We start from the raw sequence: 54,638 nt of genomic DNA on the forward strand, positions 1-54,638 counted from the left end.
CAGTCAATGACGCGTGAAGATTATCTTGCCCTGCTCGCTGATGAATCAGAACGCGATATTCCATACGATCCAGAACCAATCGGAAGATTCAACGTAGCACCAGGAACAAAAGTTCTGCTTCTGAGCGAACGTGATGAGCAGTTGCATCTTGATCCAGTTATCTGGGGATACGCCCCAGGTTGGTGGGATAAACCGCCGCTAATTAACGCACGGTCTGAAACTGCGGCCACCAGCAGAATGTTTAAACCACTCTGGCAACATGGTCGCGCAATTTGCTTTGCTGATGGATGGTTTGAGTGGAGAAAGGAAGGCGACAAAAAACAGCCCTACTTTATTCACCGGGCAGACGGTAAGCCAATATTTATGGCGGCGATCGGTAGCACACCATTCGAACGTGGAGATGAAGCAGAAGGTTTTCTGATAGTGACAGCTGCTGCCGACAGAGGACTGGTAGATATTCACGACAGGCGGCCACTGGTGCTGTCACCAGAAGCTGCTCGCAACTGGATGAGGCAGGACGTCGGAGGGAAAGAAGCTGCGGAAATTGCTACCGACGGTTCCGTGCCAGCTGATAAATTTATATGGCACGCCGTGACGCGTGCCGTCGGGAATGTGAAAAATCAGGGAGCAGATTTAATTAAGCCTGTTACTTAACCTGAAGCAAGTCCTCATAGCGGGTCGTGTAACGTGGTGATAGCATCTCTCTCTTCATCGCCCACTGTTGCTGGATCCCCTGTCCGGCGAAATAAAGCGCCCCCTTTCCTTCCTTTGCATTCAGATGATCCAGAACTTCCATCAATTTCTCACTACCCCGGCGCGGCGCATTATCATCGAACAGATTCAACTGGGCGATGCCCTGACTGAAGAACTCCCCCAGCATTACCCCGGCTTTCTGATATCGGTGTCCGTCTTTCCATATTGCATCCAGACTCCGCGTCGCTGCTGCTATGATATCCCGGCTGTCCTGTGTCGGGGTGAGCAGCTTCACCGACGCGCTGTTACCGTAGTACGGTTCGTTCAACGCAAAGGGTGACGTTTTAACAAAAGTCGATATGAAGCGGCAATACTGATGCTCTCCACGTAACTTTTCTGCTGCGCGCGACGCATAACTGCAGATGGCCTGCCGCATAGCGTCATAATCAGTAATACGCTCCCCGAATGACCGGGAACAAACAATTTCCTGCTTTACTGGCGCAAACTCCTCCAGTTCAAGACAGGGTTCGCCGCGCAGTTCGCGCACCGTTCTCTCGAGGACAACATTAAAGTGCTTCCGGATAAAACGAATATCAGTATCAGCCAGATCCAGAACCGTTTTAATCCCCATTGCCTCCAGCTTTTTGTTGATACGGCGCCCTACTCCCCAGACTTCATCAACCGGCAGTGCAGCCATCAGTTTGCGCTGGCGATCCAGGTTAGATAAGTCCACCACCCCACCCGTTTGTCTCAGCCATTTTTTGGCGGCATGATTCGCCAGTTTCGCCAGCGTCTTTGTCTGAGCAATACCAACGCCAACCGCCAGACCCGTATTTTGATAAACGGCGTCTTTTAATTCCTGCCCAAACTCCTGCAGAACCCGGCAGTTTCTTACACCTGTCAGGTCACAGAAGGCTTCATCAATTGAATATATTTCGCAGCGGGGAGACATTGCCTCCAGCGTGGACATTACTCTGCTGGACATATCTGCATAAAGCTCGTAATTGCTGCTGAAACAAACCACACCATATCGACGGAATAAGTCCTTCTGCTTGAAATACGGATCCCCCATTTTCACACCAGCTCTTTTGGCTTCAGCGTTGCGGGCGATCACGCAGCCATCGTTATTTGACAGAACAACTACCGGCCTGCCTTTCAGATCTGGCCGGAATGCAGTCTCGCAACTCGCATAAAACGAATTCACATCAACCAGGGCAAACATATCAGCTTGCCGCTTTCACGATAAACGTCACAACCCCAAAGATATCCAGCGTATCTTCGCTGTTTATCATAATGGGTGCATAGGAGCTGTTTTCAGGAACAAGCATAAGTATTGGGTGTAGCTGAAGACGTTTAACCGTGAACTCGCCATCAATGGCAGCGATAACAATATCTCCATGTGCAGGCTTTCTGGAACGGTCGACGACCAGCAAATCGCCATTCCCGATCCCCGCTCCAGTCATAGAATCACCGGATGACTTCACGAAATATGTTGCACATGGGTGCTGAACTAATAGTTCATTGAGATCAATGCGTTGTTCAACGTAATCATGCGCCGGGGAGGGAAAACCACATGGAGCAAGATCACTAAATAAAGGAAGCGCAACTATCTGGCGCAACTCAGCTGGTGAATAAAACTTCATAATAAACTCACTCGCGCTCATACTGTTTATATATACAGTATATACTAACATTAAACACAGTAAAGAGGAGTTAAAGCATGTTCGTGGAACTCGTTTATGACAAAAGGAATTTTGATGGACTGCCCAGTGCAAAAGATATCATTCTGGACGAATTGAGAAAGAGAGTGAACCGGATCTTCCCCGATGCTGATGTTCGGGTTAAGCCGATGATGACACTGCCGGCGATCAACACTGACGCCAGCAAGCATGAGAAGGAACAGATAAGCCGTACTGTTCAGGAAATGTTTGAAGAGGCTGACATGTGGATAGTAAGTGAGTAAGGTGTTTACAGTATATACTTACATGCATTTTATTACTTACGTCCAATCAAAATTATTAGCATTAGGTATAATTAGAATTTCAATAATTATACCTAATGCGCATTTTAACGGAGTGGCAGTAAACAATAATACCATAACGTAATTATTTCAGCTCTACTTAACAAAGTATAAAAACCCAGCATGTTACTCTGGAGGTTGTTACAGACACCCTGCAACTTATTTGCTATCCTCCCTCAAATGGCTATAACGTTGGACAGACATTTGATGTGACGTGTACTCAAAAATGTCTGAAATCGTTACTTTATTTAATATGGCAATGAAAAATGAAAACCATATCTATAATTACTTTTTTACTATCAAAAAAAAGCAAATCATTAAAACAGATGTGGAGAGATGAGATAACACCAAAGGGAAAAATAACTCCACTACGCCTATTAATTGCTCATAGATGCCGGACTCGCCATTTTTTAATGTGGTGGAGACTCGCGAATCAAATGTATATCCATGGTAATAAATCTCAGAAACGCACCGCGAAAAAAATAAATTGGGCATTACAATTCAAATACGCATCAGAGATAGGTTTAAGAGCTTCCATTGGTAAAAAACCGAATTTTGTCCATCTAACAGGTGTTGTTATCTCTGATGCAGTAAGAATAGGCAATAATGCCATTATACATCAAAATGTTACAATAGGCGTCAGAGATGATGATGATCACTCCGTAGCAACTATAGGTAATAACGTAACTATTGGCGCAAACTCTTGCATTATTGGCGGTGTTATTATTGGTGATAATGTTAAAATAGGAGCCATGTCCATGGTATTATCAAATATAGATAGTGACTCCACATACATTTGTAAAATCCAGCCTGTAACATTTCAGAATAAATGTATTCAAAACTGACATGACTGCTCTTAATTCTCTAAGCTGGTTGTTCTGGCCAGCTAATATCTGACGCATCATCTGGCTTAATACGATTAATCAGGACCCTATATTTTTTCCATGCCAGTAAAAGCGCTGTTTCCGCATCGGTTGCAATGCTCAGATCAACAGCATCCTGTAGCGGTCCGATTTTTGATGTGGCAAATGTCAGAAGACTGTCTTTTTGCTGCGTCAAAAGAGTAATCAGCGCCGTTTTTTCTGCTTCAGTATCATGCACCCATTTTTCCCCGTCCCACTTAACAAATTGATCTTCAGGTGCAACAGTAACAACACTATCAGGCAAGTTCCCCAACTGGCTAATCGTGGTGGCACTCCCTGTATGTATGTTGTAAACCGTTTTCCCTCGATGGTCTTCAATAACCGTCCACTTATTTGACTCAAAATTAAAAACAGCAACAAAGCCATCAGATACTGAAGGTGGTGCAATATCGGTACTGTAAGCGGGTAGCCCCGTATTTGCCGGGATAAACCCATCTCCTTTACCGATAAATTCATTCGTGGAAGATGAAAGATTATAGATAGTAATAACTCGATCATTATCAGTCATTTTAAAAGCCATTATGCAAGCCTCACTAAGTAGTTAAAAGCTGTATTTTTTACGGTGTTTTCTGTATTACCCGCAGTGTCAACCGTAATTGCGTGATTATGTGCTCCCAACACTACGTTATGAATATGGGCTCCGATACCAACAGTATGAGTATGAGCGCCTATGCCAACAGTGTGTGTATGCGCACCGGCAGACTCGATAGTATCCGTGGCCCATGAACTGGTTGCCCCGGCATTGGCTGTGACCGTTGTAGACCCTCCACCACCGTACGCAATTTTTGTTCGATGACTATGAGCACCTGCATTGCTTGTTGTTTTAGTTCCATAATCAAATGTTGACGATGTTTTAGTACCGTAGTCGAATGACGTTGTAGCTTTTGTCCCAAGGTCAGTATTTGCAGCAGAGGCATTATGGTTATGCGATTTAATTCCATCCTGTTCTTGTGACAACACAGCACGACCGCTGTCAGGTTTACCTTTAATCGTCTGACCGCGCATATCAGGGATAATCCCAGAAGGATAAGCTATAGCCAGTAGTGGATAGGCAGATTTATTAAATTGCTGTCCCTGCATAATCGCATGGTTAGCAGGTGGAATGTCTGAAGGCCAGGGAATTGGCGCCCCTACAGGGTAGGAGTCAGGAGGGAGATTATTTGGTGAATAAACTCTCTTTCCATTATCGAAAACATTTCCAAACTGACAATTCCCATTTGGCCAGATAGCTACTGGATTTGATGCCCATGCGCCTTTTTCGTCATAAAAATGAATATCAAATCTGCCCTGATAATAACCATATCCACAAGCCAGTATTCCCTTATCGTCACCATTGTATATTAGGTGGTTGGCGCCATTTCTGGGGTGCAATAATGAAAAGGTAATTTGTCCATTTAAATTACCTCCTGTTATCGGCAGCGCTCCGGCAGCAAGTTTTATCGTTTCTACTAAACCAAGGTATTGGAGCAGGCCAGTTACATCTTTCCCACTCAGATTAGTCAGCGTTTCGTTAAGCGGCTGTTTACCCGATAACGCATTGAGCATCGTAGTTGCAAAGTTCGGGTCATTGTTTAATGCGTTAGCCAACTCAGCCAGAGTGTCCAGTGCTTCAGGAGATGAGCCAACTAACGCAGCTACCGCCGCCTGAACGAACTCGGTATTCGCAATCTGTTTGTTGCTGACACTTAATGGCGGGGTGGGGGCGGTTGGAGTCCCCGTCAGTTCAGGACTGTCCAGCGGGGCTTTCAGGTTCGTCAGGTCTTTGACTTTTTTAACGGCTTTCGGTGTCGCTGCAAGGGCTTCACTGTCGCTGTCGTCATCGCTGCTTAACTGCACAAGCCCCTTTTGCGTTGTACTGGCATCTCCCAGCTTCAGACTTTCAGCAATATCCCGCGCTTCATCGCGGTATCCCTGTGAGGCTGCTGCTGCACTTTCAGCGCCAGCCATCGCGGCTTCTGCGCGCTGAGTATCATCGGCAACAGCGTCTTTCAGTTGCTCCGAAACCTTGCCTGCTGCTTTCTCTGCAGCGTCTGTCGCTGCTGTTTCAGCAGCTTTTACTGCCTCGTTCCGGGAAGTCAGCGCATCATCTCTGGCCTGTTGTGCACGGGTGGCACTCTCAGCGGCTGCATTCTTCTGGTTCTCAGCCGTTTCGGCTGACTGCAGGGCTGATGCTCCACTTGAAGATGCCGATTCTGCACTGGCTGCTGCTTCAGCTTCTGACTTAGCGGCCTTGTTGCTGAATTCCCTGGCATGCTGTTCACTCAGGGCTGCAACTGCCGCGCTGTTATTACCCTGTTCTGCAGCCTGTGTAGCCGTGAGGGCGCTTTCACGCGCAGAGGTTTCAGATGAGGCTGCATTACCGGCATGCTCCCCCGCTGTTTGTGCTGATGAAGCGGCACTTTCGGCACTTCCGGCTGCAGACTGTGCCGAAGCACCTGCCTCCTGCTGCGATTTCTGTGCCGTATCAGCGGCAGTTTTTGCCACTCCGGCCTGTTCCGTCGCTGCCTGTGCAGACTTTGCCGCACTGTCCGCATCTGCACCACTGGCCAGAACGTCCTGTGCTGTCTGCCGGGCATTATCTTCGGCAGATCGGGCAGACACATCGGCAGCATCGGCAGAGAGCGCCGCCAGGCGCTGTGACTCCGCCGCAACCGTTGCAGACAACGCTGCCGCATCATTACTCTGCTCTGCTGACTGTGCGGCCTGTTCGGCGTGTTCCCGATCCTTTTCTGTTGCACCGCTCAAATCCACAACGCGGTTTACCATTTCCTCAAAGCGTTTCATCACCTCCGGACGAAGGTCCGCATCCTTTGGCGCATCGAGAAACGCATTCAGGGTATCCGGCGCATCGGTCGGGGCCACGTAAATGTCGCCAGCGAGTACGGGAGGAAAACCTTCCCGCACCAACGACACACTGTAATAACCCGGTTCAGCCTCAATGCTGTAGTGGCCGTTAGCGTCTGTCACAGTGGATGAAATCACCTCCACAACAACGGTCGGGCTGGTTTTCTTCGCATTCAGCTGGATGATGCAGCCCTGTACCGGTTTCCCTGCTCCGTCTTTTAATACGCCAGAAATTTGTACTGACATATGTCATTACCTCTTGTTTTCAGCAATAAAAAAGCGCCCATTCAGGCGCTCGTTTAAGGATTCAGGCATCAGCGAATGCTGATACCATTGCTGTTCTTCTTCACCAAGATAACCAGCAGGCTGCTGATAGAAGCCCCGGCGCCACCACCACCGTCAATAGATGACACCGTAAAGCTCAGGGTCACATTTCCACCTCCGGCTGGCATATCAAGGACTGTGCTGAATGATCTCGCTGATATCTCCGGGTTTGCGTTATATATCTCTCTGCCGTTGTGCTTCACTACAAGCCCACAGTCTGTCCATATCTCGTTGCTTGTCTCTGATTTTCCTTTTCTTCCTGCAAAGGTGATGGACGGAATGATTATTTGCCTGTCGAAACGCTGATCATCCTGTATCTGAACCGTGAGGGTTCCATTCGGGTGAGTAGCACTTCCGGGGAAAGCCCGCCCCACAGCTTTAACAATATCGCCGACAATATTCTCTGCCCGCAGCGTGCCGTTGATGGTGCAGTTTTCCGCTATCGTCACATTATTGAGGATGCCGGAATTCGCGCTGATATGTCCGCTTATATCTGCATTACGGGCGGTCAGCCTGCCGTCAGGCGTCAGCATAAAGGTGGGCGGGTTCCCGCCGCTGGTGATGCTCGGGGCCGTCAGATATTTGAGGAACACCTCGTTCATAAATATCTGGTCACCCTGCATCACGAAGGCAGGTGTTTCATTGCCGTTCGCCGGGTTGATAAACGCGATACGGTCAGCCGCCACCAGGAACTGGCTTACCTTCCCTTCTTCCGTGTCCTCCATGCTCAGGCCCAGACCAGCAACATAGTGCTTCCCGTCTTTGGTCTGCTCTATCTTCACACCCCACATGGCATTCCATTTGCCGTTCGCGTCCTGCCACTCTTCAGAAAACTGATCCAGCCGGCTGGCGTTGTCTTCCGTCAGCTCCACCTTCTCCAGCAGCTCTTTACCCAGGTGGCTTTCGGTGATTTTCCCTTTGAAGAAATCCAGGTAACCCGCCGCATCGTTGCTGGCCTGCCCTTTAGCCTCCACGAACGCCGATTTCCCGACCTGGTTCACGGCCCGAATATAGAAGTAATAATCCTTGCCGGGTTTGATACTGCTGCTGGCCGCAATCCAGTACAGCGCAGTGCCGAGATAACGCGCATCGGTTTCCACCTGGCGGATATCGGCGATTTTTTTATCCGTAAACCAGAATTCATACTGCACCGTGGGGTCATATACCGCCTGGCGCGGGGTGGCGGTTATCTGGAAATAGCCTGGAGTCAGCTCAACATAAGACGGTACTGCGGGCGCGGCGATGCTGAAATCCGTGCTGGCAGGCTCACCCTGCTGTCCCTGGGTATTCACCGCCCGCACCGTCAGGGTGTAACGTCCCGGCGTCAGGTTACGGAAAGTATGCTCCGTTTCGGTCAGGGTCAGGCTGCTGGCCAGCCGGTCGCTGTTATCTTCCGCTTTCACCGTCAGGCGCAGGGAAAAGTTAACCCCCTTAACCACACGCGGGGTATCCCATCGCGCCCGCGCCTGATACTGCCCATCCTCCGCCAGAATCTCTGTGGTCAGGTGCTGCACGGCAGGCGGCGTGTTCGTGATACCGGTGTCCGGCAACGGATCAAACGTTGCCCCGTTGTCCACGATGCTCTCTTTCTCCGGGACATGTTGTACGGCGGTAATGGCATACGTGCCGTCATCGTTTTCCCGTATGGCCACGCAGCGAAACAGCCGCTGGCGCAGGTCCGGCAGTTTCAGCCCCCACACACTGTACTCCGCCACGCCATCGGGTAACTGGCTGACGGTGACGCGGTCCGGGGCGGGGTGCGCGGTGACCGCGACGGTAACAGGCTGGCCATTGCTGCCCACAAGGTTCAGCACCACATTGCCGCCTGCCGGTATCTCCACCTCACGGTCCAGCGTGAGCGTGCGCGTAAGGCTGTCGACCGACAGGATGCGTCCGCCCACGGTCACGCCAGCATAATCACTGTCACAGACCTCAATGATATCGCCGGGAACATGTCGCAGCCCCTCAGCTCCTACGGAAAAATCCACCGTCTGCGTTTCCAGCAATTCGGTGGTGATGGCCCATAGTCCGGCGCGGTGCGCCTGCCCACGGCTGGTACAGGCGAACGCATCCATCTTCAGAACGTTGCGACCGTAGCGCCGGATGGCAGCGTCGTTTTCCACCAGTTCAGTTGACGTTTCCCAGCCGTTGTTCGGGTCGGTGTAACGGACCTCGGCGGCATTGTGGCGCTCTTTCAGTGCGCTGAAGCTGTAGATGAACGGCGCACCATCAGCGGGCATCACCACATTACTCTGCGTATAGGTCCAGACTTTATCGGCGGGCCAGTCCTGCACAAACGTCAGGGTGCTGCCGTTCCAGACCGGCATACAGCGCATCAGGGAACAGAAGTCCCCCAGCACGTCCCACGCTTTGCGCTGGTCCGTCAGATACGCATTGCAGGTGATACGCGACTCCGTCCCGCCAAAACCGTCAGGAACAGGCTGATCGCAGTACTGTGCAATGGCATACAGCGCCCACTTGTCCACATCGGCAACACCAATGCGGCTTCCCATGCCATAGCGCGGGTGAGTCAGCATATCCAGCACACACCAGGCCGGATTATCTGTCCAGGCGGGTTTAAACGTTCCGTCCCATATTCCCGTACAGGTCCGTTTTAACGGATCGTAATTCGACGGCACCGGCACAATACGTCCGCGCAGGTGATAGTTTCGCGTGACCTGCTGGCTGCCAAACTGCTCCGCATCCACTTTTACCCCGATAACGGCGGTGTTCGGGTAGCACTGTTTCACATCGATGATTTCGGTATAGCCCGACCACACCGTTTTGTTCTGCAGCAGGTCTGTCGTGCTGTCATCAGTGAGGCGAAGCATGCGGACTTCAAACGGCCGGGGCGGTAAATCATCAATCACCACAGATGCCAGAAACTGCGTGGTCGTTTTCCCCGTAATGGTGATATCCCGCTCCACCTGCCACTGGCCATCCCGGCGAAACTGGATCAGCATCTGTACGCTGGTCGGGTTGCGGTCACCTTTGGTACTGGTGCTGACCAGCGACTGCACACCAAAGGTAAAGCGCAGACGGTCCAGCGTTTTGGTGGTAATGGTGCGGGTCACTGGCTCTGACTTCTTCACCTCCACACTCAGCAGGATTTCCGCACCGGAGTCTTCGAACCCCTCCATCGCGGTCTGCTCATCCTCCCCCACGCGGTAAACCACGGTGACACCGTGAACCATCGCGTTACCGTCGCTGTCGAGGACCGGCGTTTTGTTAATTCTGACACTCTTTAGCCCGTCCACAGGACCTTCAATCGGTCCCTCGCAGATGGCATCAACTACCGTCAGCATCTGACTGGATTTCAGGTCGTCAGGAGCCTCATGCGGTGTTTTACTGCTGCCACCACCCTTACCCATAATCTGTTCCCTCTGAAACGACAGAACCGCCCGGAGGCGGTTCTATGTAAATACAAATATGCTGCAGTAAGTCAGCGACCGATGATCACCACCTGTCCCCCACCACCTTCATCCCGTGTGCTGATTTCCTGGGAGATCGTGCGGGAGCCGACCAGCATTTCACCGTATAACACCGGCAGGGCATTACCCTGCGCCACCATGTTGTCCAGTGACGAAAACCAGGTGTTCTGTTTGCCGTTATCAGTCTGCCGGGACGAGGGGATTTTTGCCTGCGGCGTCAGCATCTGCGCCACTCCACCCAGCATCATGGCCGCCCCCATAGAAAACAGAACTGAGGATGCCGAAATACCACCGGCAGATAACGCCGCTCCCCAGGCTGCCATTGAAGTGCCTGCCGTAAAAAAGGACGCGCCGATTGCCACGGCACCCAATACAACCTGAAACAGACCACCGGATTTTGCCCCTGCCATACGCGGGATAATATGAATAATGGCCCCGTCCGGCAGTGACTCATGCAGACGGGCTGACACGCTGGTTTCATCCACATCCTGACCGGCGATGCGTATCTGATACCAGCCATCATTCATCTTCTGCCGGAAGCCCGGTATCTGCATGGCCAGCGCGTAAATGGCCTCGGCCCCCGTTTTTATACTGAGGCTGAAGCGGCGGCCAAATCGTTGTAAATCCCCGTGAAGGCAGACTCGTGCCATGCCCGGTGTCGCCAGATTGAGTGTGTGCGGCGTTGCCATTTGTCGGTATACCTCTCGCGTTTACTTAGCTGGTCAGGAATATGGTGCAACAGTTCGCCGTCGCCGCAGTAAATCGCGGCATGGTTGGCAATCGATGAACCAAAACAACAAATCAGAATGTCTCCGGGCTGTGCCTCTGCGGCATTCACGCGGTAAAATCCGGTCGCCTCCAGATTATCCAGATAGAGATTATCTCCCTGCTTCCACCAGTCCTCCCCCCGCGCAAAATCCGGCATCTCAATACCGGCCAGATGGTACGCATCGCGGAACAGGGTGTAACAGTCCATCACGCCATGATCAAATGCCCGCCCGGTGAGAAAAGGCATGCAGCGAAATTTGTATATCCGGTCATCGCAGACCAGCCACCACGGCAGGCCACTTTGCACCTGCAGGCGGCGATCGACATCGCTGAGAAACGGCTGGCCATCAGGATGGCTGTGTACCAGGGCCACCACATCGCCCGCCGCCTGCGCCTGAAGGTAATCTGCCGGATCCATGCGGAAATACAGGGTCGGTTCAGCGGAAAGATTCTGGCAGGGAAAATACCGCTCCCCGGCAGGCGTATTCACCACCCAGCCGCATGATTCAGCGGGCGCACACGCAGCAGCATGCGCCAGGATAGTTTTGTTCATATGTGTATCCATCAGGAAAGACGGTTAATCGAGAGGAAGCAGCCGATGCGCGGCAGGTTATCACGCAGCTCGCAGCCGGTACGGCATTTGCTGCAGGCATCTTTTGCCGGGTCTGTCGTGGGCTTGTCAAACTCATCCGCCACAGGCGGACCGGCATAGCCGCACTCATCAGAACGGTAGGTCCAGCTGCAGACATCAGCCAGCATGATCCGCGCCGGAAACACGCTGCCGTCCGTTTCGGTCGGTGTGGCCAGCACAAAGGTCGCCGTGGTGGCTTTCAGCTCCGACAGTTGTTCAATCACCCAGCGGCTGACCACTTCCTGTTCCGGATCGGCCTCCGGGTTACCGCCTGTAAAGTTCACCGCATCGAGAAAACGGGCGTATACAACATGCCTTACCACCGTGGCCCCGACGAGGCTCTGCATATCTGCCGCAAGTCCCGTAACCATGCCAAACAGGTTCGACACTGCCAGCGTCGGGCGGGCGGAAGTTCCTTTCCCCACCAGGTCGAATCCGGTTCCCTGTATCGGGTAAACGTCATACTTCCGGCCCTGCCAGGTGACCGGCTCGCCCTTCTCGTTCGCTTCATTTGAAAAATAGTAACGCTGGCCACCAAAGGCCGTCAGGTCGATTTCCCACAAATCAATGCGGGCCGACTGCTCGGTTTTCGTGGTTTCGTTGAGGGTGTTCTGAGGTATATCCTGCATAAGGATCCTTAAGCAATGACCTGCTCAAATTTACAGCTGAAATCAGAATACGTGACGTTGTCCGTAACAGACCATTCCCGGCAGACAACTTTAATCGTGCGGTTGTATTTTGGCGGTCGCCACAGAAAGGCTTTATATCCTCCATGCTCGACCAGAAACGCTTCAAGTGCGGTGCGGGAATTGTCCGACGTGATACGGAAAACAGGCTGGAAGTTAATTAACTGATGGTTGAGTCCGGTCGGGCGACGTTGCTCATAACCATCCCCAAATTTAATGGTTGTCACCGAAGGGGAAACAGAAGACGGCATCCCCTCCCGGGGTACCCAATGAAAGGTTTTCACTTATCCTCCCGCCAGCATGCCGCCATCACGTCCCTGAGTTCTCAGGATACTCATGACACGCGTGTCGACCATTTTGACCAGCATCTGCGATGCCTGCGGCCCTATCTGCCCGTTTTGCCCGTCATTCTGGATGGTAATGTGATACTCAGGTGAATAAACAATCCCCCCATTCATACCACTACCAGAGGAACCCGGGTCCCCCAGCGCCCTGACACCCAGCGTACCGTCAGTCGTTTTTGCCAGAGGCATAATGGCTTCCGGGCCAGCTTCACCAAACACGCCAGCCCCCTTAGCAAAAGCAAACAGGGTCGGGCTGTCATAGATGCCGTTACTGTAGGCACTTAATGAAGGTGAGTCATAAACACCGCCCTTCGCATTAAAACTAAAACTGCTGCCAAAACTGCTGATGGCCGTGCCGGTACTTGCGGTGGCTGCACCGCCAAAAAGACTGCCGCCGATTCCCATAATGGATTTCAGAATGGTGTTGGTAATCAGCGCCTGCGTTGCCATATCGACAAGGTTTTTAATCACCGACTGAGTCATGGAGGCAAACAACCCAATCATCCCGCCCCGGAGTGTCTGTGTACCATTCAGCATGCCGGTCAGCATGTTGGAGGTTCGCTCCTGGGTGGTTTCCATCAGGCCGATGGCGAGGCTGTTCAGATTCCCCTGCGACTTATAAAGCTCCACCGCTGTCTGGTACTGCGCATCAGCAGAATCTTTATACGCCTTTTGCTTCAGCAGTTCGTACTGCTCTTTGTTGATCGCATCGTTCTGGTAAAAAGCCTGCAGCAATGACTGACGCTCGGCCAGTTGATTGCGCAGTTCTGCCAGCGGATCAACCGTCCCGGCGATATCAATCAGAGGGGCAGACATTGCCGCTGCCTGTGCCTGCAACAGTTCGCGGGCCGTACTTTGTGCCAGTGTGATTCTGGCCGTCTGGTATTCCTTTTCATCCAGAAGACGGGCATCCAGGAGCGACTTCAGCGCCTGGCTCGCTTCGCGCTCTTTCGTAAGAGTTGCTCTGGCTGGCGCATACTGTTCTGCCAGTTCGAGGCGCTGTTTCTGATAGTTTTCAGCATTCAGCAGCAGCGTCTTCTGAATATCAGCCTCGCTGGCTCCGTCAGCGCGGGCGGCTTCAAGGAGTTTTCTGGCGCTTTCCTGCTCCTGCAGGTTGATACGTCCGAGACTTGAGGCATGCGCCGCTTCGATTTCACGCCGCAGTTGCTCATACTGGTTAACCTTCGCCTTTTGCCCCTTCCCTGTATCCCCGCCTTCTCCGGTCCAGGGGGTATCAGGTTTATCGCTCCCTGTTTCATTCCCTGGTTTATCCGGCTTCGGCGTGGGTTCGGTTTTCCCTGATTTAGCGTGTTCAATGGCCTCTTTGACTATTTTTTGCCGTTCTTTGAGGAGTTTTAACCCCTGCTCAACGGCATCCAGATCCCCTTTGTAGCGGGTTTTATCATTCTGTACGCCTTTAAGTTGTCCGAACGGATCGAAGCCACTCAAGCCATCAATACGGCTTTCCGCATCCTGAATTTCTTTAATCAGTTTATTTCGCTGAATAACCTGATTCTCAAACTGTTCATCAATGTCCAGCTGCTTCACGTTGAGCTGGTTAAGCGACAGTTTTTTTAGCTCTTCATTCGTTTCAACAACAGCATTTTTCAGGTCAATCGCTGACTGGCGGGCATTCTTCGCCTGATTATGGAAATAGAGCAACGCCGAACCGGCAAGCATCGCCGCCCCCACCGGACCGCCCACCAGTGCCAGCGCCCCTCTGGCCATACCTACTGCTGCAGAGACTGCGCGGGCTGAAACGGAAAGCTGTTTATTGGCAGCATTCAGCTGGCTCTTTGCCTGGGTGGAGAGCAGTGTCTGCTCGGTTTCCTGCCGGATTAAGCGGTTAAACTCGCTCTGGTAACTCACGTTAAGGCCAAATTGTCTGGCGCTTTTCTCCATTTCCCGATAACGCCCGAATTCTGCGTTATTCTGTGCCAGCGTGGCAGCGGTACTTTCCAGCGTTTTGCGCGCCATATCGGCCTGCGCCATCGCGCTGGCCCTGACTGCCTGCTGCTGCTCAACCCAGGCACCAATGTTCCCCCTGATACCTGCCGTCAGTTTTGTCGCCAGAACAGGAATCAGCGTATACAGCGCAACGTTGGCGACCGTATTAAAATTATCCGTCAGGCCATTAATGGCATCGGTAACGGTCTGAACACCACTGCGCAGCGGACCGTTTCCGCTCTGTCCTACCTTAATAATCAGACCTTCAAAAGCCGAAGTCAGGCTGAGAAGATCGCCGTTCAGGTTATTTACCCTGATTTCGGCCTGCTCATGCGCGGTCTGCGTACCGGTCAGGGCGGCGGTCAGCGACTCCACCTTCTCGCGGTTCTGCACCAGGATAGATGCCGCGCTGAGGTTTTCCACCCCGAACAGCTTTACGGCCTGCCTGGTTGACAGGTTTTTTCCCGCCAGGTTCTCCAGAGCCTGGCTCAGCCCGACAACAGAAGGCTTCAGGGTCTTATCGGTTCCCTTCTCCAGATTCAGGATCACGTTGCGCAGTGCGGTCCCGGCTTCGCCGCCTTTCACTTCGCGCTCCGCCAGTATCTGTATGGCGGCATTGAGGGTTTCAAAACCCACGCCAGCCTGTGCCGCTGCCACCCCGCCATTTTTAATCGCGGCAGCAGTATCGGCTATCTCCGATGAGCCAAATTTCGCGCCAGCAGCCAGCACGTTGATATACCGGTCGGCTTCACTGGCTCCCGCCCCAAACTGGTTTAATGACAGGGCCAGCGTTCGGGTGGCATCCGGAAGCGTCGTCCCTGCCGCCTGGGCCAGCGTTAATGCGCTTTTGGTCGCCGCAGTCAGCCCCGCAGAGGTACTCAGCAGTTCAGGCTTTGCCGAAGCCATCAGTTTAATGGCCTCGGCGGCCTGTGATGCGCTGAATTCCGTTGTGCGGCCCATTTCCTGCGCCGCCTGATCGTACAGTTTCATCTGCGCACTGGTGGCACCGGTGATAGCCTGCAAATCCGACAACGACTGGCTGTACTGCCGCGTGGTGCTGATAATGGTACCCAGCGATAAACCCGCCCCGGCAAAACCTGCCAGCCTGCCAGCCAGCCCCGATACCGAAGCGGAAACACGCTTATAGGCATCCTCTGTCTTTTTCGCATCAGCCTGGGCATTGCGGTTAAACTGGCGTGACTGACTCTCAGCGCTGCCGTAGGCGCTCATCAGCTGCGATTTAAAGTTCGCTGCATTCAGATGCAGCCCAACGGCAAGAGAGGCAACGTCACCCATTACATTAATACCTTAATGACTGCCGCACACTGCGCATCCAGACTCTGGTTCGCTGCTGCGGGTGATTTAACAGGGGGCGGGTTATTGTCAGAACCTTCTGGCGAAGGCTTTTTGAAAATGCCCTGTTTGAGGAAGAAAGCACGCCAGTGGAAAAGCGTGTCAGCCGGAAGCGCCGCAATTTTTGACGGGTCAGGCTCGCCCCAGCGGTCGGCCAGCCAGAAAATCAGCTCCAGCCAGGGCGAGTCACTCAGTTTTTTTCGGCGGTTTCCAGCTTACCAATGGCGTGCTTTTTCACTTTGTCGATGGCATCCAGAAGCACAACGTTATCGTGTGCCGCCAGCAGTTCCTTCGCCGTGGGTTTGTCTTTGGCTTTAATCGGCGAGCCGTCAGGCTGAACCAGGCTGTCGATAACAATCTGTACGCTCAGCTCAGACGCCATGCGGGCATTGCCAGAGGTCTGCGCCTCGATGAGTGCATCTTCATGATCAATAAGCTCAGCCGCCGTTAGCCGGCGCAGGTAAACCTTTGTGCCTAAAATTTCAGTTTCAGTAGGCGTGGATTTCGTTTTGAGCAGTGCATTTTTCAGTGCGGAGAGGCTAAATTCAGACATGGTGCATCCTGTTTTTCAGACGAAAAAAACCGCCCGGAGGCGGTGTGTAACGGGAAACGGATTACGCTCCGGCATCTGGCGCCGGGGCGGCGATCCCCCATTTAATGTTGTTTTGCTTACCCTGCACTGTAATCTGGATAACTTCACTGGCAGGCGCTGTGATTTCGTTCATCTGCCAGCCTGAAAGCGCGAGGATCATTGAGGCCGTTCGTTTGTTCGGCAGCTCAATATAAAACTGAACGGTCTTACGCTGCTCTGCAGCATTGAGGAACGCGGTGAAATCCTCGTTTCCCGGGTCGTCAATGAATCCCAGCGATTTCTCCGGCCCTTCCGGAAGGTCGGATATTGACTGCTTACTCTTGTCCAGCAGGGTGGTACAGTCGACAAATCCTCCCGTCTGACCTGTCGCGCCCAGCGCCTTACAGTTAATCAGGGGTTTGAGTGCCGCCACGGCGGCGTTTACTTCGCCAAACTTCACCACCGTCCCGGCAGGAAGCATTGCGTACTCAGGGGATGATTTTGGCGTGTTATTTTCATCAACCATAATGATTCTCTCTTAAATAGTGGGCAGCGGTTGCTACCTGTTCTTAATGCCATTGCGGATTTCTACGGTCAGAATGCGCAGAACCTTCTGGACGTTGTAATCCAGTGCCGGACGGATGAACGGATCGGCAACCTGTTTAACCGTCCCGAACTCCTGGGCCAGCGCTTTCATGTAATGCTTTTTGCTGGGGCCAACCCGAAGGGTGACCACCGTATTTCCGCGACCTTTCCGGGTGGAAGAGCGAATTTTGATGGAATCACGCATATGCTCTGCAGAGGACGCATCGTCGAAGCCGGCATGTTGTTTCATGTCTTCTTCCACCACTTTCAGCGCCTCACGCCCTGCATCACGTAACACCTTCGTGCCGACCTTTTCACCGAGCGCAGTAAGCTGCCGCTCCAGCTCGTCCAGCCCTTTTACGTCCATAGTGATCATGGTGAGACGTCCCGGTAGTGAAAGGTAAAATCCCGCACGAGCCGGTACTGAATATTGCCGCTGGTCAGTACCGTTTTACTCTGCTGTATTCCACCACGGACCACATTCTGCACGGGAAAACCCTCCAACTGGCCATGCACGATAGCGGTCCATTCCGCGCTGATTTTCTTATCCAGCTGTAACAGGCGGGTGTAGTCATTAAGCAGATGAATCGCTATCTGGAAGCGGCCCGCAATCAGACCTGTGCGCAACAGTCCGGCGTACAGCTCCGGATCGGAAATACACTGGTAAGTAATCCCCTCCTGCAGCTCATCAGGCAGGAGCAGAGGATAAACATCCAGCCCGGTCAGGCGTTCAAGTGCTGTCTTTAATGCCAGCTCGATCATGACGTGCGTCTGCCTCCCCTGTGATGATGATGCGGTCCGCAAGACGTTCGACGTTACGAACGGTATAAACCCGGTCAGACGTCGTTATTTTCCAGTCGATATCAATATTCAGGTTCGGATGAGTGGTAAAAAGACACGTTTCAACAACCTGCTGTTGATCCAGTGTGCGGACCTTTCTGCCCGATACCAGCTCGCGCTTCGCCCAGGCTTTCCCGGTCGCGACCAGTTGTTCCGGCAGATGTTCACCCAGCGGCCCCCGGCCGGATTGCATATACCCAATCGAAAGACGGCAGGTCATTTCTTCCGGCTTCAGGCTCATACCGTGTTCTCCTGCAACGGGAAAAGAAGGTGCCGGACCGCAGCCGTCTCCAGCCACTGACCAGTGAAACCATTCAGATACGCATCCCCGACCAGATACTGCATGGCCAGCTGGATATCTTCATCCGCCACAAAACCGCGTACCCCTTCCGGCAGCGCCTGCAGTTCGTCATCGCTTCCCACCAGTTTGCAGTAGTAGTCACGCTCAATACTCTTCTGCGCTGCCGCCACCATTTTAGTGAGCATGTCGTCATGCTCCGTGAAATCCGGCTCCAGACGGAGCTGGGTTTTCACTTCATCCAATGTCAGTATCATGGTCATCGGCTCCCTTGCGGGGACTCAGCGCCTTTTCCGCATCTTCTGGCCATACCGCAATATGGCGTTCAACCAGTTTCTCTGCGTACTCAGCATCAAAACAGGCCGTATCACCGCGTGAATAACGATGATAGGGTCCCAGGAAAAAAACCGCTTTCCGCGCCACTTCTGCTCCCGTCAGGCGCGTGGCCCCGTTTGTTTCACTTCCGGTCAGATCAACACCTGTATCACCTGAACCCGCTGCAGTATTCTGACCGCCATCCCCGTTCACTGTATTTTCCGGCGTCAGTTCATCCTGCTTTTTCACATCACCGGCTGCAGCCGCCGCTGCCGCTGCTTTTGCCGCTTTCGTCGTCATCGTTTTGCTCCTGAAAAGAAAAAACCCGCTGCTGCGGGCCTGGGGGATTACGTGCTTTTTACGCTGTGCGACCGTGGTCGCACAGCGTGCAGGACCAGTTAAAACAGCACTTTTGTCCCGAGAACAAGACCTTCCGGATGACGGAAGCCGATATCGTGCTCCGTCACCACGCGGATCAACGACTGGTTACGGGAGAACGCGGAAACCAGATTGCCATCCCCGTCCTGGTAGGAGGCTTCCTGCGAGAACGACACCTTCATGTTGCCGTCTTCACCGATAACCACATCATTAAAGTCAGCGAAGTAAATTTCCGACTCTTTGCCTGCGTCACCGAGGTTTGCCGGGATAGCGCTGGTACGCTGAATCTGAAATCCCTTCAGGATCCCCTGGGCCATTTCCGGGTAGACCTTATTACCGTTACCGTCGCGCAGACCGAACAGTTTCATGTAGGTACGGTTCGACATACCCCAGCCGCAGCTGATCATGTTGCTGTTGCCGTCCATAGCCATCAGGATAATGCTGTCGAGATAGGTATCAATCGTCTGCAGATTAACCTCTGCAGCAGCTACCCACGGCAGCAGGCGGTTCCACTCAGTTGCCCGCGCTTTCATACCGACAGGCGTATCGCCAGTACCGTCATCGCGCATAAAGGCTTTATCTTCACGAACAGAAATCGCGGTCAGAATATCCTGCAGAACCAGCTGCTCTACGTTGTAGCCAGCACGACCAATCAGCTGGTTGGAGATTGGCACCATTGCAATCATGGTTTTCGCAGTGAGTTTCACATCATCGAAGCGCGCTTCTGATGTTTTCGCATCCTTGCCTTCCCCGGTGTAGCTCGCCGTCGCACCACCGGCCAGACGCGGCAGTGCCATATTGCCGTTCGGCAGCGGAATGGAGCGCGCGCCCAGCTTACGAACGATGGTGCGATCGCGCAGCAGTTCGATCACCTCGCTGTGCAGGTTTTGCGGAATAAGAACGCCACCTGACGCGGCGGCTGTATTGATGGCCATCGAGACAGACTGGTCATTCAGTTCTTCAGCTGCAAATTTCGCAGCGTCCAGGACGTTACCCTGTGCTGCCGCAATCGACATTACCAGACGGGTCATTCCTGCGCCGGTATATTGCTTTGGCTCTGCTTTAACGCTGATACCCGGAGCCTGTTGTGTACCTTTAACCGGTTTGGCAACAAGCGCTGCAGCACGTTCAGCTGCTTCCAGACGCTCAATCTTGGCGCTGATATCTGTAAACTGCTGCTGCAGGCTGGCAAATTCGGTTAACTGCTCCGCTGTCAGCGTTCCACCGGTAGTTTCAATCGTGGCCAGGGCCTGTACCTGTTCATTAATACCCGCACGCTGACGACGTAATTCTTCAATCTGTGGCATAGTTTTCTCTCTTTTTGGCATAAAAAAAGCAGCCAACAGGCTGCTTTCTGGTAATGACGCGTTAGCGCCGGGTTACATTCTTGTTTGCAGGTCCATCGCGGCTGCCTGCAACTTTATGGAAGTGGTTTGTTGAGGTTGTTTGTACTTTGCCGCAATGGCATTAATCGCGGACTGAGGATCCGAAACTTCATCAGCAAGACCAGCAGAAATGGCATCAGCGCCGAAGTAAAGTCCCGCCTGGGTATCGATTACGGACTGCTGTTTAAGGCCACGGTACTCAGCAACAGAGGAGATAAATGTCTCGTACATATCGTCGAGCATTTTGTTGAACATCGTCAGAGCCGATTCACTCAACGCGGCATGTGACGTGCCATTATTCTTGTTATCTCCCCGGTAGAGTGCAGTAAATTTTACGCCCATGATCTCTTCCAGCTTTGACGTATCAAGGTGCTCCATGATCACCCCGATAGAGCCAACGCCACTGGTCTGACTGGCGACAATCTTGCTGCAGGCCGACGCGATAAAATACGCGGCAGAGAAGGCATTAAAGTTCACAATAGCGGTGATCGGTTTCGTTTCTCGCGACTGATAAATATAATCAGCCAGCTCTTTGCACCCAGATGCTAAACCGCCGCCGGAATTAATATCCAAAACGATTTCACTGATGGATGGGTCATTTAATGCCGAATGCAGCTGGCTGCGGATTCGCTCATAGCTTGTCAGTTCGGTACACATCGCTGTAATTTGCCCTCGCCGGGGGACCAGTATCCCGTGAACAGGTATCACAGCAATACCACTGGCTGGCTGAAGCTCTTCCGGGGATGGCGAATCATCCGGATTTAGCGCCATCGTAATGACCGGATCCGTCACAGTTCCCTGAATACGGGGAAGCAATACCGCCTTCACGGCGTCCATCGTCTGTTGTGTAGCGTAATGAGGAACGCCAAAGACCATCTCTGCCAGATGCGGCAGATTAATTAATTTTGTTGTCATGAGAATATACCAGGTCAGCCCGCAGCGCGGGGGATAATCAGGCTCTGGCCAGAATAGTTTCGATTTCTGCCAGTTGTTTAGCTGTTGGCTCGTTATTGCCAGGTAAGATTTGTTTACTGTCGACCATATTCAGAGGCGTCAGGTATTTATCCCCTCCGGCGATAGGTGGAAGGTTCTCCATGCGGCGAATGTCGTTAACCGATAACCAGCCCCACTGGCGGCCTAAGGCATAAGATTCATAGCGTGACTTCTGATCCCCGCGCAGCAGGCCAGAAACATTGAATTCAATGTACAGATCACCGCGCTCGCTGGGTAAAAGCAGATCGCGCATTAATGCGCCTTCATGACGCTTCAGCCAGGCCAACAGCGTGTACATCACAAACTGCAGCCCCTGGTGCTCAATGTTGTTATTTGTGGCTTTCGCCAGCATCTGCACCATATGAGGCGGGATTTTATAGAGCCGGCACACTTCCTCCACGCCCCATTGACGGGACTGTAACAGCTGCGCTTTCTCATTATCCTGAGATAGCTGTTTGTAGCTCATCCCTTCCTGAAGCAATGCAACAGAGAATGCGTTCCTGACGCCGGAATACCTGTCCGTCCACTTTGCCAGCAGTCTGTCTATTGCATCCTGGTTTTTGATTGTCGCAGCTTCTTTTGGACGCTCAATAACACCGCTCATCGTCGTACCTCGACGAAAAACCTGAGCAGCATGTTCCTCCACAGCCAGGTTTAACCCAAGTACATCCGCATTTGTCTGGATTGGAGAACTGCCGATATAACCGTCGAGCGAAAATACTTTCACATGATGAATCATGCGCATTGGCAACGTTTCGCCAATTTCGGGGAGTTCATAATAGGGCATCCCGTCTGGCCCTTTCAGGACGATGACTTTTTTGGGATTAACCGGGATTAATTCCCTCGGGAAACCTTTCCCGTCCCTGTCGATAATCGAGTAACAATTGCCCTCCAGCCCTAACAAGCCCTGTTGTTGCTCAAAATACTCGAAAGAGGTGTCCTTTTTATTAGGCTGGGAATGTACAAGATCATAAACGGGGTGGTCAGTAGCTCGCTTACGGGCTCCGTTAGCACCTCGTCTGTAAAGCTCACACGGCAGTTGCGCTACAGATTCAGCCAGAAGAGTTACACATGCCCGAACAGCTGATAATGCCATCGCAGTTTCAGGAGTTATGATTATCCCAGCCTTACTCTGACTCGAACTCACTCCTCCCAGCATGGTTTCCCAGAATCCACTTCCTGATCGCGATTTACCCCGAAACATCTGGGGGATAAACATTACTCACCCCCTGGTTTGTGAAATCCTGTAGATAAGGATCTCGCAATTAAAAACGACCACAGCAGACAAATCAAACCGCCAGTAATAAAGCCGACGGAGGGTGAAATAAGCCAGGCACCGGTCGACAATAAGCCGACTCCAACGAGGCCGAGAATAAAACTCAGGACTGTGATTAACATGTAATATCTTCCTCATCATAAGCCGATTTACTTACTGTACTGTTCAGCATGGCCCGTCCGATCCCCATAAGTAATCCTACAGCACCATCAATTTTATTTTGCTTCCCCTCCTTGCCGGGGCGGACAATGTCATCGCTTCCAGGCAAATAACGCCCAATAACATTCTGGATGCACCAGTTCATGATAGGGTTGCCGTCATGATGAAAACGTCCTGATGCCAGCGCGGCCTCAATTTCACGCATAGGGTCACTCATGTTGGTGAAGTTTTGCCTGATCTCAACTGGCTCCAGCCCCTCCTCTTCAAGCATGTGTCGTAATGATGTTGCACCGTAAGGATCAATAGGACACTGAACGATTTTTACACGCTGACGTAATTGAAGGATTGACTCAAAAATAAGCCGATAGTCCACTTCCGCACCTTCTGTCGGTATCAGAACCTCTTGTTTAACAAATGACTGATAGCGGTCAGAAGTGGTTTTCAATGTGGGATCTGGTGAGTAAACCGTATCTTCAGGCACCCAGAACATCGGACTTACACAGTAGAAATGCGTAATACCATCCACTTCCCGTCTGAATACTGGTACGACCGCATTCAGGTCAACCTTGGACGCAAGATCTATCCCCAACCAGCAATCTTCATCGGCGAAATCAGACAACTTGAGACTATTGTCCGCTGCAGCCATCCATTTTTGCAGATCATAGAAAACCGTCTTGGCACTTACCCACCGGTTAAAATGCTTGGTAAGAATTTTGTTCGTCTGGCTGGGGTTAGATATTCCAAGCAATTGCTTTGCGCGCAGGAAGTGTTCTTTTACGGAAATGCCAAAGTTTGGATTTGCTTTGATTAATGCTTCAGGTTTTGTCCAGTCGTCATCATCATCAAGACCGTAAATAATACCGAAAATCGTTTCGTTTTCTTCTCCCACCCGATTCCGGCGTAGAATTTCCACCACCTGAGCACGTTTCTCATAACACGGAGAAGTAATGTCATAACCCGCAGTTGTAATGATCAGAGTGATAGGTTGTTCCCTTGCCCCCATTCCTGTTGTCATAGTCGTATAAAGAGTATCTGTTTGGTGCTCGTGATATTCATCAATAATTGCACATGAAGGGGAATCGCCGTCACCAGGATCGCCGATGACTGGCGCAAAAACAGAGCCATCCGGACGGGTCATTTTCTTTGCCCAGGGTTTGACTGAGTATTTTTGTCGCAATGCAGGGAGTTTTTTTACCATTTGTAAAGCGGGAGAGAAGACTTTCCAGGCCTGTTTTTCTGTAGTGGCGCCACAGTACACTTCTGCACCATGTTCTCCATCAGCGCAAAACATATAATTACCAACGGCAGCTGCAATTGCAGACTTCCCATTTTTCCTGGGAACCTCAATATATATTTCAGAAAAACGGCGGAATCCGGACTTCTTATTAACCCAACCAAATGGCACACCAAGAGCAAACTTTTGCCAGGGCTCAAATTCTATGCGTAGTTTCTTCCTGGCCCATTCACCAGCCGTATGAGGCATCTTCTGAGCAAAGCGCAAAAATCGCTCGGCCTTGTTTTTATCAAACCGGTAAGGCCAGGCAGGATCCTTCGCACGTTCCAAATCATCAAGGTGCCGTTGACAGGCAAGCACAGTTAACTGACAAGCAAGGATCTTCCCGCCAACAACATCTCTTGCATACTGGTTCGCTGCATTGACGTTCGGATATGTAGCCATCAGTCAAACTCATCAAATTCATTCCCGTCATCGTCAGGAGCATTTCTGCCACTGGTCATTCTGATACGGCTGAGCGGATCTAACCCCAGAAGTGAGCCCAGACGGGCAATCTGGGAAACTGAATCATTTCGGACGTTAACTGCAGGATGTTTTTTTAATCCTCCCATTTCACTTTCAGTTGTCAGCCCTGAAGCCAGTAATTTTTCAGCTTCAAGCATGAGATGGAAGGCATTGCAGTAGGCTAAAAGTAAGGGGGCATCTTCAAGTTCAAATACGCCTCTTTCGATCAGGATTTTGCTCTGGGTCTTCCACATTCTTATAGCAGCCTCCCCCATTAACTCTGCAGGAGGTGCAATTCGGGTTAATTTACTTTTTTGCCCGGTGGGTAAGATGGGTTTTCTCCCCCCTTCAGACGATCGAATTCCACCAGCCATAACTCCTCTTTTAATAGGTGAAACCTACCGGAAAAAAGATCCTTATTTATGACGTGCAAAAATGGCCTTCAGGCGGCAGTCCTGAAGCGCGAAAGGGGGCAGGGATTTGATCCCCCCTCCCCCTTGAAGATGACAGCAAGAAAGCATGCAAAAGCAGATACTGGTCATCCATCAGGATGTTCAGCATAGTGTCTTCAGTTAATCTCAATAAATAAACGATGGAGTCTAAGAAATGGATAAAACTAGAAAATATGATAGAGCCTTACAACTTGAGATCCTCAACGCTCTTATAGATTGTGCTCCCAACTCTTTAAACAAGGCACAGGAGCGAGACCTCATTGAGAAGTTTGATAACTATGATCACTTTGTGGCGTGCATGCTATATCTTGAAATGCATAGTCTTGTTTCTACACCCTTCGTACGCAGCGAAACCATGGCTGGCGTTGATTTTATTTTCAACGCCCCATACTGCAACATTACAGAGAAAGGAATTGATTTTCTTCTTGATGATGGCGGCTTAAGTGCGATCCTTAAGGTTCAAACCGTTCGGTTACACAATGACACGATTGTTGCCCTTGAGGATATAATCCGTGTCGCAAATATATCTGAAGATCAGAAGAAGGGATTGATTTCAAAACTCCGAGAGCTTCCGGGAGACGCCATAAAACATTTGACCCTACAGTTACTGACTCAGGGGGTTCTGAATCTGCCGAACGCACTTCGACTAATTCAAACAACCCTCCAGTAGGGCTAAACTCGTCAGAGGGGCAAATTAACTCAAATTTGCCCCATCCCAGTGTTTTACTTAAAAACACCCAAAATTCCTTCCGGGTATCTGCATGAATGTAGAAACTGTTCTTATGCATTACAGCAGTGAATATTATCATCGAATACGTTCTCTTGCTGTCTTTGCTCTGTGGCATTCCCAGCACAACGACTCAAGGTTGGAATCGTCATCAGTACCGCCATGAGCTTTTGGGATTATGTGGTCAACGCTGGTCGCTTTCTTCGCTATCTTCTGCCGGCGATGGTTCTGACACAGGAATTGATCACGCTGTAGGATACGCTCCCGTATGATTTCCCAGGACCGCCCATAACCACGTTCTTGTCTGCTCTTTCCTGCCTGATAACTCCGCCAGCCGTCACCAGCATGCTGCTGTCGGTGTTGGTCACAATATCCGCTGACATCATTGGTGATTGCCGCACACCCTTTGTGTCGGCATGGGCGTTTAGCGCGTGCTGGCATCGGTATAATCCTGTTTATTAGATACAAATTTTTTAGTATGAGGAAAGAAAACGGAAACGGTCGTTAGCTGAATTTTTTCATAAATAGAAAGAGCCTCTGCGATTGTCGCCCGTTACAGCCGAGCTCGCCAGAAGGCCCCGTTAAAAGGAAGGCAGAAAATCTATGCATAGAAGCGAAGGCTTTGACAACGTTCTTAATTTTATGACAGAAATAAAAAAGCATTACCTTGAAAGGTAATGCTTTTTCACTCGAATTGAGTCTTATAACTATTAAATTAATGTAATTTTAATATCATAGCTTTCAAGCCCAGTCATTTTTTCACGGGCAGTAAACTGGATGTCGGAAACTTCTTTTCCTGTCTTTTTTTTGAGTTCAATAATTTTTTTCGTAATGAATTCAGAAATATCCGCTTCAGTTTTTCTTTTTAAATCTTCAACGTTCATTGTTTACCTCTCTTGATCTCTAACATATCCACGCCAGGCATGTTACATTCCCCATGGAGCACTTTTAAAAGCGCTGACATGCTTAAAAGATAGAATGGAAAGACCCAATAATCAAGAGGTTGCAGTACAATCCTCATACAATAATAGCTCACAAACCACACAAACCGCTGAGCTGAAATCTGGGTCGATAACGAAACCATCAGATATCATTTCAAAAGCTTCGATGCTGCTTCGAGAATCTCTTCGGAACTGACATCACGATCGGAGGCTACATAAACTATTTTATGGTCTCCTGTCAGAGATGGAAATCCCGCAGACATCACGGGTAGATGAGCTTTTTCCCCATTAGGAAACTCACGCATTATCGTTGTAATACCCTTCATTACGGATACAACTACTGCTGGTTCGGAGTTAAAAAAAACAATTACTTTTTTCATAATTATACCGTGATGGTTCTTACATAAATGAACGGTTAAGCATACAAAAAAGGCTCCATAAGGAGCCTGAAATTTATTTTCTAAAATCTAACGAAGTCTGACTAGAATGAATGTATAGTGCAACATTATCAAATGTTATCATTGTTGATTTGCAAAAAATACATTTTGCTCCGAAAGGATTTTTTTCAGTAACATCAAAGCTTGACGTTCTGTACTGAGATCCGTGACAACACGGGCATCTGAAGTGAATATTGTTAGTAATAACAGTACCCTTATACAGCCACGACATTAACTGCTGAGGGGCCTTTAGGTCCCTGTTCAACACTAAATTCTACTTCCTGATTCTCATTCAGTGTCTTGAAATCATTGCTCTGGATAGCAGAGAAGTGTACAAACACATCTTTACTGCCATCTTTAGGGGTGATAAACCCAAAACCTTTTTCAGGATTGAACCATTTAACTAAACCAGTCATTTTATTAGACATAATAATTACCTTAATTGAGTGAGCCCTTGGGCAGAATGGTCCGAAAAAAATTATCAGAGAGAAAAGCTAACAAGGAAATCTCAACAGGAACAAGAAATAAAATTATTACAGTGACTGCTTCAGATAAATTCGTAACAAACCAGAGATTCATTAACGCATGATTAACCAAACATAGCAAGGTTTAGTTTTGTAAGTAAATCACCCATGATTTTGAACATAAAAATTATTTTAAATGGCTAAAATTGAAAATTATGCCATGCTGCTTAAGACCTTTATCTATCACCCTAAGTTGTCAGGGATTTTTGACTCACGGATGAGTCGTATTTCATTCATTGGACAATTCAAATGTAGTACCTATAAAAAGTACTAACCTCTTAATTTTTCGCTTTATTCAGCATATTTCTATGCGGTCCACTATTAGTATTCCTTATGGCCCCATAAATGCTTTCACAAGTCAATCCGGCATTGAAGCGGTCGTCAGCAATCTCAGCATAATATTTAGCTTCTGCTGCAATACTTCCGAGCATGTCGGCAAGCATTGTGGCGTCGGCTCCGGCTGTTTTGCTTCTGGCGGAAGCGGCAATATTTGCGGTGTGCTTTGCGGCGTCCAGGTGGATGGCAAGTTTGGTTGCTTCGTTGCGCAACTGGCTAACAGTAACAGACAGACTAGCAGCAGTAGCAGCTGCTTTAGCGGCTTGTGCTTGTGCATCTTTAACGGCCTCATCACGGGCAATAATTCGCCCCTGTTCAATAATGCGGGCGACAATTTGGACATTAGCTTCCTGAGAGGATTCAGCGCTGTCGCGTTCCGCCCATTTCTTCTGCCAGCCACGGTCGCTCCAGACGCTTCCGGCAAGAAACGCACCGGCCACCAGCAGCAACACAGCAAATATTTTATTCACTGGTCTATCCCCCAGCACGTCAGCGCACTTTCTTGATCCCGTCGCTCTACCTGACCGTAACAGCCATTTTTCTGACCTTTTGTCAGGCGACAATCGCGTCCGCCGTCTTTAATCCACCAGCGGATCGCTTCACAGGCTCCTTTTCGGTCGCCAGCATTGATCCGTTTGTAGAAAGTGGAAGGGAAGCATTTTCCGGGACCGATGTTATAAGGGCAGAAAGAAGCGATACCCGCTTTCTGAGGTTCACTCAGCGGGACTTGGATATTTTTCTCTACCCACGCCAGCGCCTTGTCGCGTTCTATGGCGTTCACCTGGGCGCATTTCTCAGCAGACAGCTTCATGCCCTGAACTACCGGCTTACCATCAACCATCGTGGCGCCACGGCAAATGGTCCAGAGTCCGCCACCGTCGCGATATGCCGTAAGGCTATTACCCTCTTTCTCATTAAGAAACTGATCGAGAATCACAGGAGCGGAAGCCCCGGCGAGAATCAAACCAACGACCGCTGCACTCAGTTTATTCTTCAGCTTTTGTGACATTGCCATTAAGCCGGTCCTCCCTTTCCTTTTTCCTGTAATACCAGTTCACAGCACAGGTGATAACAGTGCATGCGATCCCGACAATAATTGCCCAGTCGCTCAGGCTTAACCCTGCAATTCTGTCGGCCAACATCCAGGACACCTCTTTTGCTGTTTTTGCAGTTTCGGCATATGCCTTCGCTGATACACCGCAGCCGGTCAGCGTGGTGCCTGTTCCATATGAAAGTCTGCTGTAAATGGTGCTCATTCTGGTCATAGCCTCACCTCCGATTTTTCGGATGGCGCTTTGTGTGATTAAAGGGTCAGGCTACACGGGCTGGATTTATCAACAAAGCACGTAGCGGATGATTCCCGTGAGCCTGAAATGAAAAAGGCCGCCATGCGGCAGCCCCTAAGTAAAATAGATTGTTTACATTGGTGGAGTAAGAGGACCTACTAACACCTCTGCTTCACCATTATGGCAAATGTCATCGCCTCTGGTCAGATGCCAGACACCTGTGATTGTTTTACCCGATTCCAGATCATCAACAGTGTCATTCGTGTAGTACGCTACCTGTACAACTCCGACATGCTGAATCCAGTAATACCCTTCTTTCATAAACTCCTCCGCGATACTCAGCAGATAGTATAGAGCAGCACAAATAATGCTGTGGTGCAGGAAGCCACAACTTAACCTTTGCTAATAAAGTAATTTCGAAAGATGACGATAATGGGTAATAAATGTAAGGCCGGAGGAACCACCATGAGCATGACAGTTAGCACTTTGGGTCAGGACATACTGCAAAGCACAGTAAAACAAGCACCTTCAAGTACTGGCAACTCTGTTTCACAACAAATTCAAAACCTGAAAAAACAAATTGGTGAGTTGACAAAAGAACTCAGCGCCATGGGTTCAAAAATAAATGAAGTAACCTCCGAAGATGAGGCAAAACTGCTTAAACAGCAGATGGAGATGATTCAAAGGCAAATCGAGTCTATATATGCAAAAATTGCTCAATTACAAAAACAAGAAGCAGAAAAAAACCAAATGGCATCGGGAGCATTACCTACGGTAAGTGACAAATCAAGTTCGAACGTTGCAGGGAATAATACTAAAAATATTGATGTCTACGTTTAGCAGTTGCCCCCCTCTCATTTTTCCTCTGAGCTAGAAACGAAAAAGCATTGGAGCATTGTGAGAACTTGTTTTCAAGTTAACGATTTCAGCTCGGCGATATGACAGGGGTACTGGTGCAATGCACCTCGCGAATACCCCTGTCGTATCGCCGGAAAGCAAAAACCCCGCGCTGGCGGGGTTCTCGTTATATTCAAATTGTTCGCTTTTCGTCGCTGCCATCGTGGCGCAGCTCTGCCAAGCATGAATTAATTATTCACTTTGTTGGCCCGTTTTCAAACGTTTTTACATCACAAAGCACTTATAGCTAATTTCCATCAACGTTTTGTACAAATATCACTCAACAAATGAGATATTCGTTACAAAACGATCGTTTTGGACGATCGATAAATGAAAATCGATCTGTAATACCAATTTTAATTGTGTGGTTATCGCACGTAGACTCAGGGCCAAACCTAATAAATGGAATTATCATAAGCCTTTATCACTACTTGGCCATATATATCGCGGGCTTCATCGCAATGTTTGCTTTGTTAGTTCGTGGGGATCGAGTACACGGCCTCGAGTTTGACCTGGCTGATACGTTGATAACCTCCTTTCTATGGCCCTTCTATTCTGTGGCTATTATCTGTATTGAGATTTATGAGCGGTTTTAACAGAATCGTTGCTAATAACCAGCTACCCCGGCTACTAACCGGGTTTTTTGTTTCGGATTACTGACTCATCAGTCTCCCGCTCAGTTGCTCTTTTAGTATGATCAACCATCCTCTAACCCAGCTCTCATCTGGTTACGAACCGCAAGGAATGTTTTTGCTCTGAATATTTCCAGGCACCATCGCACGCGTTTTCTCGCCTCCCCGTCGGTTAACCATGGCGCAATCGCCTGCAGTTCGCGGGTTATGTCTGAGATTTTTTTTCGGGTGGTGTAATACTGAAGACCAACGACATAAACCGGATCGTTTATATCCAGTGCCTGCAGTACGCATTGTTCAACAAAATCGACATCATCATTATGCAAAGCTTCATCAATCACACTGGCAGTTGACTGTGGCCAGAGAATGCTATGTGCCCTGTTCATCGCCTGCTGTCCACGGAATCCCTCTTCACGAGCCTGATTCAACGCTGCGGTGAAGCGTTCTAACGCCTTATCTGACCAGTTCCGTCCCTTAAGCACATTCCAGCACGCGTGTCCTCGCGGCATACGTGGTGCTGTTTTTCCTCCCACACCTTCCCCCCAGGTAGTGAGCAAGGATTTAATCCATCCGGACTGGATCCCCGTAAGAAGGATACATTTACCCAGCCAGCTTTTACGCGGCGCAGCAGCTGCTTTACCAAGTGCTTCAAAATGATTGCGGCGTTGACGTGGTGTCATCCTGTTCTTCTCCTTACGCCAGAACGCCAAGCCCATAAGCCCGGTCCAGCACTCTGATTATCATTACCGGCTGAGGAACAAATTTTTGCTCAAACTTCACCGGGTCGTTATGTAGTTCTGTATGGCACTGACGACATAAAGGGATCGCGAAAATATCATGCGCCTTCGTTGCCATCCCTCCCTGCCCCCAGCCAATTAAATGGTGTGGGTCGTCGGATGGTTTGCCGCAGCATTCGCAGGGCTGTGTTTTAATCCATGCAAGATATCTGGGGTTCGCCCAACGGATCCTCTTCGGACGTTTCATATAGGTTTGCGGGGACTCGGGATCTACCAGGACACCGACTACGGGTTTAATCGCTGGAACTTGCGCTGGTGGCATGTTCACGGTTACTGCGTTGGCTCTGGCTGTAATGATGCTGGTGGCGGTTACACCCGGTTCGATATCGCATTCACGCATGACTGACTGATGTTCTTCCGAAGGAATACGAAGCGCCCGGCTGGCTGCTGATTCGGGAATTGCGTCGGTAGCACCCATACGAACAGCCCACCAGCAAAGCTCCGCCAGCGACAGTTCTCTGGAAGGGTCCAGATTCAGCGCCACCATTATGCTGTTAATAACCCAGTTAATAACATTACGTCTCGCCAGCTCTGAAAGTTGTTCGCTGTAGTGGTCACGCAAATGGTTATCACAATGTCCACACAGGAGAACCGATCCAGGTTCATGACGCAGAGTGGTTAGCTCGTGATAATGGTAATCGCTGTGTGGCCACTGGCAGCAGCTACCGCCATAACGCAGAAGCCAGTAATCAAGACCACTAAAACCACCAGCAGCCTTTATAACTTTTTCATCCAGGAAGAACGGCCACAGGGACTCGTCACTGGCCAGCGGCTGGCGAACGTCAGGAACACGGCCAGCAGGCAACCTTTCCATGCTTGCCGGCTGGCTTTCCACCAGCACACGTTCACAACTGAATAATGACATCAGCTCACTGCCCGGTTTGAGCAGTACAATTCCAAGCTCACGCGCAACCACCGGCTTCAGCAGCGCCCTCATTCTGCAATCTCCCCGATAATTATTTGTCCCTTCTCTCCCCATAATTTAGTGACGCGTGAATCCCAGATGTGAGCATCATCTTCGTAAATGGCATCCATCAGGGCTTTCACCATATTGTCGAAATCAGGTTTAGCCTGATGTGGTTTACCGTTTAACTCAGCTCGTTTCTTTTTGCTCCAGCTCGCTGGCATCGGAAGCATAAAGGTGACATGCGAACCGCTTTCCGGCAGCTCAACACCCTGCAGACGAACTTCATCACAGAAAGCCCGGTAACGCAGAACCTCAGGACGCTTTTTCCATTTGTCAGCGCGCGTCATTCGGGGCTTGCCCATTGGGGTGATATCGTAGACTTTCACATTCACCTCCAGATCCGCTGTTGCCAGGTTCTGTCCTGGCGAGGAGGCTTAGATGCTTCCGGCAAGAACGCGCTGATCGTCCAGTGAATAAAGTCATTATCCAGACTACGCTCGGTCTTAATCTGCTTTGCTTTATAGCTGGCTTCCAGTTCGTCAGCCTGCTCAGTGGTGAGATGTGTATGTTGAAACCAGCTTTTCTTCATAACGCACCTCTGGATGCGGCAAAAAGAAAATCGCTGGCGTTGGTTAACGTCAGTATGAGGGATTGCTTGAATTGATCTTGCGCCATGGGGCTTTTCTCCTGTGGCGCAGCAGGTATAGGTTGTTCAGGCCTATGACGGGAGTGTAACAGATTTTTGGGTAACGCGATAACCAGCCCTTTCCAGCATCTGGGTAAACAACGTAGGTGTACCAATAATTTCATTATCCTGAAGAGGCATGAAAGACACCATGCTACCGCGACGGTACATCAGGGCGCGCTCACACTCAGGAAATGATTGCAGCCTGGCAACGATGACTCCATCGTGACATCTGATGACTGCGTAGCCTTTTTTGGGCAATCCTAATTTTTCTTTCACTTAAACTCCCCCATGCAAACGGGATAAAAGTAACACCCAAAATAATTAATAAAACCAGTCGTCAGCACTTTCCCAGGTTTCCTGGAGGATAGTCTCAATTTTCTTTTTATCTTCCTTGTCACCACCAAACACACTTAAACCATCGGAGCCTGCACGTCGTATGCTCAAGCTGCAATTCTCATAGTGGTTTCCCAACCTTTTAAGCAATTCTTTCTCCAGCGCCGGAACTGCTCCCTTTGGAAGTTCTTTAGTACGATCAATGGTTAGTTCAACTTTCATATTAGCCTCCACTGCATATACTGTATATTTGTACAGTACACCGATACATTGAAATGATCAATGACTTAAGAGCACAAATTGTTAACCTTAGCCTATAAATGAGATGCAAAAAAAACCCGCCGAAGCGGGTTCAATCCAATGAGGACTTGTTGTTTTGACACCATTGTAAGTATTGAGATATCAACGTCCTTAAATTTGGATAACTGCTTTGATTGGGATTGATTGCGCAACTTTCATATGCTCGTCTCCCCCTGCAACTTTTTCAGGTTCTGTCTAACATACCCAATCAAAATAACAACTGTGTCAGGTATCCCATAATAATCGCCATGCCCAAAATAACGGTCAGAAATGCAGCAATCAAGGGTGTTTTGAACATTGATTTAAGCAGTATTACTTCCGTCAGACTAGCTCCTGCGCTACCAATAATCAGAGCCATTACTGCTCCCGTTCCCATGCCTTTATCCATCAAGACTGATGCCAACGGAATTACTGCCTCAGCACGTATATACAACGGTATTCCAATAATTGCACTTAGTGGAATCGCAAACGGATTATCATTCCCAGCATGAGCAGCAATCCACTCTGCAGGTATAAAACCGTAGATAAACGACCCTATAACAATACCTAACATCATATAAGGTAATACATCTTTAAATTGAGTCCAGGCATCCTGAAATGCCAGTCGTATCGCACCAGGCTCTCTTACTACACTTTTCGGGAAGAATTGTTTATTTGTTTGGCCCGTCTCGCAGCTCAATTCACAATTTGTGCCCCGAAATGCTGAGAAACTCTTAAACGTTTCTTGTGGTTTAGAACAACTATTAGCCCCTATGTCCTGTTGATTTGATACAGAGCAGCAAGCTGAAACACTCTGTAGTTTAGTTTCAGGAGTTTTTCCACTGCTAACACCACAACAGCTAGCCAGCGGTTTTGATGTTTCGACAATATGTCGGTCAAAACCAAGCACATCTAACAAAATACTTGCCAGTACGGAAACTGTTGCAGCTATAACAGCGTATAGCAGGGTAACTTTCCAACCAAAAGTAACCCACATCAGACCAATGATTATCGGGTTAAGCAGAGGTGAAACAAACAAGAATGTAAGTGTTGGACCGAAGCCTGCTTTTGCTGATAACAGTCCGCGTAACATGGGAATTGTAGAGCAGCTGCAAAACGGTGTTACAGCTCCTAACAGCGATGCAAGTATGTAACCTCTCCCCTTTCTCGCCCCTAACATTCTTTGAATCTTTTGGTCCGGAATTTTTTGCCTGATAAGGCTAACACCCGCACTAATCAGAAAAAAAAGCGCAGACAACTCGACAGCAAGAAACAAGAACATCTCTGCCGCGTTAGTAAACATAGAAATCCAGCTATTCATGAAACCCCCTATAAACCATATTTCTAGAATAATCGAATTATTGAGGTTAGATCAACATATTTCTGGTATTATCGAAATATCAATAGATGAGGAAGGTACCATGCAACTAGAAGAAGTAGCTAAAGCTATGAAAGAATTAGGACATCCAACACGTTTGTTTATTTTCAAACACCTTGTTAAAGCCGGTGAACAAGGTTTACCTGTAGGTGATCTACAAAAACAACTTGCGATTCCATCTTCAACACTGAGTCATCATATATCCGCTCTTGTTTCCGTAGGTCTGGTCAAACAAAATCGCGAAAGCCGCTCCTTAATCTGCGTTTCTCAATATGACAAGTTAGAGTCGATTATTGATTTTCTACGCGAAGAATGTTGCATCAACAGTCCAAAGATTTAAATCGAGGCAATCCATTGTTTTTATTTGATAAAGGAGCCGCCTAAATAACAGGCGGCTCTCCTGTCGCTTATTTCAATTTTTTGCCTGCATCATCAACGACTTTCTCGCCATCTTCCTTGGCGAAAGCCCCTTTCTGAGCATCAGGAAGGATATCCAGAACAACTTCAGAAGGACGGCACAGTTTGGTTCCCAGCGGTGTTACCACGATGGGGCGATTAATCAGGATCGGATGCTGCAACATAAAGTTAATTAACTGGTCGTCAGTAAATTTATCTTCGGCAAGACCCAGTTCCTCATATGGCTCGACGTTCTTACGTAGTAACGCCCGGACGGAAATGCCCATATCAGCAATGAGTTTGACCAGCTCATCGCGTGAAGGTGGAGTCTCAAGGTAAAGAATAACGGTCGGCTCATTACCGCTGTTGCGGATCATCTCAAGCGTGTTACGCGACGTGCCGCAGGCAGGATTGTGATAAATGGTGATGTTGCTCATATCAGTATCTCATTACAAAGTGAAAGAGAGACGTAGCGCCAGCGCTGCCAGCGTTACAAACAGCACAGGCAGAGTCATGATAATCCCGGTGCGGAAATAGTATCCCCACGTGATGGTCATATTCTTCTGTGAAAGTACATGTAGCCAGAGCAGCGTTGCCAGGCTACCAATAGGTGTGATTTTCGGCCCCAGATCGCAGCCAATCACGTTGGCATAAATCATCGCCTCTTTGATGACGCCGGTTGCGGTACTGCCATCAATAGAAAGAGCGCCAACCAGCACGGTAGGCATGTTGTTCATGATGGAAGACAGGAAAGCCGTCAGGAAGCCAGTACCCAGCGTCGCGGCCCAGAGTCCTTTATCAGCCAGCACGTTCAGAACACCTGAAAGATATTCGGTTAGCCCTGCGTTGCGCAGACCGTAAACTACCAGGTACATCCCCAATGAGAAGATGACGATCTGCCAGGGTGCACCATGTAGCACTTTACCAGTGTTAATGGCATGGCCTCGTTTCGCCACTGCAAACAGAATTATCGCCCCAACCGCTGCAATCGCACTAACGGGAATACCGAGCGGCTCGAGGACGAAGAAACCAACAAGCAGGAGAATCAGAACTATCCAGCCAGTGCGGAATGTAGCCGTATCTTTTATTGCCTCTGTTGGTTTCTTTAGGAGGGCCAGATCGTAAGTTGGCGGGATGTCCTTGCGGAAAAACAGATGCAGCATAATTAGTGTGGCAATAATGGCGGCGATATCGACCGGTACCATCACCGATGCATATTCGGTGAATCCCAGACCAAAGAAGTCCGCCGAAACAATATTCACCAGGTTCGACACGATAAGCGGCAGGCTGGCAGTATCGGCAATAAACCCGGCTGCCATGACGAATGCCAGCGTGGTACCTTTGCTGAATCCTAATGCCAGCAGCATAGCAATAACGATTGGTGTCAAAATAAGTGCCGCACCATCGTTGGCAAACAGTGCCGCCACCGCTGCGCCGAGCAGGACGATATAGGTAAAGAGCAAACGGCCACGACCGTTACCCCAGCGTGAAACATGCAATGCCGCCCATTCGAAAAAGCCTGATTCATCGAGCAGCAGGCTGATGATAATCACCGCAATAAAGGTCGCTGTCGCGTTCCAGACGATATTCCACACCACCGGAATATCGCCTATATGCACAACGCCAGAAATCAAAGCCAGGCCCGCGCCCAGCGTTGCACTCCAGCCGATCCCTAATCCTTTCGGTTGACAGATAACCAAGACAATGGTCAGGACAAAAATAGCGCCTGCCAGTAACATACACCCTCCTGACAGGGCGGATCTGCCGCCCTGTATAAACAAAAAATTAACTCGCCAACTCTCTGAGTTTTTCAATACCTGTTGGCTCAGAAGCCAGTACCGGAACGAGCGCTATATGGTCAGCGTGCTGATTCTTAACAGCCTCAATCTGAGGCTGTTCCTGCTGAGCGCGCTGGCAAAGCAACGGAGAACGCGTATCCGCGATGGAAAGGCTGTTATTGATAATCCAGCCCCATGGATGAATCCCCGCTCTTTCAAGGTCAGCCTGTAGGCTTGCCGCTTCCAGTACCGGTGTGGTTTCAGGCAGAGTGACCAGCAGAACTTTGGTTCGTTCCGGGTCCTGAAGCTGCATCATTGGGGTAGTAAAATGACCTTTCTCCCCCATTTTTTTGGCAATCTCTCGGTGGTAAGCCCCGGTAGCATCCAGCAACAACAGCGTGTGCCCAGTGGGAGCTGTATCCATGACAACAAACCGCTTACCTGCTTCACGAATCACTCGGGAAAAAGCCTGGAACACGGCAATTTCTTCAGTACAGGGAGAACGTAAATCTTCTTCCAATAGCCGTTTCCCTGCTTCGTCCAGATCTTTTCCCTTCGTCTCAAGAACATGCTGGCGATAGCGTTCGGTTTCATCGTGAGGGTTGATGCGGCTGACCTGCAGGTTTTTGAGGCTGCCGTTCAGCGTTGTACTCAGGTGCGCAGCGGGATCAGAGGTGGTGAGATGCACGTCATATCCCATGTCTGCCAGCCTTACGGCGATGGCAGCAGCCATCGTGGTTTTCCCTACACCACCTTTGCCCATCAACATAATCAGGCCATGTTCACTGCGGGCGATATCATCGACCAGGTCAGAGAGCGATAAGTTTTCAGGCGTGTACAGGACGTTCGGTACCGGGAGCGGTAATGCATCAAAACGGGTATCCAGCAACCCCTTCAACGCAGACACACCAACCATATTTACTGGCTGGAGTAATAAGGTATCTCTCGGTAGCTCAGATAAACCAGCAGGAAGATTTGCCAGTGCTTCCTGCTCCCGTTGCCATATCGCAGCAGCCAGCGCGTCATGTTCAGCTTCGGCTTTAGGCAGCACACCATTAATAACCAGGTACTGGTTTTTCAGGCCAATTGCGGCCAGTTCTTCATGGGTGCGGGCTACTTCCTGCAGCGTAGATTTTTGCAGTCGTGCAACCAGAACCAGGCGGGTACGTTCAGGATCGGACAACGCCTCTACCGCATGAGCATACTGCTCACGCTGCTTTTCCAGCCCGGCCATTGGGCCAAGACAGGAAGCACCATCCGGATTACTTTCAATGAAACTACTCCAGGCACCGGGAAGCTGGAGAAGGCGAATCGTGTGGCCCGTCGGCGCTGTATCAAAAATGATGTGATCGAAGCGGGTCAGCAGGGAAGCGTCTGTCAATAAGCCGGTGAACTCATCAAACGCCGCAATCTCAGTCGTACAGGCTCCTGAAAGCTGCTCGCTGATACTGTTAACAACGTCTTCAGGCAGAAGACCTTTGATAGGATCAACGATTCTGGAGCGGTATTGTTGGGCAGCTTCCTGAGGGTCAATCTCCAGAGCGGAAAGTCCAGTAACTGCTGTCACAGAGCGAATGGTGTTACCGATAGCCTGGTCGAATACCTGACCGACATTGGAGGCTGGATCTGTACTGACCAGCAAAACCCGCTTACCTTGTTCGGCAAGGCGGATAGCCGTCGCGCAGGAAATGGACGTTTTTCCTACGCCACCCTTGCCAGTAAAAAACAGGTAAGGCGGGATATTCTCTAAGAATTTCATATGTCCTCCTGACATATTCAGCAACAGGAAGTATTACCACCACAGCAGCTGGTGGGAGCTAACCCTACCTTCTCCAGCGGAATACCGAACCAGCGAGCCAGCTCAGCGCGTTTTGGGTATCGCCCAGCCATCACCGTTTCACCGTCCAACAGCAGTAGCGGAAGCCCTTCTGCTCCAGATGCTTCGAGGAATACTTTCGCTTTCTCATTATGAACAAAGCTCATGGGCTGCTGCGCCAGGTTATAACGTTCAACCTGTACGCCACGTCCTTTCAGCCACTGCACATCAGCAGAGAAATCAACCAGAACCTGATCGACATCTGAGCCACATACGCCGGTACTGCAGCACATTGCCGGGTCAAACACCGTTAACGTCTTCATTCTGAATACCTCACATTCGAAAAATCATATATGTTCAGGCAAATTTTTTAGATGCAAACAGCCTTACCGCTACCAAAGCAGTTTGCCGATGCCAGCTTACGGGCGATGGCCTGTACGTCGTCCTGTTGGCTTAACCAAGCCTGCTCAATTACCTGAGCAGCCCATGACGGAATATGCGGAGATAAGCGGTAGTGAACCCACTTGCCCTGCTTGCGATCCAGTAATAATCCACTTTCCCGGAGCATTGCCAGATGACGGGAGATCTTGGGCTGCGACTGATCCAGCGCCGTACAGAGATCGCACACGCATAGCTCTCCCATTTCTCTAAGCAGCAACACGATGCCCAGCCGAGTTTCATCGGAAAGGTTTTTGAAGAGTTGTAGAGAAGTTAGTTCAGCCATTTTAGTCTCCTGAATTCTCTCCGTAGTTTCCTGCAATAGTTGAGTGTCGTCAACCATCACATTCGAAAATTCGAATACGATGGCTATGTGGTTTTAATATCAGATTTACTGATTGTTCATTATTCAATTTGTTAATCCTGCCGCTTTTCGACGCCTGTATTCATCTATCAGTAATTGTGCTGGCGTTGGTCCTGCCGGATGGCGCGGCGCTTCCAGTTGACGTCGAATTGGTGGGACACTTAGTCCATTACCAACATGCTTCGACCACTTCGTGAGTAACTTTTCTGCCAGTCGTTTCAGCTCCCCCTCTGTCATTTGTCGTTCTACGCCCGTTCTGCGCATTTCAATGCAGATGTGATACAGCACGGGCTGAGGCCATGGATATTTATCGCTTCCTGAATACCGATATGACTCATTGCGCCAGCGCCGGTATTCCGTCATAACCTGCTCCGATTTCAGTCCGAATGGATTCGCCCCACTCTCTGAAACCAGAGAAACAAACTCAGCCAGGTCAGGCGGCCATGTATTTCCCATCGCGCAGCGCTCCATGCATTGCTGACAGACCAGCCGAATTTGAGGTTCAGTCATCGAACCTATCTGGGCTATCCAGATAGGCGAAGGCTCCGCCCCGTTCTTCTGGGTCCATCGGTTCGAATACACCTCCCCCATGACCTGCCACAGTCGCCAGGCTGTTTCCGTCGTCATCAAGTCCATTCCTGCGGCGCCACTCTGCGTGTGCTGACTGAATTTGCTGAACTGCCCGGGATGCTGTTGGTTCTGATCCTGCTCCCACATGACTGTTACCTCCGGTTTCTGGTTTTACCTGCGTTCTCACCCGGGCTACATGTCGGGCAAATTTTTGTTCCCACTGGATTTGTGTAAAAACTTTCCCTTCCGACTCCCAATACGCGGTGAATTCTGCGAGTTCAGTCAGAAGGTAATCTGGTTCAGGCAGGGAGATACCCCACGATGCAGCGCGCTGTCGGAAGTCTCTGGAGGGAAGCCAGCTATCTGTCATGCTGAATTTCCCGATCGGTTCATCAACACCGTCCAGGTACCGGGGCATGGCCGGGGATGGCAGTTCATCCCCATTCGGATTTTTCATCGCGCCCGCGTTAAGAGAGGGGTTTAAGATCTGTTTACTGCTAACTGCTTTCTGGATACCTGATGGCAAAGGTTTAGCCAAAGACTTAGCCTTATCCTTAGGCAAAGCGAAAGCCTTATCAAAAGCCGTCCCCATAGCGTCAGAAACCCCGTAGCAGGCGGCTTTGAGAGCTTCATATGCTTTATCTTTCAGTGAACATTCAGGCAGTAATTCAAACGATCTTGCCCATGATTTGATCACGTTCACTGATGCTGGAGGGTTATGTTTCACCGCGTTAGGCAACCAAAAAACTCTGGCTTTAAGATCGGCTTCCACCATACCTAACGCTATGGCTTCGCCTAAGGCTAAGTCGAAGGCTTCGACATCCCAGTTTAATTCTTCAGCCATAGCCGCCCTTCCCGCCTTATACAGCCCGGGAATAATCCCTGTGAATGGACCCGTAAGCAGGTAAATAAACAGACTCTGCCCACTTGGCGGGAGTGGTGATAAGGCTCGAAACTTAGGATCATCCCACATGGTGATCTTCACCTTACGGTAAGGCTCGTTACTAGCCTTACTCTTAGGCATGGCCTTAGCCAAAGGATTAGGCATACTTCACCCCGCGAGTTGCAGTAATAATGGTCATTGGTCAAAACTCGATTAAAACAATTGCGGCGCTACGGCGCTTATACTCGCCAGTAGTGGTCCCGCCGCGTCAGCAGGTAACATGTTGAACAATGCGATTGCCGCCTCACGAATCTCCTTCTCGAGCTTTTGTAATGGCGCGCCAATTAATTTCGCATGGTGTGCCTCACTGCACTCTTTGATAGCGTTCGCCACCAGCTCTGCTTCTGTGCTCGCATTACTTAATCCGTGCTTTCTGGCAATCTGAACTGGCATAGCAGCAATAATTGAACCTGACAGTTGCATAACGTAAGCCGTGTACTTTTCCGAACCGCCCTCGTTTTTCAGATATCGGAATAAATTCTGTTTATTAACAGCAATTCCACGGCCATCTACTTTGGCCCACTCTTCAGCCACCAGCTGAGCGATCCGTTCCTGTGCCTGTCCTGGTAATGTCGATTCCCATTCACGAACGGCAACCCAGATTTTTTTGCACTTCATCCAATCCCGGCGACAAACAGAAAACTGATTTTTTGTTTTCTGAGTTCTCACCATCGTCGGGGTATGGTTTTTAAAAGAGATGGTTTGCATGGTCACTCCTTAGGTAATCCATCCGTTGGATTTGGGTATAAGTCGGGTCTAAGTTCGTGGGGGGTAACCCCTGTAGCGCTAAAGACTTGAAGTACCCGTGACGAAGGAACAGTACCTTTTGCTTTCCACTGACTTACTGCCATTCCGCTTACACCAATCGTGCAAGCTAATTTATTGGCCGAGCCAGCTAGTCGAATTGCGTTATCAATGGCTGTCATAACTATCTCCTTTTTAAATTGGGAGTAATAAACCATAGGTTTACATCAATTGCAAACTTTAAATTTATTGTGACTATAAACCAAACATTTACAATGGGTGTATGAAAAACACTGACGATCTCAATAACCAACTGGTAGCCCGCTTAGAAGAAATTACTCAAAGAGGGATCAGCAAAGCTGATATGGCTCGCATTGCAGGAGTTACGCCTCAAGCTGTGAATGGGTGGTTTAAGAAGGGAGTTATCAGTAAGAAGTCCGCCATAGCAATTGCGGAAGCCGCCAACGTGTCCGTTACTTGGTTGTTAGGTGAGAAAGTATCAGAAGATTCAGGTCTCAAGCCTAACGAGAGCAAAATGCTTAACTTGTTTAGGCAGCTACCAGAGGCAGAGCAAGAGCGAATGATCGATACCTTTGCACTGCGGTTAAAGGAAATTGATGATTACGTTGAGAAATATCTTCGTGGTCGTTTTAAGGCTAACGATGTGAACTAAGAGTTTATTCCCATCCATTGAAACCGGCGTCTGCCGGTTTTTTTTCGCCCTTTTGTCAGAACCTCCCTCCCCTTAGTTTTTCACGACTGATAAAGCAAATGTTTGCCTCTATATCAATTGATGGTTGACACAAACATTAAACCAATGATTTAATCATTCTATCGAAAACGTCATCGAGGCAGGACGCCCACGAAGTAGCTGCCGGCGGCATACGAATCACCGGATGAGATGGCGAACATTAATGCGCAGCAGTCAGTACCGTTCCGCTTGCCAGCGATAAGGCTAAATGAAGAACCACCCTGTATCACTGTTACTGGACACAGGGACAGAATGTTGAGGGAAACATTATGAGGATCGAAATAACTAAAGTTGGAGGCAAGGTTTGCTTAGTCATATCCCCTATCAAGTTCTCTGTCGCGGATCGCATAGCTACTGCCATGGAAAACAGCGAAATCGTTGCAGCTCTTGGTGCTTATTTCACAGCCATTGGAGAGGCACCAAACGGAGAACTCGTTGGGCTCTATCTCTATTTTAATAACTTGGATACCGTTACGTTCGTAACGCTCAATCATTTGATTGAAACGGATGAGCCAGTCCCGATAGTCATCAGGTAATACCCACGAATCGGTCAGAACTTCTTTACAGGAATCATACTGTGCGCGGTTCTTGAACCAAAAAACACTTATTGGTCGAGCGGTCATTTTTATGTCCTTGCTGGCTAGATGGGAAATACCAGCTTACCACCGAGCCTGAAATGGAGAAATGACCGGTAAAACAAGGAAACCAAAATGATTGATTTTGCGCGTAAACCAGTGCGGTGTCAGGCCGTACATCTAAATCGCATTGAAGTAATCATTCGACTGATTTGCTACACGCTTGCCCAGAAGGGCGACCCGTCTGCCGACCAACAGACTGCAGTTCGTTCATAACGAGTTTGACCAATGGCTGTTGCCAGCATCAGTAAGGAAGTGACTATGGAGTTTGGAATAAAACGTGTGGTGGCTTCAGTTCAGGTCGTTGCCATCCTCAACAGAATTTACAACGGCAGCCCGGTTTCCATCGCATCAATCAGCAAGGAATCAAAGCTGTCTATGTCTTACCTGGAACAAATCTTCTCGAAGCTGCGTACCAGTGAAATTGTCACCAGCCAGCGTGGCGCTGGTGGCGGATACCACCTTCGCAAAGCAAATCCCAGCGTGGCTGACGTCGTTCGCGCCGTTACTCACACGCCTGATTCATTTGAGCCCGTGCTGAATGCTCTGGAGTGGGTCCCCGTCGCACAGCTGACGCAGGGAAAATCACCTACCCCATAAAGCACAAAACCCGCGCAAGGCGGGTTAAGTACCCGGTCAGCCGACCAAAGCTTTCCGGAACGAGTTTTGACCAATAACCACTACCTTAGGCGGCGATCATCAGCTGCCGGGTATCTTACAATCCTATGGAGCCCGAACGCAATGTTAACGTATGCGTATCTTATTAAAGCCAAAGCGAAAGCGACTGAGGCAAAAAACCTGTTTTGCTGGTTCTCTGCGAAATCAGATTCCCGTGCAGAACGCGAAATCCTTAATATTCTCGAAGACAACGATATTGCCGTCGGTCGTGGCGCCGACTATCAATTACCTGTCCGCACCAACTGGTTTGTTGTTGACGATCTTCCTGAGGAAAGCACACTTGATGACACATGGTGCGATCGTTACGAACTGGCAGAAGATCAGCAAACGTGGCAACTGAAACAGAACCCTGATAATGAGAATCAGGAGGCTTCCTGCCAGCAAAAACCTGAAACTACCAGTGCCAATGTACCCAACAGCGATGCGCCAGCATTGCTCCGCCCCATATCTCGCCTGCGCCTGTCTCAGCGTCTGATTGCGCACCTGGTCAATGACACTGAAGAGAAGGAAATCAGTGAAGCGCAGCACATCCAAATCGGGCAAATGGTACTGGACGAAAATGATCTCTATGTACAAAACCTGTTACTGGCCGTTGCGAATGTGCCGTCGGTGAAAGAGCTTTCTGCTCATGTTGAGTGGAAGCTGGCAAATGCAATAAAAGAAGTCTTTGACCGTGAGCAGGTCTATACCGTTGCTTCATTTGAGCAATTTATTTCCGAATGGATTGAAGAACCAGAAAAGCGGGCTCTTACCGTTCAGGAGTGGATTAATGATAAGAAAGCACGAGTTGCGGGTGATGAACATGCCACTCCACCTGTAACGCCAGAGCTTATTACCGTTGCGACTCTGCCGCTACGCCAGCGCCTCTTAGCTCAGTTTATTTCTGAAGAATATGCTTACCATATTGATACTGAGCAGAAGAAAACCATTCAGGAACTCGAGCTGGATGTAGATAACAGCTATGTGCAGAACCTGCTGCTTGCCGCCGAGAATGTAGAACCATTCAGGAAAGCGCCAGAGATCGATATCTGGAAGATCGTCAGCGCGCTGAAAACCGTTTTTCCGGTTGATGGAAAACGAGTTGATCTGGTCACCGTTATTCAGTTCTTTAAGGCCTGGTTCAACACTGAACACATTGACCGTGGGCTGCTGGTTAAAGAGTGGTGTAAGGGCAATCGCGTGTCGCAGATTCAGCGCACTGACTCCGGAACCAACGCTGGCGGCGGCAATGGGACCGATCGCAACCCGGAACTTGTCCACACGCTGGACACTCTGGACATTGATATTGCGCTGGCCACACTTCCAATGGATTTCAACATCTACGATATCCCAGGTGGCGTTTTCCGTCGTGCAAAAGAGATCATTGCTAAAAACGAAAGCCCGTTCAAAGAGTGGTCCGCCGTCCTGCGCAAACGCGCTGGCATTCTGGATTATTCCCGCGCCGCTATTTTCGCGCTTATTCGTAGTGCAGAAGAAAACACTCACCATTTCCCGGAACTGCTGAGCCGTTACATCAACAAAAACCTGACTGAAACCGACCACCAGCACCCAACTGAAGAAACCCTGGCGGCAGCCGGTCACGTACCAGAAAAAAGCTGGGAAAACGAGATTAAAGAGAGGTCCACAGCTGAACAGAAGGCAACAGCCGAACAACCAGAAATCGCCAACATGGGCAACGGTGTTTTCTCCATTGATGGCCTGATGGGTAACCAGCCGGCGCCAGCGCTTTCTGTCGTAGACCAGGTACGCCAGCGCGCCGTCGAAGAAAAATTACATCAAGCCAATACCGAGGAAACCACCAGCACTGTGCAGATGGAAAAAACTGACAACAGCGAAATCAAAGCCAATCCTGATGTGCCTCAGGGTGAAGCAGCAGCTTTGCCAGTTGAAAGCACTGAAGCAACTGGTGAGCCTCCAGCTTCCCTGAATAATGAACCCGTTCACCATATAGATACGGATCACCTGAACGCTTTTTATACTCACCTGATGGTTGATTTGGAAACTATGGGCAGCGGTCCTGATGCACCAATAGTCTCTATCGGCGCCGTATATTTTGATCCTTCAACTGGTAACACTGGTGCCGAATTTTACCAGGTTGTCAGTCTTGAATCATCGATGTCGTTTGGCATGAAACCGGATGCGTCAACAATTCAGTGGTGGTTGAAACAATCATCTGAAGCCCGCTCTGCAATTCTGGTTGATGAGGCCATGGGGCTGCGTGAAACCCTTGAACTACTGGCTGACTTTATTGCTGAAAATGCTGCTAACGGTAGTCACACTGTTCAGCTGTGGGGTAATGGTTGCTCGTTTGATAACGTCATTCTCCGCCGCGCATATGCATTAACAGAAACTCCCTTCGCTGTTCCGTTCTGGAATGACAGGGACGTAAGGACCATGGTTGAACTGGGTAAATCTGTCGGTATCAACCCGCGCTTCGACATCCCGTTTGAAGGCGACATGCACAATGCGCTTTCTGACGCCCGGCATCAGGTCAAATACGCATCTGCAATCTGGCAGCGCCTGACAAAAAACTGATTTTAGGTTTTCACTTACAGCCAGCTGCAGCATGTACTGTTGTGGCTGGCGGCATCGGAGTTATGTATGTCGCAACTCATTTTCAGCGAAGAGTGGATGGTTGAAGCGCGACTAACAGAAAAGACCGGCTTGTCGGAAAGACAAATTAAAAGTTATCGGTTGAATTTGTGGATCGAAGGCGTGCATTTCAAACATCTGACAGCTCTCGGGGATACTGACAATTCGAAAGGTCTGCTTTGGTACAACTATCCAAAGATTAACCAATTAGTACAGGATGCATGATGGACTTTCCAACCGGCGTTGAGCTGCATAATGGAAAAATACGGATCACATTTACCTATCGCGGCAAACGTTGCCGCGAAGTCCTTCGCGGCTGGACGGTGAACAGCAGCAACATCAAAAAAGCTGGAAATCTTCGTGCGCTCATAACAAGTGAAATACAGCTCGGTAAGTTCGACTATGCGGAACGTTTCCCGGAATCCAAAGCGCTTAAGAAGTTCATCACAACCAAAAAAATTACCACGTTTAAAGAACTAAGTGATTTTTTTACAGACACCAAAGCCTTAGAGGTATCTGGTGCAACACTGCTATCGCTTACTTCGGTCGTAAATACGTTACTGCGTGTAGTCGGAGAAAATACCCGTCTGGTAGATATTGAGTATGCCGATATTTTGCATTACCGAAAGGAGTTATTGACCGGGACAATTATTAACCCGGCAATGCCGAATCTGACCAGGCAGGGCCGCGCGCCCTCAACAGTCAATAAACAGATGGCAGTTTTATCAGAAATGCTTAAGCTCGCAAACCGAAGCCAGTTTATATTGCATGCTCCTTATGAAGGAGTGTCGCGACTCAAGTTATCTAAAAATGATCCCGACCCACTTTTACTTCATGAGTACCAGGCTCTGATAGCCGCCCTTCCCCGTAGCCAGGCATTAATCATTATTGTTGCCGTACATACGGGGATGAGGCCGGGCGAGATATGCGCCCTGGCATGGGAAGACATTGATTTGGTAAAAGGTGAAATCCACGTATCCAGAAGTTTGACGAATAAGCGAGTATTTGTACCCCCTAAGACAGATGCCGGAATAAGGACGATAACGTTGCTTAAACCTGCTCTGGATGCACTGAAGGAACAATACGAAGTCACCGGCGCTAATCCGAAGCAAGAAATTCGATTTCACCATCGGGAGATCGGAAAAACTGAGCAGCAATCTCTTCGCTTCGTTTTTTCACCGACAGCATATTCGTCAAAAAAAGGCAGTTACTTCTCCAAGAACTCGATTGCCTATGGCTGGAAGCGAGGCACTAAACTTGCCAATATCCGCGAAAGGAATCCTTATCAGTCACGGCATACCTACGCATGCTGGACGTTGATGGCCGGAGCGAATCCGTCATTCATAGCGAGTCAGATGGGACATGAAGATGCGCGAATGGTGTACGAGGTTTACTCCAAGTGGATTGGCGACATGAACCAGGATCAGGTCAACATGCTGAACAATCAGATGCCAACGGCATTGCCCCCAGGACGCCCCCACGGGCAGGGGAGCATGAGAAAAGTTATTTAATTTCATAGCGCTGCTTTCAATCAACATAATCAGCGTTAAACTATTCATACCGTTCATATAGGGAGTAACGATGATGCGCGTACTGGTTGTCGAGGATAATGCTTTATTACGCCACCACCTCAAGGTTCAGTTACAGGATTTAGGGCATCAGGTGGATGATGCAGAGGACGCTAAGGAAGCAGACTATTACCTTAATGAACATCTGCCGGATATCGCGATCGTTGATTTAGGACTCCCTGATGAGGATGGTTTGTCGTTGATCCGCCGTTGGCGCAGCAACGATGTTTCGCTCCCGATTCTGGTATTAACCGCCCGTGAAGGCTGGCAGGACAAGGTGGAAGTGCTCAGCGCCGGCGCCGACGATTACGTCACAAAACCGTTTCACATTGAAGAAGTGGCTGCGCGCATGCAGGCGTTGATGCGTCGCAACAGCGGTCTGGCATCGCAGATTATCTCCCTTCCTCCTTTTCAGGTGGACCTCTCTCGCCGCGAGTTATCCGTCAATGATGAGGTTATCAAGCTCACGGCGTTCGAATACACCATAATGGAAACACTCATCCGCAATAACGGCAAAGTGGTCAGTAAAGATTTGCTCATGCTGCAGCTTTATCCGGATGCCGAGCTGCGTGAAAGTCATACTATTGATGTTCTGATGGGACGTCTGCGCAAAAAAATACAGGCGCAATATCCTGACGACGTCATCACCACCGTGCGTGGCCAGGGATATCTTTTTGAATTGCGCTAATGAATAAACTATTGCGTCATTTTTTCCCGTTATCGCTACGGCTACGTTTTTTACTGGCAACCGCTGGCGTGGTGTTGGTGCTCTCACTGGCCTACGGCATCGTTGCCCTGGTGGGTTATAGCGTCAGCTTTGATAAAACCACGTTTCGCCTGTTGCGCGGCGAGAGCAATCTGTTCTATACCCTGGCGAAATGGGATAACGGTAAAATTAATGTCGAGTTGCCCGAAAATCTCGACATGCAAAGCCCCACAATGTCGCTGATTTATGATGAAAACGGCAAGTTGCTGTGGGCACAGCGCAACGTCCCGTGGCTGACCCAGAGTATTCAACCTGACTGGCTGAAGACGAATGGTTTTCATGAAATTGAGGCCAATGTCGACGCCACCAGCACATTGCTGGGTGAAGATCACTCCGCACAGCAGCAGTTAAAAGAAGTCAGAGAAGACGACGACGACGCTGAAATGACCCACTCGGTAGCGGTAAATGTCTACCCAGCCACCGCCAGAATGCCCCAACTGACCATTGTGGTTGTCGATACCATTCCTATTGAGTTAAAGCGCTCGTATATGGTCTGGAGCTGGTTTATTTATGTGCTGGTCGCTAATCTGTTGTTAGTCATCCCACTGTTATGGGTGGCCGCCTGGTGGAGCCTGCGGCCTATTGAATCGCTGGCGCGTGAAGTTCGTGAGCTTGAAGAACATCATCGTGAGATGCTGAATCCAGCCACCACGCGTGAACTGACCAGTCTGGTCCGCAACCTCAACCGGCTGTTGAAAAGCGAACGTGAGCGCTACGACAAATACCGCACCACGTTAACCGATCTCACGCATAGCCTGAAGACACCGCTGGCCGTATTGCAAAGTACGATGCGCTCGATGCGTAACGAAAAAATGAACGTAAGCGACGCGGAGCCCATCATGCTCGAGCAAATCAGCCGTATTTCCCAGCAGATTGGCTATTACCTGCATCGCGCCAGCATGCGTGGCAGTAGCGCCCTTCTCAGCCGGGAACTGCATCCGGTCGCGCCGTTGCTGGATAAACTTACTTCGGCGCTGAATAAGGTGTATCAGCGTAAAGGTGTTAACATTAATCTCGACATCTCACCTGAAATCAGCTTTGTAGGCGAGCAGAACGATTTTGTCGAAGTGATGGGAAACGTGCTGGATAACGCCTGTAAATACTGTCTGGAGTTCGTCGAGATTTCAGCGCGACTATCAGAGGATCAACTGCATATTCTGGTTGAAGATGATGGCCCCGGCATTCCGCATAGCAAACGCGAAGTGGTGTTTGACCGCGGACAACGTGTCGATACGCTACGACCAGGACAAGGTGTCGGGCTGGCGGTAGCGCGTGAAATCACCGAACAGTATGACGGGCAGATTATTGCAGGTGACAGCCTGTTGGGCGGCGCGCGCATGGAAGTTATTTTTGGTCGCCAGCAGCCGGGGCAGAAAGACGAGTAATCGTCGCATGTAATAAATATGTACTGACTTCACGCTTGAGGTTAAGTATCCGTTATAATCGGTTGCAGATACCAGCCTGCGGATGCTCATTATGGAATACCAACTCACACTTAACTGGCCCGATTTTCTGGAACGCCACTGGCAAAAACGCCCGGTGGTCTTAAAACGCGGGTTTAACAACTTTATTGACCCACTCTCTCCTGACGAACTGGCTGGACTGGCAATGGAAAGCGAAGTCGACAGCCGACTCGTCAGCCACCAGGACGGTAAATGGCAGGTTAGCCACGGTCCGTTCGAAAGCTATGACCATCTTGGCGAAAACAACTGGTCGCTACTGGTGCAGGCGGTCAATCACTGGCATGAGCCAAGCGCGGCGCTGATGCGTCCGTTTCGCGAGCTGCCGGACTGGCGTATTGACGATCTGATGATCTCCTTCTCCGTACCCGGCGGCGGCGTTGGCCCGCATCTGGATCAGTACGATGTGTTTATTATTCAGGGTACCGGGCGTCGTCGCTGGCGTGTGGGCGAAAAACTACAGTTGAAGCAGCACTGCCCTCACCCGGATCTGCTGCAGGTCGACCCGTTTGAAGCCATCATTGATGAAGAGCTGGAACCCGGCGATATTCTGTATATTCCGCCAGGGTTCCCACACGAAGGCTACGCGCTGGAAAACGCCATGAACTATTCGGTGGGTTTCCGTGCGCCAAACACTCGCGAACTGATTAGCGGATTTGCCGATTACGTTTTGCAGCGTGAACTGGGCAGCACGTATTACAGCGATCCGGATCTGCCGCCACGCGATCATCCGGCTGACGTTCTGCCGCAGGAGATGGACAAGCTGCGCGAAATGATGCTGGGGCTGATTAATCAACCTGAACATTTCCAACAATGGTTTGGTGAGTTTATTTCTCAGTCTCGTCATGAACTGGATATTGCCCCGCCAGAGCCACCGTACCAGCCTGACGAAATCTACGATGCCCTGAAGCAAGGGGATGTATTAGTGCGTCTGGGTGGATTGCGTGTATTACGCATCGGCGACGATATCTACGCCAATGGTGAGAAAATTGACTCGCCGCATCGTCCTGCCCTTGAAGCCCTTGCCAGTCATATCGTACTGACGGCCGAGAATTTTGAGGATGCGCTGGAAGATCCATCCTTCCTTGCCATGCTGGCCGCACTGGTTAACAGCGGGTATTGGTTCTTCGAAGGGTAAATCATTGTGACTGCGCCGGATGGCGCTGCGCTTATCCGGCCTACAAATATCTCATCCCGTAGGCCGGATAAGCGCAGCGCCATCCGGCATCTACATTTATTTTTGTTTCGCCGCCAGCTCCGCAATACGTACAATGACCTGCACCGCTTTTTCCATCCCTTCCAGAGTCACAAATTCATGTTTGCCATGATAGTTGTAGCCGCCGGTGAACAGATTCGGACACGGTAACCCCATAAACGACAGCTGCGCGCCGTCGGTTCCGCCACGAATAGGCTTCAGCACAGGTTCAATATCGCAATCGCGCATCGCCTTCTGGGCAATATCCAGCACGTGCGGATGCTCAATCACTTTTTCGCGCATATTGTAATAGCTGTCTTCGATCACCAGCTCGATGTAGCAGTCCGGGTGTAACCCTTTGCCAACCTTCTTGGCGATATCCATGATCTTGCGTTTACGCGCTTCAAACTGCTTACGGTCAAAATCACGGATGATGTAGTGCATATCCGCCCGATCAACCGTCCCTTTCATGCTCGCCAGGTGATAAAAGCCTTCATAGCCTTCCGTCGTTTCCGGGCTTTCATCGGCCGGAACCTCCGCGTGAATACGCGCAGCCAGCGACAGCGCATTCACCATCACCCCTTTTGCGGTGCCCGGATGCACATTGTTGCCCACGATCTTGATATTAACCGACGCGGCGTTGAAGTTTTCAAACTCCAGCTCCCCCACGCCACCACCGTCAACGGTATAGGCCCACTGCGCATCGAATGCCGCAACGTCGAAATGCTTCGCCCCTTTACCGACCTCTTCGTCCGGCGTAAAGGCCACGCGGATATCACCATGCGGGATCTCTTTTTGGATCAGCACAGCCAACGCGGTCATGATTTCTGCGATGCCCGCTTTATCATCGGCGCCCAGCAATGTTTTGCCGTCTGTAGTGATTAGCGTCTGACCCAAAAGCTGATGCAGTACCGGGAACATCACCGGCGACAGAACTTCATCGCCAATACCTAACGCGATATCGCCCCCGCGGTAGTTTTCAACAATTTGTGGATTAACGTTTTTACCACTGCAATCCGGTGAGGTATCCACATGGGAAATAAAACCGATAGCGGGAATATTGCCAGCAACGTTAGCAGGCAACGTTGCCATCAGCGTCCCCTTTTCGCTGAGTGAAATATTGACCAGCCCCATCTCTTCGAGCTGTTGTTTGAGCAGTTGTAATAACTTCCACTGTCCTTCGGTGCTGGGTACTTGCCGCACGCCCGATTTGGATTGGGTGTCCAGCGACACGTAGTGTAAAAAACGCTCAAGTAGTTTATCCATGCAGTCACCCTCACTTTTTGTGACAACATTATCAATAAGCAACAAAAGACAAATATTGCGTCAGGTCACTTTTATCCCCGCAAGTAAGAATATTTCGCCATGACATCCCCTCTGACTATAGGGCTAAGTCAGTAATTCGCAACAAGGATTGGCGATTACCATGGTTTGCCGTAGAATAACGGCCCTCATTAAGAGTCATCAAGGTGGTTAACCACAAACCCCGCATCGGTCAGCCATCCGTTGCGTTTACATGGGACAGAGTAAAAAATTGAATAAACAACCGCGTTCGCTTTCTCCACTGGTGCAATTAGCGGGAATTCGCAAAAATTTCGATGGCAAAGAGGTGATTTCCAGCCTGGATTTGACCATCAAAAACGGCGAGTTTCTCACGCTGCTCGGCCCCTCTGGCTGCGGTAAAACAACCGTTCTTCGCCTGATTGCCGGTCTGGAAACGGTTGATTCCGGTCATATCATATTGGACAACCAGGACATCACTCACGTTCCGGCGGAAAATCGCTACGTGAACACCGTCTTCCAAAGCTATGCGTTATTTCCCCACATGACCGTGTTTGAAAATGTGGCCTTCGGTTTACGCATGCAGAAAACACCCGCTGCTGATATCCCTCCTCGTGTTACCGAAGCCCTGCGCATGGTACAACTGGAAGAATTCGCCCAACGAAAGCCGCATCAACTTTCTGGTGGACAGCAACAGCGCGTGGCAATTGCCCGTGCGGTGGTCAACAAACCTCGTTTGCTCCTGTTAGATGAATCCCTCTCTGCGCTGGACTACAAACTGCGCAAACAGATGCAGAACGAACTGAAAGCGCTGCAACGTAAGCTTGGTATCACTTTTGTTTTTGTCACGCACGACCAGGAAGAAGCGCTGACCATGTCAGACCGTATTGTGGTAATGCGCGATGGCAAGATTGAGCAAGATGGTACGCCGCGCGAAATCTACGAAGAGCCGAAAAATCTGTTTGTCGCCGGGTTTATCGGCGAAATCAATATGTTTAACGCGACGGTCATTGAGCGTCTGGACGATCAGCGCGTTCGTGCTAATGTGGAAGGTCGCGAGTGCAACATTTACGTCAACTTCGCGGTGGTGCCTGGGCAAAAACTGCACGTATTATTGCGCCCTGAAGATCTGCGCGTTGATGAGATCAACGACGATAATCATATTGAAGGTCTTATCGGCTACGTGCGTGAACGCAACTACAAAGGCATGACGCTGGAGTCGGTTGTGGAACTGGAAAATGGCAAGATGGTGATGGTCAGTGAATTCTTCAATGAAGACGATCCTGACTTCGACCACTCGCTCGACCAGAAAATGGCGATTAACTGGGTAGAAAGCTGGGAGGTCGTACTGGCTGATGAAGAACACAAGTAAATTCCAGAGTGTGGTGATCGTCACCATTGTCGGTTGGCTTGTGTTATTTGTCTTTCTGCCCAACCTGATGATCATCGGCACCAGCTTTTTGACCCGTGACGACGCTAATTTCGTCAAAATGGTCTTTACGCTGGAAAACTATACTCGCCTGCTGGATCCGCTCTATTTTGAGGTA

General features: G+C 49.8%; 66 protein-coding genes and 1 pseudogene (1 of these 67 running past the window's edge). 17 read left to right on the plus strand and 50 right to left on the minus strand.

Annotation, left to right across the window (positions count from 1 at the left end):
* On the plus strand, positions 1-654 hold a 654-nt coding region (locus KQJ18_RS00930), incomplete at its 5' end, for an SOS response-associated peptidase (RefSeq protein ID WP_216421247.1).
* On the opposite strand, the gene KQJ18_RS00935 is transcribed toward KQJ18_RS00930, so the two are convergent.
* Entirely contained in the window at positions 647-1,915 is a 1,269-nt protein-coding gene (locus KQJ18_RS00935) for a Y-family DNA polymerase (protein WP_199952169.1), read from the minus strand. The two genes, KQJ18_RS00930 and KQJ18_RS00935, sit on opposite strands and share 8 nt — an antisense overlap.
* Position 1,916: 1 nt before the next feature.
* Entirely contained in the window at positions 1,917-2,336 is a 420-nt protein-coding gene (locus KQJ18_RS00940; RefSeq protein ID WP_199952170.1) for a translesion error-prone DNA polymerase V autoproteolytic subunit, read from the minus strand.
* A 77-nt stretch (positions 2,337-2,413) separates the two neighbouring features.
* On the opposite strand from KQJ18_RS00940, the gene KQJ18_RS00945 reads away from it, so the two are divergent.
* Both KQJ18_RS00945 and KQJ18_RS00950 read left to right on the plus strand, forming a co-directional pair.
* On the plus strand, positions 2,414-2,656 hold the full coding sequence (locus KQJ18_RS00945; protein WP_199952171.1) for a DinI-like family protein: 243 nt from the start codon (positions 2,414-2,416) through the stop codon (positions 2,654-2,656).
* Between the two features lie 323 nt (positions 2,657-2,979).
* Positions 2,980-3,558: a DapH/DapD/GlmU-related protein gene (locus KQJ18_RS00950; RefSeq protein ID WP_199952172.1), complete on the plus strand. Its 579-nt coding sequence runs from the start codon at positions 2,980-2,982 to the stop codon at positions 3,556-3,558.
* Between the two features lie 19 nt (positions 3,559-3,577).
* Here KQJ18_RS00950 and KQJ18_RS00955 read toward each other — a convergent pair whose 3' ends face one another.
* The 21 genes from KQJ18_RS00955 to KQJ18_RS01050 all read right to left on the minus strand — a co-directional run bounded on the left by KQJ18_RS00955 (position 3,578) and on the right by KQJ18_RS01050 (position 24,876).
* The gene (locus tag KQJ18_RS00955) at positions 3,578-4,156 is read right to left on the minus strand and encodes a tail fiber assembly protein (protein WP_199952173.1); all 579 of its coding nucleotides are present in this window, start codon (positions 4,154-4,156) and stop codon (positions 3,578-3,580) included.
* Positions 4,156-6,726: a phage tail protein gene (locus KQJ18_RS00960; protein WP_199952174.1), complete on the minus strand. Its 2,571-nt coding sequence runs from the start codon at positions 6,724-6,726 to the stop codon at positions 4,156-4,158. Before KQJ18_RS00960 ends, KQJ18_RS00955 begins: the two co-directional genes overlap by 1 nt.
* Before the next feature lie 68 nt (positions 6,727-6,794).
* Entirely contained in the window at positions 6,795-10,175 is a 3,381-nt protein-coding gene (locus tag KQJ18_RS00965) for a host specificity protein J (RefSeq protein ID WP_199952175.1), read from the minus strand.
* 71 nt (positions 10,176-10,246) lie between these two features.
* Positions 10,247-10,924, minus strand: a complete 678-nt coding sequence (locus KQJ18_RS00970; protein WP_199952176.1) for a tail assembly protein — start codon at positions 10,922-10,924, stop codon at positions 10,247-10,249.
* Positions 10,822-11,556 carry a Mov34/MPN/PAD-1 family protein gene (locus KQJ18_RS00975; protein WP_216421249.1) on the minus strand — a complete coding sequence of 245 codons (735 nt, stop codon included), beginning with the start codon at positions 11,554-11,556 and terminating at the stop codon, positions 10,822-10,824. Before KQJ18_RS00975 ends, KQJ18_RS00970 begins: the two co-directional genes overlap by 103 nt.
* A gap of 11 nt (positions 11,557-11,567) precedes the next feature.
* A complete protein-coding gene (locus KQJ18_RS00980; RefSeq protein ID WP_199952178.1) occupies positions 11,568-12,263 on the minus strand; it encodes a phage minor tail protein L in 696 nt (231 codons plus the stop codon).
* A gap of 8 nt (positions 12,264-12,271) precedes the next feature.
* On the minus strand, positions 12,272-12,604 hold the full coding sequence (locus KQJ18_RS00985; protein WP_086538890.1) for a phage tail protein: 333 nt from the start codon (positions 12,602-12,604) through the stop codon (positions 12,272-12,274).
* Positions 12,605-15,907 (minus strand): phage tail tape measure protein, encoded by a 3,303-nt coding sequence (locus tag KQJ18_RS00990; RefSeq protein WP_199952179.1) that lies wholly within the window; start codon positions 15,905-15,907, stop codon positions 12,605-12,607.
* Between the two features lie 247 nt (positions 15,908-16,154).
* A complete protein-coding gene (locus KQJ18_RS00995) occupies positions 16,155-16,517 on the minus strand; it encodes a phage tail protein (protein ID WP_032949492.1) in 363 nt (120 codons plus the stop codon).
* 61 nt (positions 16,518-16,578) lie between these two features.
* Positions 16,579-17,061, minus strand: a complete 483-nt coding sequence (locus KQJ18_RS01000; protein WP_199952180.1) for a phage tail protein — start codon at positions 17,059-17,061, stop codon at positions 16,579-16,581.
* A 33-nt stretch (positions 17,062-17,094) separates the two neighbouring features.
* Entirely contained in the window at positions 17,095-17,496 is a 402-nt protein-coding gene (locus KQJ18_RS01005; protein WP_199952181.1) for an HK97-gp10 family putative phage morphogenesis protein, read from the minus strand.
* Entirely contained in the window at positions 17,493-17,882 is a 390-nt protein-coding gene (locus tag KQJ18_RS01010) for a hypothetical protein (protein WP_100194322.1), read from the minus strand. The genes KQJ18_RS01005 and KQJ18_RS01010 overlap by 4 nt, the downstream gene beginning before the upstream one ends.
* On the minus strand, positions 17,851-18,201 hold the full coding sequence (locus KQJ18_RS01015; protein WP_003832373.1) for a phage head closure protein: 351 nt from the start codon (positions 18,199-18,201) through the stop codon (positions 17,851-17,853). The genes KQJ18_RS01010 and KQJ18_RS01015 overlap by 32 nt, the downstream gene beginning before the upstream one ends.
* A complete protein-coding gene (locus KQJ18_RS01020) occupies positions 18,198-18,515 on the minus strand; it encodes a head-tail connector protein (protein ID WP_199952182.1) in 318 nt (105 codons plus the stop codon). The genes KQJ18_RS01015 and KQJ18_RS01020 overlap by 4 nt, the downstream gene beginning before the upstream one ends.
* Positions 18,496-18,873, minus strand: a complete 378-nt coding sequence (locus KQJ18_RS01025) for a hypothetical protein (protein ID WP_199952183.1) — start codon at positions 18,871-18,873, stop codon at positions 18,496-18,498. The genes KQJ18_RS01020 and KQJ18_RS01025 overlap by 20 nt, the downstream gene beginning before the upstream one ends.
* 98 nt (positions 18,874-18,971) lie before the next feature.
* The gene (locus KQJ18_RS01030; RefSeq protein ID WP_199952184.1) at positions 18,972-20,258 is read right to left on the minus strand and encodes a phage major capsid protein; all 1,287 of its coding nucleotides are present in this window, start codon (positions 20,256-20,258) and stop codon (positions 18,972-18,974) included.
* Between the two features lie 72 nt (positions 20,259-20,330).
* On the minus strand, positions 20,331-21,251 hold the full coding sequence (locus KQJ18_RS01035; protein ID WP_038641339.1) for a S49 family peptidase: 921 nt from the start codon (positions 21,249-21,251) through the stop codon (positions 20,331-20,333).
* Between the two features lie 37 nt (positions 21,252-21,288).
* Entirely contained in the window at positions 21,289-22,548 is a 1,260-nt protein-coding gene (locus KQJ18_RS01040; RefSeq protein ID WP_199950424.1) for a phage portal protein, read from the minus strand.
* Entirely contained in the window at positions 22,548-22,727 is a 180-nt protein-coding gene (locus KQJ18_RS24570) for a hypothetical protein (RefSeq protein WP_038641343.1), read from the minus strand. The genes KQJ18_RS01040 and KQJ18_RS24570 overlap by 1 nt, the downstream gene beginning before the upstream one ends.
* Positions 22,721-24,442 carry a terminase TerL endonuclease subunit gene (locus KQJ18_RS01045; protein WP_038641344.1) on the minus strand — a complete coding sequence of 574 codons (1,722 nt, stop codon included), beginning with the start codon at positions 24,440-24,442 and terminating at the stop codon, positions 22,721-22,723. Before KQJ18_RS01045 ends, KQJ18_RS24570 begins: the two co-directional genes overlap by 7 nt.
* Positions 24,442-24,876 (minus strand): phage terminase small subunit P27 family, encoded by a 435-nt coding sequence (locus KQJ18_RS01050; RefSeq protein WP_216421251.1) that lies wholly within the window; start codon positions 24,874-24,876, stop codon positions 24,442-24,444. The genes KQJ18_RS01045 and KQJ18_RS01050 overlap by 1 nt, the downstream gene beginning before the upstream one ends.
* Positions 24,877-25,108: 232 nt before the next feature.
* Between KQJ18_RS01050 and KQJ18_RS01055 the strand changes: the two genes are divergently transcribed.
* Positions 25,109-25,624 carry a hypothetical protein gene (locus KQJ18_RS01055; protein ID WP_003841965.1) on the plus strand — a complete coding sequence of 172 codons (516 nt, stop codon included), beginning with the start codon at positions 25,109-25,111 and terminating at the stop codon, positions 25,622-25,624.
* 135 nt (positions 25,625-25,759) lie between these two features.
* On the opposite strand, the gene KQJ18_RS01060 is transcribed toward KQJ18_RS01055, so the two are convergent.
* From KQJ18_RS01060 to KQJ18_RS01100, 9 genes are all read right to left on the minus strand, one after another.
* A complete protein-coding gene (locus KQJ18_RS01060; protein WP_003841963.1) occupies positions 25,760-26,122 on the minus strand; it encodes an HNH endonuclease signature motif containing protein in 363 nt (120 codons plus the stop codon).
* Between the two features lie 269 nt (positions 26,123-26,391).
* A complete protein-coding gene (locus KQJ18_RS01065) occupies positions 26,392-26,565 on the minus strand; it encodes an addiction module toxin, GnsA/GnsB family (RefSeq protein WP_003841960.1) in 174 nt (57 codons plus the stop codon).
* Between the two features lie 206 nt (positions 26,566-26,771).
* A complete protein-coding gene (locus KQJ18_RS01070) occupies positions 26,772-27,002 on the minus strand; it encodes a hypothetical protein (RefSeq protein ID WP_032941334.1) in 231 nt (76 codons plus the stop codon).
* Positions 27,003-27,075: 73 nt separating this feature from the next.
* Entirely contained in the window at positions 27,076-27,264 is a 189-nt protein-coding gene (locus KQJ18_RS01075) for a cold-shock protein (protein ID WP_199952228.1), read from the minus strand.
* A gap of 10 nt (positions 27,265-27,274) precedes the next feature.
* Positions 27,275-27,487, minus strand: coding sequence for a cold shock protein CspG (cspG, locus tag KQJ18_RS01080; protein ID WP_003841958.1), 213 nt, complete (start codon positions 27,485-27,487; stop codon positions 27,275-27,277).
* Between the two features lie 374 nt (positions 27,488-27,861).
* Positions 27,862-28,389, minus strand: a complete 528-nt coding sequence (locus KQJ18_RS01085; protein WP_003841956.1) for a DUF2514 domain-containing protein — start codon at positions 28,387-28,389, stop codon at positions 27,862-27,864.
* Entirely contained in the window at positions 28,386-28,934 is a 549-nt protein-coding gene (locus tag KQJ18_RS01090) for a lysozyme (RefSeq protein WP_038641350.1), read from the minus strand. The genes KQJ18_RS01085 and KQJ18_RS01090 overlap by 4 nt, the downstream gene beginning before the upstream one ends.
* Entirely contained in the window at positions 28,906-29,184 is a 279-nt protein-coding gene (locus tag KQJ18_RS01095) for a phage holin (RefSeq protein ID WP_003832349.1), read from the minus strand. Before KQJ18_RS01095 ends, KQJ18_RS01090 begins: the two co-directional genes overlap by 29 nt.
* A gap of 153 nt (positions 29,185-29,337) precedes the next feature.
* Positions 29,338-29,526 (minus strand): hypothetical protein, encoded by a 189-nt coding sequence (locus tag KQJ18_RS01100; RefSeq protein WP_038641352.1) that lies wholly within the window; start codon positions 29,524-29,526, stop codon positions 29,338-29,340.
* 144 nt (positions 29,527-29,670) lie between these two features.
* Here KQJ18_RS01100 and KQJ18_RS01105 point away from each other — a divergent pair, with 144 nt between their 5' ends.
* Positions 29,671-30,045 (plus strand): FlxA-like family protein, encoded by a 375-nt coding sequence (locus KQJ18_RS01105; RefSeq protein ID WP_050592505.1) that lies wholly within the window; start codon positions 29,671-29,673, stop codon positions 30,043-30,045.
* Between the two features lie 754 nt (positions 30,046-30,799).
* On the opposite strand, the gene KQJ18_RS01110 is transcribed toward KQJ18_RS01105, so the two are convergent.
* The 7 genes from KQJ18_RS01110 to KQJ18_RS01140 form a co-directional block, all read right to left on the minus strand.
* Positions 30,800-31,414, minus strand: coding sequence for a hypothetical protein (locus tag KQJ18_RS01110; RefSeq protein ID WP_038641354.1), 615 nt, complete (start codon positions 31,412-31,414; stop codon positions 30,800-30,802).
* Positions 31,415-31,427: 13 nt separating this feature from the next.
* On the minus strand, positions 31,428-32,468 hold the full coding sequence (locus KQJ18_RS01115; protein ID WP_199952185.1) for a DUF968 domain-containing protein: 1,041 nt from the start codon (positions 32,466-32,468) through the stop codon (positions 31,428-31,430).
* On the minus strand, positions 32,465-32,824 hold the full coding sequence (locus KQJ18_RS01120) for a RusA family crossover junction endodeoxyribonuclease (RefSeq protein WP_038641357.1): 360 nt from the start codon (positions 32,822-32,824) through the stop codon (positions 32,465-32,467). The genes KQJ18_RS01115 and KQJ18_RS01120 overlap by 4 nt, the downstream gene beginning before the upstream one ends.
* Positions 32,825-32,826: 2 nt before the next feature.
* A complete protein-coding gene (locus tag KQJ18_RS01125; RefSeq protein ID WP_038641358.1) occupies positions 32,827-33,027 on the minus strand; it encodes a hypothetical protein in 201 nt (66 codons plus the stop codon).
* A 129-nt stretch (positions 33,028-33,156) separates the two neighbouring features.
* Positions 33,157-33,402: a hypothetical protein gene (locus tag KQJ18_RS01130; RefSeq protein WP_071681812.1), complete on the minus strand. Its 246-nt coding sequence runs from the start codon at positions 33,400-33,402 to the stop codon at positions 33,157-33,159.
* A gap of 45 nt (positions 33,403-33,447) precedes the next feature.
* Positions 33,448-33,681, minus strand: a complete 234-nt coding sequence (locus KQJ18_RS01135) for a DinI family protein (RefSeq protein WP_038641360.1) — start codon at positions 33,679-33,681, stop codon at positions 33,448-33,450.
* A 286-nt stretch (positions 33,682-33,967) separates the two neighbouring features.
* The gene (locus tag KQJ18_RS01140; protein ID WP_038641362.1) at positions 33,968-35,059 is read right to left on the minus strand and encodes a permease; all 1,092 of its coding nucleotides are present in this window, start codon (positions 35,057-35,059) and stop codon (positions 33,968-33,970) included.
* Positions 35,060-35,159: 100 nt separating this feature from the next.
* On the opposite strand from KQJ18_RS01140, the gene KQJ18_RS01145 reads away from it, so the two are divergent.
* Entirely contained in the window at positions 35,160-35,456 is a 297-nt protein-coding gene (locus KQJ18_RS01145; RefSeq protein WP_038641364.1) for a metalloregulator ArsR/SmtB family transcription factor, read from the plus strand.
* Between the two features lie 67 nt (positions 35,457-35,523).
* Here KQJ18_RS01145 and arsC read toward each other — a convergent pair whose 3' ends face one another.
* The 9 genes from arsC to KQJ18_RS01185 form a co-directional block, all read right to left on the minus strand.
* Positions 35,524-35,949: a glutaredoxin-dependent arsenate reductase gene (gene arsC, locus KQJ18_RS01150; protein ID WP_038641366.1), complete on the minus strand. Its 426-nt coding sequence runs from the start codon at positions 35,947-35,949 to the stop codon at positions 35,524-35,526.
* Between the two features lie 12 nt (positions 35,950-35,961).
* Positions 35,962-37,251 carry an arsenite efflux transporter membrane subunit ArsB gene (gene arsB, locus KQJ18_RS01155; protein WP_038641369.1) on the minus strand — a complete coding sequence of 430 codons (1,290 nt, stop codon included), beginning with the start codon at positions 37,249-37,251 and terminating at the stop codon, positions 35,962-35,964.
* Between the two features lie 46 nt (positions 37,252-37,297).
* Positions 37,298-39,049 (minus strand): arsenite efflux transporter ATPase subunit ArsA, encoded by a 1,752-nt coding sequence (arsA, locus tag KQJ18_RS01160; protein ID WP_038641371.1) that lies wholly within the window; start codon positions 39,047-39,049, stop codon positions 37,298-37,300.
* Between the two features lie 17 nt (positions 39,050-39,066).
* Complete coding sequence (gene arsD, locus KQJ18_RS01165; RefSeq protein WP_038641374.1) at positions 39,067-39,429, minus strand: arsenite efflux transporter metallochaperone ArsD; 363 nt, start codon at positions 39,427-39,429, stop codon at positions 39,067-39,069.
* Between the two features lie 47 nt (positions 39,430-39,476).
* Positions 39,477-39,830 carry an As(III)-sensing metalloregulatory transcriptional repressor ArsR gene (gene arsR, locus KQJ18_RS01170; RefSeq protein ID WP_038641375.1) on the minus strand — a complete coding sequence of 118 codons (354 nt, stop codon included), beginning with the start codon at positions 39,828-39,830 and terminating at the stop codon, positions 39,477-39,479.
* Between the two features lie 123 nt (positions 39,831-39,953).
* Positions 39,954-40,499: a replication protein P gene (locus tag KQJ18_RS01175; RefSeq protein ID WP_127785720.1), complete on the minus strand. Its 546-nt coding sequence runs from the start codon at positions 40,497-40,499 to the stop codon at positions 39,954-39,956.
* Positions 40,411-41,322 carry a DnaT-like ssDNA-binding domain-containing protein gene (locus KQJ18_RS24575; protein WP_253297431.1) on the minus strand — a complete coding sequence of 304 codons (912 nt, stop codon included), beginning with the start codon at positions 41,320-41,322 and terminating at the stop codon, positions 40,411-40,413. Before KQJ18_RS24575 ends, KQJ18_RS01175 begins: the two co-directional genes overlap by 89 nt.
* A gap of 252 nt (positions 41,323-41,574) precedes the next feature.
* Positions 41,575-42,129: a toxin YdaT family protein gene (locus KQJ18_RS01180; protein WP_048235612.1), complete on the minus strand. Its 555-nt coding sequence runs from the start codon at positions 42,127-42,129 to the stop codon at positions 41,575-41,577.
* A gap of 2 nt (positions 42,130-42,131) precedes the next feature.
* Positions 42,132-42,347 carry a YdaS family helix-turn-helix protein gene (locus tag KQJ18_RS01185; RefSeq protein WP_032949519.1) on the minus strand — a complete coding sequence of 72 codons (216 nt, stop codon included), beginning with the start codon at positions 42,345-42,347 and terminating at the stop codon, positions 42,132-42,134.
* A gap of 101 nt (positions 42,348-42,448) precedes the next feature.
* On the opposite strand from KQJ18_RS01185, the gene KQJ18_RS01190 reads away from it, so the two are divergent.
* Positions 42,449-42,838, plus strand: a complete 390-nt coding sequence (locus tag KQJ18_RS01190) for a helix-turn-helix domain-containing protein (RefSeq protein ID WP_032949520.1) — start codon at positions 42,449-42,451, stop codon at positions 42,836-42,838.
* 386 nt (positions 42,839-43,224) lie between these two features.
* Here the strand turns inward: KQJ18_RS01190 and KQJ18_RS01195 are convergent, their stop codons facing one another.
* Positions 43,225-43,539: a hypothetical protein gene (locus KQJ18_RS01195; RefSeq protein ID WP_199952186.1), complete on the minus strand. Its 315-nt coding sequence runs from the start codon at positions 43,537-43,539 to the stop codon at positions 43,225-43,227.
* 84 nt (positions 43,540-43,623) lie between these two features.
* On the opposite strand from KQJ18_RS01195, the pseudogene KQJ18_RS24580 reads away from it, so the two are divergent.
* The 8 genes and pseudogenes from KQJ18_RS24580 to roxA all read left to right on the plus strand — a co-directional run.
* A pseudogene (locus KQJ18_RS24580) lies at positions 43,624-43,767 on the plus strand (hypothetical protein); the annotation flags it as partial.
* Positions 43,768-43,812: 45 nt separating this feature from the next.
* Positions 43,813-44,151 (plus strand): Rrf2 family transcriptional regulator, encoded by a 339-nt coding sequence (locus KQJ18_RS01200; protein ID WP_199952187.1) that lies wholly within the window; start codon positions 43,813-43,815, stop codon positions 44,149-44,151.
* Between the two features lie 141 nt (positions 44,152-44,292).
* Positions 44,293-46,764 carry an exonuclease gene (locus tag KQJ18_RS01205; RefSeq protein ID WP_199952188.1) on the plus strand — a complete coding sequence of 824 codons (2,472 nt, stop codon included), beginning with the start codon at positions 44,293-44,295 and terminating at the stop codon, positions 46,762-46,764.
* Positions 46,765-46,830: 66 nt separating this feature from the next.
* Positions 46,831-47,046: an excisionase family protein gene (gene xisR / locus KQJ18_RS01210; RefSeq protein WP_199952189.1), complete on the plus strand. Its 216-nt coding sequence runs from the start codon at positions 46,831-46,833 to the stop codon at positions 47,044-47,046.
* Positions 47,046-48,332: a site-specific integrase gene (locus KQJ18_RS01215; RefSeq protein ID WP_216421267.1), complete on the plus strand. Its 1,287-nt coding sequence runs from the start codon at positions 47,046-47,048 to the stop codon at positions 48,330-48,332. Before xisR ends, KQJ18_RS01215 begins: the two co-directional genes overlap by 1 nt.
* 73 nt (positions 48,333-48,405) lie before the next feature.
* Positions 48,406-49,077, plus strand: a complete 672-nt coding sequence (phoP, locus tag KQJ18_RS01220) for a two-component system response regulator PhoP (RefSeq protein WP_216421269.1) — start codon at positions 48,406-48,408, stop codon at positions 49,075-49,077.
* On the plus strand, positions 49,077-50,540 hold the full coding sequence (gene phoQ, locus KQJ18_RS01225; protein WP_216421254.1) for a two-component system sensor histidine kinase PhoQ: 1,464 nt from the start codon (positions 49,077-49,079) through the stop codon (positions 50,538-50,540). The genes phoP and phoQ overlap by 1 nt, the downstream gene beginning before the upstream one ends.
* A gap of 91 nt (positions 50,541-50,631) precedes the next feature.
* Positions 50,632-51,753, plus strand: a complete 1,122-nt coding sequence (gene roxA, locus KQJ18_RS01230; protein WP_216421255.1) for a [50S ribosomal protein L16]-arginine 3-hydroxylase — start codon at positions 50,632-50,634, stop codon at positions 51,751-51,753.
* Between the two features lie 96 nt (positions 51,754-51,849).
* Here the strand turns inward: roxA and pepT are convergent, their stop codons facing one another.
* Entirely contained in the window at positions 51,850-53,076 is a 1,227-nt protein-coding gene (gene pepT / locus KQJ18_RS01235) for a peptidase T (protein WP_069323349.1), read from the minus strand.
* A gap of 250 nt (positions 53,077-53,326) precedes the next feature.
* Here pepT and potA point away from each other — a divergent pair, with 250 nt between their 5' ends.
* Positions 53,327-54,463 (plus strand): spermidine/putrescine ABC transporter ATP-binding protein PotA, encoded by a 1,137-nt coding sequence (gene potA, locus KQJ18_RS01240; protein ID WP_216421257.1) that lies wholly within the window; start codon positions 53,327-53,329, stop codon positions 54,461-54,463.
* Positions 54,447-54,638, plus strand: the beginning of a protein-coding gene (gene potB, locus KQJ18_RS01245) for a spermidine/putrescine ABC transporter permease PotB (protein WP_038639863.1). It continues 666 nt past the right edge of the window; only the first 192 of its 858 coding nucleotides appear in the window; its start codon is at positions 54,447-54,449; the stop codon falls past the right edge of the window. Before potA ends, potB begins: the two co-directional genes overlap by 17 nt.

Source organism: Citrobacter sp. S55_ASV_140 (genome assembly GCF_018919505.1).
Classification (GTDB): domain Bacteria; phylum Pseudomonadota; class Gammaproteobacteria; order Enterobacterales; family Enterobacteriaceae; genus Citrobacter; species Citrobacter werkmanii.

Excerpts from the sequence above, each read along its gene's own strand:
- KQJ18_RS00935 (WP_199952169.1), bottom strand. The coding sequence starts at position 1,915 with ATGTTTGCCCTGGTTGATGTGAATTCGTTTTATGCGAGTTGCGAGACT.
- KQJ18_RS00940 (WP_199952170.1), bottom strand. The coding sequence starts at position 2,336 with ATGAAGTTTTATTCACCAGCTGAGTTGCGCCAGATAGTTGCGCTTCCT.
- KQJ18_RS00945 (WP_199952171.1), top strand. The coding sequence starts at position 2,414 with ATGTTCGTGGAACTCGTTTATGACAAAAGGAATTTTGATGGACTGCCC.
- KQJ18_RS00950 (WP_199952172.1), top strand. The coding sequence starts at position 2,980 with ATGAAAACCATATCTATAATTACTTTTTTACTATCAAAAAAAAGCAAA.
- KQJ18_RS00955 (WP_199952173.1), bottom strand. The coding sequence starts at position 4,156 with ATGGCTTTTAAAATGACTGATAATGATCGAGTTATTACTATCTATAAT.
- KQJ18_RS00960 (WP_199952174.1), bottom strand. The coding sequence starts at position 6,726 with ATGTCAGTACAAATTTCTGGCGTATTAAAAGACGGAGCAGGGAAACCG.
- KQJ18_RS00965 (WP_199952175.1), bottom strand. The coding sequence starts at position 10,175 with ATGGGTAAGGGTGGTGGCAGCAGTAAAACACCGCATGAGGCTCCTGAC.
- KQJ18_RS00970 (WP_199952176.1), bottom strand. The coding sequence starts at position 10,924 with ATGGCAACGCCGCACACACTCAATCTGGCGACACCGGGCATGGCACGA.
- KQJ18_RS00975 (WP_216421249.1), bottom strand. The coding sequence starts at position 11,556 with ATGAACAAAACTATCCTGGCGCATGCTGCTGCGTGTGCGCCCGCTGAA.
- KQJ18_RS00980 (WP_199952178.1), bottom strand. The coding sequence starts at position 12,263 with ATGCAGGATATACCTCAGAACACCCTCAACGAAACCACGAAAACCGAG.
- KQJ18_RS00990 (WP_199952179.1), bottom strand. The coding sequence starts at position 15,907 with ATGGGTGACGTTGCCTCTCTTGCCGTTGGGCTGCATCTGAATGCAGCG.
- KQJ18_RS00995 (WP_032949492.1), bottom strand. The coding sequence starts at position 16,517 with ATGTCTGAATTTAGCCTCTCCGCACTGAAAAATGCACTGCTCAAAACG.
- KQJ18_RS01000 (WP_199952180.1), bottom strand. The coding sequence starts at position 17,061 with ATGGTTGATGAAAATAACACGCCAAAATCATCCCCTGAGTACGCAATG.
- KQJ18_RS01005 (WP_199952181.1), bottom strand. The coding sequence starts at position 17,496 with ATGATCACTATGGACGTAAAAGGGCTGGACGAGCTGGAGCGGCAGCTT.
- KQJ18_RS01010 (WP_100194322.1), bottom strand. The coding sequence starts at position 17,882 with ATGATCGAGCTGGCATTAAAGACAGCACTTGAACGCCTGACCGGGCTG.
- KQJ18_RS01015 (WP_003832373.1), bottom strand. The coding sequence starts at position 18,201 with ATGAGCCTGAAGCCGGAAGAAATGACCTGCCGTCTTTCGATTGGGTAT.
- KQJ18_RS01020 (WP_199952182.1), bottom strand. The coding sequence starts at position 18,515 with ATGATACTGACATTGGATGAAGTGAAAACCCAGCTCCGTCTGGAGCCG.
- KQJ18_RS01025 (WP_199952183.1), bottom strand. The coding sequence starts at position 18,873 with ATGACGACGAAAGCGGCAAAAGCAGCGGCAGCGGCGGCTGCAGCCGGT.
- KQJ18_RS01030 (WP_199952184.1), bottom strand. The coding sequence starts at position 20,258 with ATGCCACAGATTGAAGAATTACGTCGTCAGCGTGCGGGTATTAATGAA.
- KQJ18_RS01035 (WP_038641339.1), bottom strand. The coding sequence starts at position 21,251 with ATGACAACAAAATTAATTAATCTGCCGCATCTGGCAGAGATGGTCTTT.
- KQJ18_RS01040 (WP_199950424.1), bottom strand. The coding sequence starts at position 22,548 with ATGTTTATCCCCCAGATGTTTCGGGGTAAATCGCGATCAGGAAGTGGA.
- KQJ18_RS24570 (WP_038641343.1), bottom strand. The coding sequence starts at position 22,727 with ATGTTAATCACAGTCCTGAGTTTTATTCTCGGCCTCGTTGGAGTCGGC.
- KQJ18_RS01045 (WP_038641344.1), bottom strand. The coding sequence starts at position 24,442 with ATGGCTACATATCCGAACGTCAATGCAGCGAACCAGTATGCAAGAGAT.
- KQJ18_RS01050 (WP_216421251.1), bottom strand. The coding sequence starts at position 24,876 with ATGGCTGGTGGAATTCGATCGTCTGAAGGGGGGAGAAAACCCATCTTA.
- KQJ18_RS01055 (WP_003841965.1), top strand. The coding sequence starts at position 25,109 with ATGGATAAAACTAGAAAATATGATAGAGCCTTACAACTTGAGATCCTC.
- KQJ18_RS01060 (WP_003841963.1), bottom strand. The coding sequence starts at position 26,122 with ATGCCAGCACGCGCTAAACGCCCATGCCGACACAAAGGGTGTGCGGCA.
- KQJ18_RS01065 (WP_003841960.1), bottom strand. The coding sequence starts at position 26,565 with ATGAACGTTGAAGATTTAAAAAGAAAAACTGAAGCGGATATTTCTGAA.
- KQJ18_RS01070 (WP_032941334.1), bottom strand. The coding sequence starts at position 27,002 with ATGAAAAAAGTAATTGTTTTTTTTAACTCCGAACCAGCAGTAGTTGTA.
- cspG (WP_003841958.1), bottom strand. The coding sequence starts at position 27,487 with ATGTCTAATAAAATGACTGGTTTAGTTAAATGGTTCAATCCTGAAAAA.
- KQJ18_RS01090 (WP_038641350.1), bottom strand. The coding sequence starts at position 28,934 with ATGGCAATGTCACAAAAGCTGAAGAATAAACTGAGTGCAGCGGTCGTT.
- KQJ18_RS01095 (WP_003832349.1), bottom strand. The coding sequence starts at position 29,184 with ATGACCAGAATGAGCACCATTTACAGCAGACTTTCATATGGAACAGGC.
- KQJ18_RS01100 (WP_038641352.1), bottom strand. The coding sequence starts at position 29,526 with ATGAAAGAAGGGTATTACTGGATTCAGCATGTCGGAGTTGTACAGGTA.
- KQJ18_RS01105 (WP_050592505.1), top strand. The coding sequence starts at position 29,671 with ATGAGCATGACAGTTAGCACTTTGGGTCAGGACATACTGCAAAGCACA.
- KQJ18_RS01110 (WP_038641354.1), bottom strand. The coding sequence starts at position 31,414 with ATGACACCACGTCAACGCCGCAATCATTTTGAAGCACTTGGTAAAGCA.
- KQJ18_RS01115 (WP_199952185.1), bottom strand. The coding sequence starts at position 32,468 with ATGAGGGCGCTGCTGAAGCCGGTGGTTGCGCGTGAGCTTGGAATTGTA.
- KQJ18_RS01125 (WP_038641358.1), bottom strand. The coding sequence starts at position 33,027 with ATGAAGAAAAGCTGGTTTCAACATACACATCTCACCACTGAGCAGGCT.
- KQJ18_RS01135 (WP_038641360.1), bottom strand. The coding sequence starts at position 33,681 with ATGAAAGTTGAACTAACCATTGATCGTACTAAAGAACTTCCAAAGGGA.
- KQJ18_RS01140 (WP_038641362.1), bottom strand. The coding sequence starts at position 35,059 with ATGAATAGCTGGATTTCTATGTTTACTAACGCGGCAGAGATGTTCTTG.
- KQJ18_RS01145 (WP_038641364.1), top strand. The coding sequence starts at position 35,160 with ATGCAACTAGAAGAAGTAGCTAAAGCTATGAAAGAATTAGGACATCCA.
- arsC (WP_038641366.1), bottom strand. The coding sequence starts at position 35,949 with ATGAGCAACATCACCATTTATCACAATCCTGCCTGCGGCACGTCGCGT.
- arsB (WP_038641369.1), bottom strand. The coding sequence starts at position 37,251 with ATGTTACTGGCAGGCGCTATTTTTGTCCTGACCATTGTCTTGGTTATC.
- arsA (WP_038641371.1), bottom strand. The coding sequence starts at position 39,049 with ATGAAATTCTTAGAGAATATCCCGCCTTACCTGTTTTTTACTGGCAAG.
- arsD (WP_038641374.1), bottom strand. The coding sequence starts at position 39,429 with ATGAAGACGTTAACGGTGTTTGACCCGGCAATGTGCTGCAGTACCGGC.
- arsR (WP_038641375.1), bottom strand. The coding sequence starts at position 39,830 with ATGGCTGAACTAACTTCTCTACAACTCTTCAAAAACCTTTCCGATGAA.
- KQJ18_RS01175 (WP_127785720.1), bottom strand. The coding sequence starts at position 40,499 with ATGGGGGAGGTGTATTCGAACCGATGGACCCAGAAGAACGGGGCGGAG.
- KQJ18_RS24575 (WP_253297431.1), bottom strand. The coding sequence starts at position 41,322 with ATGGCTGAAGAATTAAACTGGGATGTCGAAGCCTTCGACTTAGCCTTA.
- KQJ18_RS01180 (WP_048235612.1), bottom strand. The coding sequence starts at position 42,129 with ATGCAAACCATCTCTTTTAAAAACCATACCCCGACGATGGTGAGAACT.
- KQJ18_RS01185 (WP_032949519.1), bottom strand. The coding sequence starts at position 42,347 with ATGACAGCCATTGATAACGCAATTCGACTAGCTGGCTCGGCCAATAAA.
- KQJ18_RS01190 (WP_032949520.1), top strand. The coding sequence starts at position 42,449 with ATGAAAAACACTGACGATCTCAATAACCAACTGGTAGCCCGCTTAGAA.
- KQJ18_RS01195 (WP_199952186.1), bottom strand. The coding sequence starts at position 43,539 with ATGACCGCTCGACCAATAAGTGTTTTTTGGTTCAAGAACCGCGCACAG.
- KQJ18_RS01200 (WP_199952187.1), top strand. The coding sequence starts at position 43,813 with ATGGAGTTTGGAATAAAACGTGTGGTGGCTTCAGTTCAGGTCGTTGCC.
- KQJ18_RS01205 (WP_199952188.1), top strand. The coding sequence starts at position 44,293 with ATGTTAACGTATGCGTATCTTATTAAAGCCAAAGCGAAAGCGACTGAG.
- xisR (WP_199952189.1), top strand. The coding sequence starts at position 46,831 with ATGTCGCAACTCATTTTCAGCGAAGAGTGGATGGTTGAAGCGCGACTA.
- KQJ18_RS01215 (WP_216421267.1), top strand. The coding sequence starts at position 47,046 with ATGGACTTTCCAACCGGCGTTGAGCTGCATAATGGAAAAATACGGATC.
- phoP (WP_216421269.1), top strand. The coding sequence starts at position 48,406 with ATGCGCGTACTGGTTGTCGAGGATAATGCTTTATTACGCCACCACCTC.
- phoQ (WP_216421254.1), top strand. The coding sequence starts at position 49,077 with ATGAATAAACTATTGCGTCATTTTTTCCCGTTATCGCTACGGCTACGT.
- roxA (WP_216421255.1), top strand. The coding sequence starts at position 50,632 with ATGGAATACCAACTCACACTTAACTGGCCCGATTTTCTGGAACGCCAC.
- pepT (WP_069323349.1), bottom strand. The coding sequence starts at position 53,076 with ATGGATAAACTACTTGAGCGTTTTTTACACTACGTGTCGCTGGACACC.
- potA (WP_216421257.1), top strand. The coding sequence starts at position 53,327 with ATGGGACAGAGTAAAAAATTGAATAAACAACCGCGTTCGCTTTCTCCA.